The organism is Saccharopolyspora cebuensis, from assembly GCF_039542665.1.
GTDB lineage: Bacteria > Actinomycetota > Actinomycetes > Mycobacteriales > Pseudonocardiaceae > Saccharopolyspora > Saccharopolyspora cebuensis.
Window position 1 is genome coordinate 115343 of record NZ_BAABII010000012.1, and the last position, 57671, is coordinate 173013.

Genomic DNA, 57671 nt, shown 5'->3' on the forward strand with positions numbered 1-57671 from the left:
CCGCCGAACGTGACCGGCAGCCTGCACATCGGGCACGCCTACGAGCACACCCTGATGGACGTGCTGACCCGGCGCCGCCGGATGCAGGGCTACGAGGCGCTGTGGCTGCCGGGCATGGACCACGCGAGCATCGCGGTGCAGGCGCTGGTCGAGCGGCAGCTCCGCGCCGAGGGCCTGGAGCCGGCCGACCTCGGCCGCGAGGGCTTCGTCGACCGCGTGTGGCAGTGGAAGGAGCAGCACGGCGGGGCGATCCTGTCCCAGATGCGCCGCCTCGGCGACAGCGTGGACTGGAGCCGGGAGCGCTTCACCATGGACGCCGGCCTGTCCCGCGCGGTCCAGACGATCTTCAAGCAGCTCCACGACGACGGCCTGATCTACCGCGCCGAGCGGCTGGTGAACTGGTCCCCCGCGCTGCAGTCGGTGATCTCCGACATCGAGGTCGAGCACCGCGAGGTCGAGGGCGAGCTGGTCTCGATGCGCTACGGCAGCGGTGCCGACGCCATCGTCGTGGCCACCACCCGCGTCGAGACGATGCTCGGCGACACCGCCGTGGCCGTCCACCCCGACGACGAGCGCTACACGCACCTGGTCGGGACCGAGATCGAGCTGCCGCTGACCGGCCGCACCATCCCGATCATCGCCGACGAGCACGTGGACCCGGAGTTCGGCAGCGGCGCGGTGAAGGTCACCCCGGCGCACGACCCGAACGACTTCGAGATCGGCAAGCGGCACGGCCTGCCGATGCCGACGATCATGGACGAGTCCGGCCGGATCACCGGCACGGGCACCGAGTTCGACGGCATGGACCGGTTCGAGGCCCGGGTCGCGGTCCGCGAGCGGCTCCGCGAGCAGGACCGGATCGTCGCCGAGAAGCGCCCGTACCTGCACACCGTCGGGCACAGCTCGCGCTCCAAGGAGCCGATCGAGCCCCGGCTGTCGATGCAGTGGTTCGTCGACGTGGGCCCGCTGGCCCGCGCCGCGGGGGACGCGGTGCGCGGCGGTCAGGTCCAGGTCCACCCGCCGGAGATGGCCAAGCGCTACTTCGACTGGGTCGACAACATGCACGACTGGTGCATCTCCCGGCAGCTCTGGTGGGGCCACCGGATCCCGGTGTGGCACGGCCCGGGCGGCGAGATGGTCTGCGTCGGACCGGACGAGGAGCCGCCGTCGGGGCCGGGCTGGACCCAGGACGAGGACGTGCTCGACACCTGGTTCTCCTCCGGGCTGTGGCCGTTCTCCACGATGGGCTGGCCGGAGGACACCGCGGACCTGCGCAAGTTCTACCCGACCAGCGTGCTGGTCACCGGCTACGACATCCTGTTCTTCTGGGTCGCCCGGATGATGATGTTCGGGCTGTACGCGATGGACGGCGCCGAGCCGTTCAAGGTGATCGCGCTGCACGGCATGGTCCGCGACGGGCACGGCAAGAAGATGTCGAAGTCCGCGGGCAACACCGTCGACCCGCTGGTGTGGATGGACGACTACGGCGCCGACGCGCTGCGCTTCACGCTGGCCCGCGGCGCCAACCCGGGCGCGGACTCGCCGATCAGCGAGGAGTGGGTCTCCGGTTCCCGCAGCTTCTGCACGAAGCTGTTCAACGCCACCAAGTTCGCCCTGATGAACGGGGCGCGGTCGCCGGAGCGGCTGCCCGAGCGCGCGGGTCTCACCGACGCCGACCGGTGGATCGTGGACGGCCTCGACCAGGTCGTGTCCGATGTGGACGAGCTGCTGGAGGACTTCCAGTTCGGCAAGGCCACCGAGGCGCTGTACCACTTCACCTGGGACGAGTTCTGCGACTGGTACCTGGAGCTGTCCAAGGTCCAGCTCGACGAGGGCGGCGACCGGGCGGAGCGCACCCGCGAGGTGCTCGGGCACGTCCTCGACGTGCTGCTGCGGCTGCTGCACCCGACGATCCCGTTCATCACCGAGGCGCTCTGGACCACGCTGACCGGCCGCGACTCGGTCGTGGTCGCGCAGTGGCCCAGCCCGACCGGCATCGAGCCCGACGGGGTAGCCGCCGAGCGGATCGGGGCGGTGCGCAAGCTGATCACCGAGATCCGCCGGTTCCGCTCCGACCAGGGCCTCAAGCCGGGCCAGCGGGTCGCGGCCGAGCTCGACGGGCTGGCGGTGCTGGGGCTGGACGGCCACCTCGCCGCGGTGCGCTCGCTGGCCCGGGTCACCGAGCCCGGCGACGGCTTCACCGCCTCCGCCTCGATCGAGGTGGGCCTGACCGGGGGCACCGTCTCGGTCGCGCTGGACCTCTCCGGCGCGGTCGACGTCGCCGCCGAGCGCAAGCGGCTGGACAAGGACCTCGCGGCGGCGGAGAAGGAGCTGGCGGGCACCGACAAGAAGCTCACCAACCAGTCCTTCCTGGAGAAGGCCCCGGCCGAGGTGGTGGACAAGATCAAGCTCCGGCGGGACGCGGCGCAAGCCGACATCGCGCGGATCAACGCCCGCCTGGCCGCCCTCCCGGAAGCCTGACCCGATCAGCTGATCCGTTCCAGGTGAGGGGCACCCTTGTCCGAGTAACTGGGGCAAGGGTGCCCCTCACTCATTCCCCTTCCGGGTGAGGTCGGGCGCGGGTGGCTCCGGGGTGCGCGGCCCGCTGCCGTTCCCGGCGCGGGGTCGGGTGCTCGCGGGACGTAGACTGACCTCGCCGTTCGTCGTGCCAGGGGGTGACCGTGTCCGGGATCGATCCCGCCGCGCTGCAGGAGCTGCGCGTGGTGGAAGCCGAGCTCAACGAGCGCTGGCCGGAGACCAAGATCGAGCCGTCGCTGGACCGCATCCGGGCGCTCACCGAGCTGCTCGCCGAGCCGCAGCGCGGCTACCCGGTGGTGCACGTCGCCGGGACCAACGGCAAGTCCTCCACCACCCGGATGACCGACGCGCTGCTGACCCGCCTCGGGCTGCGGACCGGCCGCTACACCAGCCCGCACCTCCAGCTCGCCACCGAGCGGATCGGCGTCGACGGGGCGCCGATCAGCCCGGAGGGCTACGTCGACGCCTACCGCGACGTCGCGCCGTTCGTGTCCATGGTGGACTCCCGCGGGGACGTGCCGATGAGCAAGTTCGAGGTGCTCACCGGGATGGCCTTCGCGGCCTTCGCCGACGCCCCGGTCGAGGCGGCGATCGTCGAGGTCGGCCTCGGCGGGACCTGGGACGCCACCAACGTCGCCGACGCCACCATCGCGGTGGTCTGCCCCGTGGCGCTGGACCACGCCGAGTACCTCGGCGACGACCTCGCCTCCATCGCCGCGGAGAAGGCCGGGATCATCAAGCCCGGTTCGATCGCGATCGTGGCGGCCCAGCAGGCCGAGGCGCAGCGGCCGATCCTGGAGCGGGCGGCGGAGGTCGACGCCACGGTCGCCCGCGAGGGCCACGAGTTCGGCGTGCTCTCCCGCACCGTCGCCGTCGGCGGTCAGGTGCTGAGCCTGCAGGGGCTCGGCGGGGTCTACGACGAGATCTTCCTGCCGCTGCACGGCGAGCACCAGGCGCGCAACGCCGCGGTCGCCCTCGCCTCGGTGGAGGCGTTCTTCGGGGCCGGGGCCGAGCGCAAGCTCGACGTCGAGGCGGTCCGGGAGGGCTTCGCCGCGGTGGTGAGCCCGGGACGGCTGGAGCGGGTGCGCAGCGCCCCCGCCGTGCTCGTCGACGCCGCGCACAACCCGCACGGCGCCCGCGCCCTGGCCGAGGCGCTGAGCTCGGAGTTCTCCTTCCGGCGCCTGGTGGCCGTGGTCGGCGTCCTCGGCGACAAGGACGCCCGCGGCATCCTCGCCGAGCTGGAGCCGGTGGTCGAGGAGGTCGTGCTGACCCGGACGTCCTCGCCGCGCGCGCTGGACCCCGACGAGCTGGCCGGCATCGCCAGGGACCTCTTCGGCCCGGACCGGATCGTGGTGGAGCCGCGGCTGGACGACGCGGTGGAGACCGCGATCCAGCTCGCCGAGGAGACCGAGGACCCGGGCGGCTCGGTGTCCGGCGGCGGTGTGGTGATCACCGGTTCCGTGGTGACGGCGGGCGAAGGCCGCGCCCTGTTCGGCAAGGAGCCGGCATGAACGATCCGGAGACCGCGTCCCGCGCCGACGGGCTGCCCGAGGCGCCCGAGGGCGTCCGCGACCCGTGGAAGGGCTTGCGCGGCGTCATGGCGGGCACGCTGGTGTTCGAGTTCATCACCTTCGCGCTGGCCTGGCCGGTGATCTGGAAGTTCGGCGGCGGGCTGAGCACGACGGGCATCGTGGTCGTGGCGGCGCTCGCGGTGCTGCTGCTGGTCGCGGCGTTCGTGCAGCGGCGGTCCTGGGGCCTGCGCTTCGCCCTCGGGTTGCAGGTCGCGCTCGTGCTGTGCTGGATCATCCACCCGGTCATCGGGATCATGGGGCTGATCTTCGCCGCGATCTGGGGCTACGTCCTGCACCTGCGCAACGACGTGGCCAAGCGGATGCGGGAGGGGCGCCTGTACGACCAGCTCGGCCACCCGCCCGGCCACCCGCCGCAGGAGGCCTGAGGGCGGCCCCCGCGCCACCGCGGGGGCCGCACCGTCACCCCATGCTCCGCGCGGGGCGGACGGAGTAGACCATGCGCTTGTTCGGGTGCTCGGCGACGGTCCACATGGCACCGAGGGTGGTGCCGCCGCGGCCGTCCTCCCAGTGCGACAGGTCCTCCGGGCCGATGGCGGCGACCATCTGCCCGTCGATCCGCAGGTCCTCGGCCGCCGCGTCCGCGGGCGTCGTCCGGTACAGGTCGCCGTTGTCGAGGAACCCGCTGCCCCGGCTGCGGCTGAGGTACCACCGGTCGTCGAAGCGGACCGCGCCCTGGATGTTGCTGTCCGGCAGCTTGTGCGCCGCGTCGGCCTGCCACCGGTAGGACGTGTCGGTGATCTGCTCGCCGTCGCGCACCGCACCGGCCATCGGCCAGGCGGCCACCCGGCCGTTGCGCTCCTCCGGTCCCGCGCAGTACTCCCCGGCGGTCATGTGGTCCAGCCCGCTGCGGTCCAGGCCCGCGTAGGAGAACCGCAGCGCGCCGCTGTCCGCGCCGCACTTCTCGGCTTTCGCGGCGGTGGAGGTCCACGAGGCGACCTGCGGCATGACGTAGCGGTAGCCGTGCCCGTGGTAGACGCCGTCCCGGCGGCCGATTTGCGCCCGGTCCTGGGTGGTGCCGTTGTCGGCGGCGCCGAGGTCGTAGATGTGGCGCATGTCGAACACCCGGAAGCCGCGCCCGGTGTCGGCGACGTACAGGAAGTTGCCGTACCAGACGATGCCGCCCGCGTGCAGCGACGTGCCCGCACCGGTCTGCTCGGTGCGCACGCTCATGTAGCTGGGGTTGCCGTAGGAGTTGATGGTCGGGTAGACGAGCAGCACGTGCCGGTACTGGCCGGACGTCGGGTCCATGAACGAGATGCGGACGCCCTTCTCCAGGTCGTCCTCCGCGTCGTCGACCCCGTCCTTGGTGCTGCTGTCGTACCAGGAGATGAGGATCGGGTGGTTCCCGTCGCCCCATTCCTTGTCGTCCTGCGCGTCGGCGATGGTGGTGACGCCCTGCGGGTACCACAGGGCGGTGGAGTTGTCGCCGGAGTTGAAGCACAGGCTCTGCACGACCTCGATGGTGGCGCTGCCCACGGCGTTGTCGTTGCACGTGCCGGGGCCGGCCTGACCTGCGCGGTTGGCATCGGTCATGACCGAGGCGACGCCGACGTTGGGCAGTTCCGCGTCGAGCAGGGCCACCCGGTCCTTGAGCTCGGTGCCCATCCGGTTCGGGCGCAGTTCGAAGTGCGCCAGGTCCAGCGTCGGGTCCGCCGCAGCGGGTGCCGCAACGGGTGCCGCAGCAGCCCCGGTCGCGCCACCGGCCGCCAGCGCGGTGGCCACCAGGACGGTCGCCAACTTGCGTGCCATGTCCGATCCTTCCGCTCGTTCGCCGCAGGGCACGGTAGTGCGGCGCCGGGAGGAAGCGGACGTTTCCGGTGACAACGCCCCGATCGGACCAGTGGCGGCCGCCGCTACAGGTCGATCACGGCGCGGCCGATCGTCTCGCCCCGGCGCAGCGCGTCGTAGGCCTGCTGCACCTCGGTGAAGGCGTAGCGGCGGCTGATCGCGTCCTGCGGTCGCAGCAGCCCGCGCGCCACCAGGTCGAGCAGCACCGGCATGTCCCGGCGCGGCTTGGCGCCGTAGGAGCCCTTGATCTGGAGCTTGCGCCGGGCGATCGTCGCGAGGTCGAACGAGCCGGTGGTGCCGCGCGCGGCGATGCCCACCACGACGACCTGCCCGCCCTCCACGACCGAGTCGCGGGCGATCTCGAAGGTCGGCACCGCCCCGAGCGCCTCGAAGGCCACGTCGACGCCCCGGCCGCCGGTGAGCTCCCGCACGGCCTCCGGGGCGTCGGTGGTGGCGGAGTTGACGGTGCGCGTGGCGCCGAGCTCCCGGGCCCCGGCCAGCTTCTCGTCGCTGATGTCGACCGCGATGACCTGCGCGGCGCCGAACAGGGCGGCGAGCTGGACCAGCGCCGAGCCGACGCCGCCCGCGGCGACCACCGCCACGGTGTCGCCGACCCGCACGTCGGCCGCGTGCCGCAGCGCGCCGTAGGCGGTCATGGTGGAGCAGCCGACCGAGGCGACGTCGGCCAGCGCCACGCCGTCCGGCACCCGGTACACCGAGGTCGCCGGGGTCACGCAGCGCTCGGCGAGCCCGCCCATCGAGTACATCCAGACCGGTTCGCCGTCGGGCCGGAACAGCCGCGTCTCGTCGTCGTAGAGCCGCCCCTTGCCCCGGTTGTAGGCGAAGAAGCGCTGGCAGATCTCCTCCTCGCCGCGCGCGCACGGCGGGCACCCGCCGCACGGCATGATGAAGCTGGTGACCACCGGGTCGCCCGGCCGGAGCTCGGTGACGCCGGGACCGACCTCGGCGACCACCCCGGCCACCTCGTGCCCGAGCACGGCGGGCACCGGGAACGGCAGTTCGCCCTTGAGCACGTGCAGATCGGTGTGGCAGGCGCCGCAGGAGCGCACGTCGATGGCGACCTCGCCGGTCCTCGGGTGCGGGTCGGCGAGCTCCTCGATCCGCATCGGTTCGTTCGGGGCGGTGTGCACGGCGGCGCGCATCCACGGACCTCCTGGATCAGACCGTCCGGTCGGTATGACGCTCAAGCTAGCGGGTGGGGCAGGTCACGCACCAGGGGTCACCGCCGGTTCAGCTCACCGTCGCCCACCGGACCCGCGGTCCTTGTAGAACCTCGGCATGACTTCCGAACTGAACCGGCGCGCGCTGCTCCGCCGGGGTGCGGCCGGCGCGGTCGCCGGCGGCCTGCTGCTGCCCGGCACCGCGATGGCCCGGCGCGGACGCCCGGAGCTGACCCACGGCGTGCAGCTCGGCGATCCCCGGCCGGACGGAGCCGTGGTGTGGACCCGGGCCGACCGCCCCTCCCGGATGCTCGTCGAGGTCGACCGCGACCCCGGCTTCCGCAACCCCCGCCGCATCCGGGGCCCGCTGCTGACCCCGGACACCGACGGCACCGGTGAGGTGCGGGTGGCGGGCCTGCCCGCGGGCACCGAGTGGCACTACCGGGTGGTCGCCGAGGACCTCGACGGGCGGGCCGGGAGCGAGGCGCTGACCGGCCACTTCCGCACCGCGCCGCAGGACCGGCGGGACGTGCGGTTCGTGTGGTCCGGCGACGTCGTCGGCCAGGGCTGGGGGATCAACCCGGACGTCGGCGGGATGACGATCTACCGCGCGATGGCCGCCCGCGAGCCGGACTTCTTCCTGCACAGCGGGGACACCGTCTACTCCGACGGGCCGCTGGAGGAGTCGGTGGTGCTGCCCGACGGCCGGGTCTGGCGCAACCTCGTCACCCCGGAGAAGTCCAAGGTCGCCGAGACGCTCGACGAGTACCGGGGCCAGTACGCCTACAACCTGCTCGACGACAACGTCCGGCACTTCGCCGCGCGGGTGCCGCAGCTGGTCCAGTGGGACGACCACGAGATCACCAACAACTGGTACCCGGGCGAGATCCTCGACTCCGACGAGTACACCGAGAAGCGGGTCGACGTGCTGGCCGCCCGCGGGTTCCGGGCCTTCCACGAGTGGCAGCCGGTGCGCAGGCAGGACGCGGTGGACGGCCGGATCTACCGCAAGGTCTCGCACGGCCCGCTGCTCGACGTGTTCGTGCTGGACATGCGCAGCTACCGGGACCCGAACTCGGCGGGCACCAGCCCGGAGCGGATCCTCGGCGCCCGGCAGGCCCGCTGGCTGGTCGACGAGCTCGCCCGGTCGCGGGCGACCTGGAAGGTGATCGCCTCCGACATGCCGATCGGGACGATCATCCCGGACGGCGACCGGATCGAGGGCGTGGCCAACGCGCGGCCCGGCGTGCCCAACGGCCGGGAGGCCGAGCTGGCCCGGGTGCTCCAGCGGATCGCCGGGCGCGGGGTGCGCAACGTGGTGTGGCTGACCGCCGACGTGCACTACTCGGCGGCGGTGCACTACTCCCCGGAGCGGGCCGCGTTCGACGGCTTCGACCCGTTCTGGGAGTTCATCTCCGGCCCGCTGCACGCCGGTGCGTTCGGGCCCAACGACCTGGACCCGACGTTCGGGCCCGAGCGGGTGTTCGTCAGCGCCCCGACCCGCCAGGGCGCCTCGCCGCTGGAGGGCTTCCAGCACTTCGGCGAGGTCACCATCGACGGGCGCACCCGCGCCCTGCGCGTCGACCTGCGCGACAGCACCGGCCGCTCCCTCTGGTCCAAGGAGCTCCCGGCCGCCGGACGCTGATCCGGTGGGGGGCACCTGCATCGAAGGTGCCCCCCACGCAGCTCCCGGACGGGTGATCGGGCCCCTGGATGGCGGGCGTCACCTGCATCGATACGCTGGCGGGCAAATCGGGCGCGAGCAGGTCGCTCCGGCGCCCCGGCAGAGAAGGAGAACCCATCCCGTGAGCGAGCGCACCCTGGTCCTGGTCAAGCCCGACGGCGTCGAGCGCGGCCTGGTCGGCGAGGTCATCAGCCGGATCGAGCGCAAGGGCCTGAAGCTGGTCGCCCTGGACCTGCGCACCGTCGACCGGCAGGTCGCCGAGGAGCACTACGCCGAGCACGCCGAGAAGCCGTTCTTCGGCTCGCTGGTCGAGTTCATCACCACCGGCAAGGTCGTCGCGGCCATCGTCGAAGGTCCGCGCGCCATCTCGGCCTTCCGCCAGCTCGCCGGGGGCACCGACCCGGTGGAGAAGGCGGCGCCGGGCAGCCTGCGCGGCGACTACGGCCTGGAGGTCCAGTACAACCTGGTGCACGGTTCGGACTCCCCGGAGTCCGCCGAGCGCGAGATCAAGCTCTGGTTCCCGGAGGGCTGAGGGCAGTGGCCGACGACATCGACCCGGAGGGCTTCGTCAGCGGCCCGCACCGGGTGGACACCCCGCACCCCGACCTCGCCGAGGCGCTGGCCGACCTGTGGGGGCGGGTCACCGTCGCGGGCGGCCCGATCGGCTTCACCCCGACCAGCACCGTCGACGAGCTGCGCGCGGTCGCCACGGACCTGGTCGAGGAGGTCCGCGCCCGCCGGATCCAGCTCATCACCATCGGCCAGCAGCACGTCCTGGTCGGCATGGCGGTGCTGCGGCCGGATCCGCTGCCCGCCCGGCGGCACACCGGTGAGCTCGGCTGGCTCGCCGTGGACCCGCAGCTCCAGGGCAAGGGTTGGGGCGGCAGGCTGCACGACGCGGTGCTGGTCGCCGCGCAGGCGGTGGGGCTGGAGAAGCTGTCCGCGCAAGCCCGCAGCGGGCACGACCTGGAGGGCTTCTACACGGCCCGGGACTGGGTCGAGCGCGGGCGGTGGCCGGGCGCGGTGCGCGTCGCCGAGGGCGACGAGCGCGACGACATCTGGTTCACCCGGGACGTCTGAGCCGCCGGTCGCGGGTGCCGCCTGCGGCGCGGCACCCGCGATTCGCCCACCTCCCACCACCGCCGCCGCGGCCCTCTACCCTGGTCGCCGTGAGTGCGGAGTCCGTTTTCGGCAGGCTGGAACCGCTGCTGCCCCAGGTGTCCAAGCCGGTGCAGTACGTCGGCGGTGAGCTCAACGCGTCCGCGAAGGCGTGGGACGACACCACCGTGCGGTGGTGCCTGATGTACCCCGACGCCTACGAGGTCGGCCTGCCCAACCAGGGCGTGATGATCCTCTACGAGATCCTCAACGAGCTGCCCGACGTGCTCGCCGAACGCACCTACGCGGTCTGGCCGGACCTCGAAGCGCTCATGCGCGAGCACGGCATCCCGCAGTTCACCGTGGACGCGCACCGCCCGGTCGGCGCCTTCGACGTGCTCGGCGTCAGCTTCGCCACCGAGCTGGGCTACACGAACCTGCTCAACGCCCTCGACCTCGCGGGCATCCCGCTGCACGCCGTCGACCGCACCGAGGAGCACCCGGTGGTGCTGGCCGGTGGGCACGCGGCGTTCAACCCGGAACCGGTCGCCGACTTCCTGGACGCCGCGGTGCTCGGCGACGGCGAGCAGGCCGTCCTGGAGGTCACCGAGGCGATCCGGCGCTGGAAGGACGAGGGCCGCCCCGGCGGGCGCGACGAGCTGCTGCTGCGGCTGGCCGAGTCCGGCGGTGTCTACGTGCCGAAGTTCTACGACGTCGACTACGGCGCCGACGGGACCATCGAGGCGGTCCGGCCGAACCGGGAGCGGGTGCCGCACCGGGTGTTCAAGCGGACCACCATGGAGCTCGACGAGTGGCCGTACCCGAAGCAGCCGCTGGTCCCGCTGGCCGAGAGCGTCCACGAGCGGATGAGCGTGGAGATCTTCCGCGGCTGCACCCGGGGCTGCCGGTTCTGCCAGGCGGGCATGATCACCCGCCCGGTGCGGGAGCGCTCGCCGGAGGGCATCGGGCAGATGGTGCAGCAGGGCCTGGACGCGACCGGGTTCGAGGAGGTCGGGCTGCTCTCGCTGAGCTCCGCCGACCACTCCGAGATCCAGGACATCACCAAGGGCCTCGCCGACCGCTACGAGGGCACCAATACCGGTCTGTCGCTGCCCTCGACCCGGGTGGACGCGTTCAACATCGACCTGGCCAACGAGCTGTCCCGCAACGGCAGGCGCTCCGGGCTGACCTTCGCCCCGGAGGGCGGCAGCGAGCGGATCCGCCGGGTGATCAACAAGATGGTCTCCGAGCAGGACCTGATCCGCACCGTCTCGGCGGCCTTCGGCAACGGCTGGCGGCAGGTCAAGCTCTACTTCATGTGCGGGCTGCCCACCGAGACCGACGAGGACGTGCTGCAGATCGCGGAGATGGCCAAGGAGGTCATCCGGGCGGGCCGGGAGGTCTCGGGCCGCAAGGACATCCGCTGCACGATCTCCATCGGCGGTTTCGTGCCCAAGCCGCACACCCCGTTCCAGTGGGCCGGGCAGACCGATCCGGACACGATCGACGACCGGCTGCGCAAGCTGCGGGAGGCGGTGAACTCCGACCGCAAGCTCGGCCGCAACATCGGGATGCGCTACCACGACGGCAAGCCGTCGATGATCGAAGGACTGCTGTCCCGGGGTGACCGCAGGCTCGGCCGGGTCGTGGAGCGGGTCTGGCGCGAGGGCGGCCGGTTCGACGGCTGGAACGAGCACTTCTCCTACCAGCGCTGGGTGGACTGCGCGGCGGCCGAGCTCGCCCCGCTGGGCGTGGACCTGGCCTGGTTCACCACCCGGGAGCGCGGCGAGCACGAGGTCCTGCCCTGGGACCACCTGGACTCCGGGCTGGACAAGGAGTGGCTCTGGGCGGACTGGCAGGACGCGCTGGAGGCCCGCGAGCAGGACGACTGCCGCTGGACCCCGTGCTTCGACTGCGGCGTCTGCCCGACGATGGGCACCGACATCGAGATGGGGCCGTCGGGGCGGCCGCTGCTGCCGATCTCGCCGGTCGGCCGCGGTGCGCCGGTGACCAACCCGGCCCTGTCCGGCGGCTGAGCCCGCGGCGGGCGCGTCGCGGCCGGTGCGCGCGACGCGCCGGGCCGGTACTTTTCCCTCCGACGGCACCCACCGCGTCCGGCGCGGGCGGGTGCCGCGGAAGGCGGTTTGTGGAAGCGAGCATCGCCGGTGGCGCGGGCCGGGAGGTCCGCCCGGCGAGCAGGTCGGGAGGGCATCCTGAGTCGGCACGATCATCCCAATCCCTCGGCGCCACCGGTGCAGAAGGTGCGCCTGCGCTACGCCAAACGGGGGAGGCTCCGGTTCACCTCGCACCGCGACGTGGCCCGCTCCTTCGAGCGGGCGTTGCGCCGCGCCGGGGTACCGATGGCGTACTCCCAGGGCTTCAGCCCGCACCCCAAGGTCTCCTGGGCGGGCGCCTCGCCCACCGGGGCGGCCAGCGAGGCGGAGTACGTCGAACTGCAACTCGTCGAGCGGCTCGATCCGGAGGCACTGCGCGGTGAGCTCGACGCGGCGCTGCCGCCGGGCATCGACCTGCTCGCGGCGGTGGAGGCGGAGCCGGGCCCGCTGGCGGACCGGCTCCAGGTCAGCCGGTGGCGGATCGACCTGCCGGGCACCCCGGTCGCGGAGCTGGCGGCGGCGGTCCGGGCGCTGCTGGCGGCCGACGAGGCGCTGGTCGAACGCATGACCAAGGACGGCAGGAGGACCTTCGACGCCCGGGCGGCGGTGGTCGCGGCGGAGGCGCTGGACAGTCGCGAACTGGTTGCGCTGAGTGACGGAACGGACGTTTCTGTCCCCCGAGTGGACGATTGGCCGAACGCCGCCGAACCGTATGGGATACTCGTAACGGTCGTCCGTCAGGCAACGCCTGTCGTACGACCCGACGACGTACTGAGCGCCCTGCGTGTCGTCGCCGGTCTGGCACCGTCGGCCGCCGTCAGAGCGACCCGGCTGGAGCAAGGTCGGCTCGACGACGGAGGAGGGATCGCGGACCCGTTGGCCCGGGACTCAGGCGGCGATCGTGACCCGGTGGGAGAGCCCAAGGCCGGGTGACGGGCGGCGCAGGCGTCGTCGCTCCACCGCGTGATCGCCGGCCACCCGGTCGGTGCGGAGGGGGACCACCAGAATTGCCGCCGCCCGAGGGCGGCGGAGACCGATAACGCACATGCCTCTGTGCGGCCGCGTCCACGGGACGCGCCCGGGGGCGGAGGAGCTGGATGTTGAACATGGACACACCCGCTGGGAGCACCAGCGGGCAATCGGCCACACCCGACCAGGACGCGCAGGGCATCGAACTGCCCGCGAAGCTCCGGGTGCACGCACTGGCCAAGCTGCTCGGCACGAGCAGCCGCGAGGTCATCGCCACCCTGAACTCGTTCGGCGCGGAGGTCCGCAGCGCGCAGTCGAACATCGACCGGGACACCGCCCTGCGCGTCGCGCGGGAGATCCACCCCGAGCTGGTGGCCGACGCCGACGAGCAGGCCCCGGCGCCGGAGAGCGCTGGGCAGGAGAGCGCTGCGCAGGAAAGTGCTGGGCAGCCCGCCGAGGAGGAGCGGACCGAGGTCCCGGAGCAGCCCGCCGGGCGCCCCTCGGTGCCCGACGCCACCTTCGAGGCCCCGGCGCCGAGCGAGCCGGCCTCGACCGAGCCGTCCCCGTCCTTCGCCGCGCCGCAGGCGATGTTCCTCGCGCCCGAGCCGCCGGAGGCCCGCCCGTCGACCCCGGCGAAGAAGGCCGAGGAACCGGCGAAGAAGACCGAGGAGCAGGCGAAGCCGGCCAAGGGCCCCAAGCAGCCCAAGGAGGCCCCGGCCAAGGGCGAGCAGGCCCCGGCGAAGGAGAGCGCGCCGAAGGAGGCCGAGGAGCCCCGTCCGGAGGCGGAGGCCGAGTCGGACGAGGACTCCGAGCAGGCCGGTCGGCGTCGGCGGCGCCGCGGCCGCCGTGGTCGCGGGCGCGGTCGCGGCGGTGACGGCGACGGCGGCGAGGCGCAGTACGACGAGTCGGAGGACTCCGAGGACACCACCGCCAAGCCCGCCAAGCCCGCCAAGCCCGCCGAGGAGGAGGCCGAGCCCGAGGGCGGCGAGTCGAACCGGCGCCGGCGTCGGCGGCGCCGCCGCAAGGGCGGGGCGGACGACGAGAGCGGCGGTCGCGAGGACGACCCGCCGAACACCGTCGTGCACGTCCGCGAGGCCCCCGAGCAGCGCCAGGACGCCAGCAGCGACGACGAGGTGCGCGCGGTCAAGGGCTCCACCCGGCTGGAGGCCAAGCGCCAGCGGCGCCGCGACGGCCGGGAGGCGGGCCGCAGGCGCGCCCCGGTGCTGTCGGAGGCGGAGTTCCTGGCGCGGCGCGAGTCGGTCGACCGCCAGATGGTGGTCCGGCAGAGCGGCGAGCAGACCCAGATCGCGGTCATGGAGGACGGCGTCCTCGTCGAGAACTTCGTGACCTCCTCGGGCACCGGCTCGCTGGTCGGCAACGTCTACCTCGGCCGGGTGCAGAACGTGCTGCCCAGCATGGAGGCGGCGTTCGTGGACATCGGGCGCGGTCGCAACGCCGTGCTCTACGCCGGTGAGGTCGACTGGGACGCCGCCGGGCTGGCGGGCAAGGCGCGCCGCATCGAGCAGGCGCTGTCCACCGGCGACAGCGTGCTGGTGCAGGTCACCAAGGACCCGGTCGGGCACAAGGGCGCCCGGCTGACCACCCAGATCAGCCTGCCGGGCCGGTTCCTGGTCTACGTGCCCGGTGGCGGCGCGACCGGGATCAGCCGCAAGCTGCCGGACACCGAGCGCAAGCGCCTCAAGGAGATCCTGAAGCGGATCGTGCCGGAGAACGCGGGCGTGATCATCCGGACCGCCTCCGAGGGCACCAGCGAGGAGGCGCTGGACCGCGACGTGCGCCGCTTGCAGGCCCAGTGGGAGGTCATCAAGGAGAAGTCCGAGGTCAAGGGCGCGCAGGCGCCGCAGCTCCTGTACGAGGAGCCGGACCTGCTGATCAAGGTCGTCCGCGACCTGTTCACCGAGGACTTCACCTCGCTGACGATCCAGGGCGACGACGCCTGGGAGACCATCGAGGCCTACGTCCAGCACGTCGCGCCCGATCTGATGGCCCGGCTGCACAAGCACGTCGGCAAGAACGACGTGTTCACCGAGCAGCGCATCACCGAGCAGATCTCCAAGGCGCTGGACCGCAAGGTGTGGCTGCCCTCGGGCGGTTACCTGGTCATCGACCGCACCGAGGCGATGACGGTGATCGACGTCAACACCGGCAAGTTCACCGGCTCCGGCGGCAACCTGGAGGAGACCGTCACCAGGAACAACCTGGAGGCGGCCGAGGAGATCGTGCGCCAGCTCCGGCTGCGCGACATCGGCGGCATCATCGTCATCGACTTCATCGACATGGTGCTGGAGTCCAACCGCGATCTGGTGCTGCGCAGGTTGACCGAGTGCCTGGGCCGGGACCGCACCCGCCACCAGGTCGCCGAGGTGACCTCGTTGGGCCTGGTGCAGATGACCCGCAAGCGGGTCGGCACCGGTCTGCTGGAGGCCTACAGCAACACCTGCGAGCACTGCCGGGGCCGGGGCGTCATCGTCTCGACCGATCCGGTGGTGCACCAGCACGCGGGCGGCGGCAACGGCGGCGGCGGTGGTGGCCGGCGCAACCGCCAGCGCGGGAAGCAGGCCGAGACCGCCGAGCAGGAGAAGCCGAAGCAGGACGAGTCGGCCAAGTCCGAGCAGGTCAAGCCGGAGGCCGAGAAGCCGGCCAAGGACGAGAAGCCGGCCAAGTCCGACCGGCAGCGGTCCAAGGACGACAAGAAGGCGGACAAGCAGGCCAAGGCCGACAAGCAGCGGGCCGAGGCCAAGGCCGCCGAGCAGCGGGCCGAGCCGGAGCGGACCGAGCCGAAGCCGGAGTCGCGGCGCGAGGACCGGTCCGGTGAGCAGCCGCGGCCCGAGCCGACCCGGACCGAGGCGGCGCGGGCCGAGGCGGAGCAGCCGGAACCGCAGGCCGCGAGCAACGGCCGGGCCCGCCGGAAGGCGAGCCGTCCGGCGGGCAGCTCCACCGGTGGCGCGGTGGCCCCGGTGGTCGTCGCGAACCCGGAGCCGTCCTCGGCTCCCGCCGAGCCCGCTCCGGCCGTCGCTCCGGCGGCGGCGGTGCGCCGGACGCGCCGGGCCGCGTCCCGCCCGGCGGGCGCCCCGGGCGGAGGTTCCGCCCAGGGCTGAGGCCTGAAGTACGGCGAAACGGCCGATCCGTCTCCGGACGGGTCGGCCGTTTCGCATTTCCGGGCACCGGGTTTTGCTCGTCCAGGCGATCTATTGCTTGGCTGTGCTATGTTTTGCTCATGCGAGCAAACGACGGGGCGCGATCCTTCACCGAGCAGGGGAGGAGGGCGCAGATCGTGCGGGCGGCGATCGACGTGATCGTCGAACGCGGCTACCCGAGCACGTCGTTCGGCCGGATCGCCGAACGCGCCGGGCTCAGCAGCACCGGCATGATCTCGTACCACTTCCGCGGCAAGGACGACCTGATGGACCAGGTCGTCACCGACATCTACGCGGAGGCGGCCGAGCTCGTCGGCGGGCGGATCGACGCCGAGCAGACCGCGCGCGGGCAGCTGCTCGCGTTCGTGGAGGCCAGCGTCGCCTACTACCGCACGCACCACCGCCACGTCCGGGCGCTGACCGAAATCACCCTCGGCAGGCGGGGCGACGACCGGTCGGGGCCCCGGGACCGCGAGCTCGCCGACCTCGCCGAGCTGCTGCGGACCGGGCAGCGCACCGGCGAGTTCCGCGACTTCGACCCGGACGTGATGGCGGTGACCGTCCGGCACGCGCTGGACGGCGTCGCGCTGCACCTCGGCGCGGACACCGACCGCGACTTCGAGACGTGGTCCCGCGAACTCGTCACCACCGTCGACCGGGCGACCAGGGAGGACCCGACATGATCGTGGAGCTGGACTCGGGTCGCGTGCGCGGCCGGGTCGCCGACGAGCACGTGCTGTTCCAGGGCATCCCCTACGCCGCACCGCCGGTGGGCGAGCTGCGCTGGCGCTCGCCGCAGCCGGTCGAACCGTGGTCCCACGTGCGCGACGCCACCGAACCCGGCTGCCCGTGCCCGCAGACCGCGCAGTCCTTCGCCGGGGTGGCCAGCGAGAACGAGGACTGCCTGGTCCTGGACGTCACCGCGCCGCGCACGCCGGGGCGCAAGCCGGTGCTGGTCTGGCTGCACGGCGGCGGGGGCACCAACGGCGCGGGCGCGCTGTTCGACGCGCACCGGCTCGCGGTGGACGAGGACGTGGTGGTCGTCACGCCGAACTCGCGGCTCGGGGTCTTCGGGTTCTTCGGGCACCCGGCGCTGCCCGGCGGTGGCGCCTACGGGATCGAGGACCAGCAGGCGGCGCTGCGCTGGGTGCGGCGCAACATCGCGGCGTTCGGCGGCGATCCGGACCGCGTCATGCTGTTCGGCGAGTCCTACGGCGGGCTGAGCACCACCGCGCACCTGGTCGCACCGGGCTCGGCCGGGCTGCTGCACCGGGCCGCGGTGCAGAGCGGCTTCCCGCTGATGCGACCGCCCGCGGGCACCTTCGGACCGTTCCAGCCGGCCCTCGACTCGATGTGGATGCCCACCGCCGAGCTCGACCAGGTCGGCGCGCAGATCGCCGAGGAGCTCGGGTGGGCCCGACCGGACGACCCGGACGCCGCGGACCGGCTGCGCCGCGTCCCGGTGACCGAGCTGCTGGGGGTCAGCTCGGTCTTCACCCGGCCCGCCTGGGGCGGAGCGGTGCTGCCGGTCGCGCCCGACGAAGCGGTGCGGGCGGGCCGGGTGGCCGACGTGCCGGTGCTGGTCGGCGGCACCCGGGACGAGGCGCGGCTGTTCGTGGCGCTGTTCTACGAGGAGATCACCGAGCCGGCCTACGGGGAGCTGCTGGCCGAGGCGTTCGGCCCGGACGCGGACGAGGTCCGGGCCCGCTACCCGGCGGCGGACTCGCCGGGGCTGAGCTGGGCGCGGGTGCTCAGCGACGGCGCGTGGGCCGCGTCCTGCTGGGAGCTGATGCACGCGCTGAGCGCGGCGACCACCACCTTCGGCTACGAGTTCGCCGATCGGGACGCGCCGCCGATCGTGCCGTTCCCGCCGGGCTTCCCACCGGGGGCGCACCACTCGGCTGAGGTGGTCTACCAGTTCGACCTCGGCGAACCGGCCCCGCTGACCGACGCGCAGTGGCGGCTGGCCGCCAGCATGAACCGGTACTGGGCCCGCTTCGCCCGCACCGGCGACCCCGGCGATGCCGGGCTGCCCGACTGGCCCGCGTTCACGCCGGAACGCCCGCACGTGCAGTCGCTGCACCCGGACCGGATCGGTCCGGCCGACTTCGCCGCCGACCACCGGCTCGACTTCTGGAGCCGGCGGTGAACCCGGCGTGGCGCGGTCAGCTCCTCCCGGTCGCCACCGACCTGGTGCTGCCGATCGCGCTGTTCTACGGATTGCGCGCGGCCGGGTTCTCGCAGTTGCACGCGCTGCTGCTCGGCGCCGTCGCCCCGGCGCTGCGGCTGGTGTACGGACTCGTGGTGCGCAGGCGGATCGACCGGCTGGGCGCCTTCGTCCTGGTGATCATCGGGCTGAGCATCGCGCTGATCCCGATCACCGGCAGCCCCCGCGTGCTGCTGGCCAAGGACGCGTGGGTGTTCGCGGCGTGCGGCGTCGCGGTGCTGCTCACCCTGTTCGGCAAGCCGGTGATGTTCAGCCTGGCGCGGATGCTCTCCGGGGAGTCGACGCACCACGACTGGGACGAGCGCTGGGCGACGTCGGAGCCCTTCCGCCGGGTGTGGCGGCGGCTCACGGTGGTGTGGGGCGTGGCGCTGCTGGTCGAGGCGGTGCTCCAGGTGGTGCTGGCCTTCACGCTGCCGATCGACCTGGTTCCGGTGCTCAGCACGGCGCAGTGGGTGCTGGCGCTGCTCCTGCTCCAAGTGGCCAGCCAGTGCTACGTGCGGCGCCCCCGCGTCGCGGCGGTCCTAAGCTGAGCCACCACCCGTTCGTGAACTGAGTGAGGGGCACCCTGTACCAAGTTGCTTGGTACAGGGTGCCCCTCACCTCGTCAACTCTCCCTGAAGCGGCTGATGACGAGCGTCTCGCCGCGGGTGAGGTGCCGGTCAGCCGTCCCCGGTCTGCTCGGTGATGAGGACCGCCACGTCGTCGGTGCGGCCGGTGCGGTGCAGCACGAGCTCGGCGAGCAGGCCGACCGAGATCAGCTGCGCCGCGAGCACCTCCAGCAGGATGCCCAGCGTGAGCAGCGGTCGGGTGCCGATCGACTGGGCGGTGAACACCCACACGCCGGTGAGGTACAGCAGGATCAGCGTGCCGAGGGTGCCCGACAACAGCCCCAGGCCGCCGAACAGGTGCGCCGGGCGGCGGCCGTAGCGGGTCAGCGCGACCACCGTGAGCAGGTCCAGCGCGCCCCGGACGTAGCGCTCCAGGCCGTAGTGCGAGCGGCCGTGCACCCGGGGGCGGTGGTGCACCGCGAGCTCGCGCACCCGGTAGCCGAGCTGGTGGGCCAGCGCGGGGATGTAGCGGTGCAGCTCGCCGTAGAGCGGCACCCGGCGGTAGACCTCGGTGCGGGCCGCCTTCAGCCCGCAGTTGTGGTCGGACAGCCGCAGCCCGGTGATCAACCCGGTGAACCGGTTGAACACCTTCGACGGCAGCCGCTTGCCCAGCGGGTCCTTGCGCTGCGCCTTGTGCCCGCTGACCAGGTCGGCACCGCGGTCGAGCTCGTCGAGCAGGCGCGGGATCTCGGCCGGGTCGTCCTGCAGGTCGGCGTCCATCGTCACCAGCAGCGCGCCCCGCACCTCGGCGACCCCGGCGGCCAGCGCGGCGGCCTTGCCGAAGTTGCGGCGCAGCCGGATGCCCCGCACCCGGGGATCGTGCCGCGCCTGCTCCTCGACCAGCCGCCAGGTGCCGTCGGTGCTGCCGTCGTCGACGACGATCAGCTCCCAGGTCCGGTGCTGGCCGTCCATCGCGGCGCGCACCTGGGCGAACAGCTCGGGCAGGCTGTCGGCCTCGTCCTTGGCCGGGGCCAGCAGCGAGACCTCGATAGGCGCGCTCACGAGACCACCTCGGGGTTGTCGGTGAGCGGCCGGATCCACCAGCCGTCGGGGAAGTGGAAGGCGACCCGCAGCGGTCCCGGGCGCGCCGGGGCCACCGCCCGGAAGCCGAGCCCGATCTCGGTGCCCACCGTGTCGGCCTCGGCGTCGGGCCGGGGCAGGTCGGTCACCCCGGCGCCGACCACGGTGCCGAGGTGGTCGAGCAGCACCACGCAGCGGGCGCGTTCGATGCCGGAGATCGCCCAGCCCTCGACCACCCGCGTCCCGCCGCGCACCTGGTCGGTCTCGGCGTTGAGGACCACGTCCCAACCGCCGGGGCGGGGCTCCCGGAGGCTGCCGACGCTCGGCACCCGCCAGCCGCCGGTGTCCACCCGGTCGCCGATCCCGGTGCCGTCCGGGCAACCGAGGTCGAAGTGCTCGTTGAACGGGTAGTGGTGCAGGGCCCGCAGCCGGGGCAGCAGCCGGTCCGGTTCCGGGAAGCGGTCGGTCACCGCGTCGGTGGCCCCGGTCCGCGCCGCGATCGCCAGCAGCCGCTGGTTGGGCGCGTCGTCGCGCACCTCCTGCGCCATCGGGGCGCCCATCGCCACCGTGGTGAGCACCGTCGCGCCGACGACGACCGCGCGCAGGTCCGGTCGGCGCGGCCAGGCGACCGCGATCACCAGCACCGCGATCCACAGCGCGGCGGTCATGCTGTTGTAGCGGCTCTGCAACCCGGCGTCCTCGCCGAACGCGGCGCGCGATCCGGCGATCAGCACCGCGCACCCGAGGGCGTAGGTGGCCAGGCCCCACCACTCGGCGCTCGCCGCGCGCCGCTGCGGGTCGAGCCGGGCGTGCAGCACCAGCACGGCCAGGCCGCCCACCCCGGCCATCAGCGCGATCGCGGGTTCGGTCCCGGTCCAGACCATGCCGAGCATGGACAGCCCGGTCAGCAGCGCCTGCGCCGGGTCGTCGGTGGGGGAGCCGCCGCCCCCGCCCTGCGGGCCGCGCAGCACCAGCCAGGCCGCGACCACCAGCACGCCCACCACGAGGGGTGTGACGACCCAGCGGCGCCGGTCACCGCGCAGCCAGGCCACCAGCGCCAGCGCGGGCCACACCGCGAACGAGGTCCCGTAGCTGATCGAGGCCAGCAGCCCGGCGAGCACCGCGAGAACCCCGCGCCGCCGCTGCATCGCCAGCAGCGCGGCCAGCACCAGCAGCATCGCCAGGATCCAGGACGCGCCGCTCATCGAGCGGACGTAGTTGTGGATGCCGTGCGGGTTGAACACCAGCGTCGAGGTCGCGGTGAGCAGGGCGGCGCGCTGCCAGCGGGTCAGCGATGTCGGCAGCATCGCCAGCACCAGCAGCACGCAGCCGACGCCGAAGGCGATGATCAGCAGGCCGAGCGGCTGGTTGAGCCCGCCGCCGAACCGGGCGCTGAGCCAGAACAACAGGCTCGGCAGGACGAACGGGTGCTCGTTGCGGAAGCCCAGCAGCGCCTCCGGGCGCAGCGAGCCGTCCGGTTCGGTGATGTCGAGCAGCACCCACCAGTAGTCGAAGAAGTGCATCTGCGGGTACCGCAGCACTTCCCGGAGCATCATCAGCGGGGGCACCGCGGCCAGCAGGGCCAGCAGCGGCGGCCCGAACCGGTCGCGGCGGCGGGGCGGGTTCCCGGGGGCGGCGCCGGTATCGGATGCGATGTCAGTCACGCCCAGTTTCCCCCGATGTCCCTCGAACGAGCGGGACCACGGTAACAAGGTCGACCCTCCGCGAGGGCCGGTTGACGATCAGCGCGGTCTTCCGGGGCGGGATTTGACCCCCGGGCACGCCGCTCGTACGCTGATCCGGCCCGCTTCGGCGGGTGAACCGCCGCGGTCGGCGCTCCGCCGCCGGGCCGCGCACGCCCACCACATCGGTTCGCCGGACCGGTCCTCCGGGGTCGCGCAGGCACCTTGTATGATGGTCGGGAGATTTCTCGCCGCCGGACGGGCGGAGAGGTTAAACGCCTGTTCCGGGAACGGCCGCTCGCGCGGCCAGGCTGTCGGGGCGGGAACCCACCGAGACGCTGCACCGGCGGCGTGGTAGGAATCCTCCGGTCTCACGGAGGTGGACGTCCGCCGCAGACCTGGTGAAGTAGCGAAACCGAGCAGCAGGAGACTTCCGACTCATGTACGCGATCGTCAAGACCGGCGGCAAGCAGTACAAGGTGGCTGTCGGGGACGTCGTCGAGGTCGAGAAGCTCGATGGCGAGCCGGGCTCCGAGATCACTTTCCCGGCGCTGATGGTCGTCGATGGCTCCGAGGTCACCGCCGACGCCGACGCGCTGGCCAAGGTTTCGGTGACGGGCAAGCTGGTCGAGCAGACCAAGGGCCCCAAGATCCGCATCCACAAGTTCAAGAACAAGACCGGCTACCACAAGCGCCAGGGTCACCGCCAGAAGCTGACCCGCGTCGAGGTCACCGGCATCAACAAGTGAGGACCTGAGCAGTCATGGCACACAAGAAGGGCGCATCCAGCTCTCGCAACGGCCGCGACTCGAACCCCAAGTACCTCGGGGTGAAGCGCTACGGCGGCCAGGTCGTCAAGGCGGGCGAGATCCTCGTCCGCCAGCGGGGCACCAAGTTCCACCCGGGCCTCAACGTCGGCCGCGGTGGCGACGACACCCTGTTCGCCCTGTCCGCGGGCACCGTCGAGTTCGGGCGGCACCGCGGTCGCAAGGCAGTCAGCATCGTGCCGGCCGAGGTCTGACCCGACCCCCGGCTTCGAGCTCCTGACGAGGGGCGGGTTCCGTTTCGGGCCCGCCCCTCGTCTTTTTTCGTTCACGCACGGACCACCCTGGAGGCACTGTGTCGCGCTTCGTCGATCGCGTGACCATCCACATCGCGGCGGGCGATGGGGGCAACGGCTGCGCCTCGGTGCACCGGGAGAAGTTCAAGCCGCTCGGCGGTCCGGACGGGGGCAACGGCGGGCGGGGCGGGGACGTCCGGCTCGTCGTGGACCCGGGCGTGCACACCCTGCTGGACTTCCACTACCGCCCGCACGCCCGCGCGACCAACGGCAAGCCCGGGCAGGGCGGGATGCGCAACGGCTCCCTCGGCGGCGACCTGGTGCTGCCGGTCCCGGACGGGACCGTGGTGCTCACCCCGGACGGCGAGGTGCTGGCCGACCTGGTCGGCAACGGCACCACGTTCGTCGCCGCCGAAGGCGGGCGGGGCGGCCTGGGCAACGCGGCGCTGGCCTCGCGGGCCCGCAAGGCGCCGGGCTTCGCGCTGCTCGGCGAGGGCGGCGAGGAGCGCGAGCTCGTCCTGGAGCTGAAGTCGGTCGCCGACGTCGGCCTGCTCGGGTTCCCCTCGGCGGGCAAGTCCTCGTTGATCTCGGTGCTCTCGGCGGCCAAGCCGAAGATCGCCGACTACCCGTTCACCACGCTGGTGCCCAACCTCGGCGTGGTCACCGCGGGCGACGTGGTGTTCACCGTCGCCGACGTGCCGGGGCTGATCCCCGGCGCCAGCGAGGGGCGCGGCCTGGGCCTGGACTTCCTGCGGCACATCGAGCGCTGCGCCGTGCTGGTGCACGTGGTCGACTGCGCCACCCTCGAACCCGGGCGCGATCCGCTCTCGGACATCGACGCGCTGGAGTCCGAGCTGGCCCGCTACACCCCGGCGCTGCAGGCCGAGCACGGCGGCGGCGAGCTCGCCGAGCGGCCCCGCCTGGTGGTGCTCAACAAGATGGACGTGCCGGAGGCCCGGGAGCTCGCCGAGCTGGTGCGCTCGGACGTGGCGGCGCGGGGCTGGCCGGTGTTCGAGGTCTCCACCGCCAGCCGCGACGGGCTCCGCGAGCTGAGCTTCGCGCTGGCCGCCGAGGTGCAGCGCTACCGCGAGCAGCTCCCGGAGCCGGAAGCGGCGCGGGTGGTGGTCCGCCCGGCGGCGGTGGACGGGGACTCCTTCAGCGTCGAGCCGGACCCGGAGGCCGAGGACGCCTTCGTGGTGCGCGGTGCGAAGCCGGAGCGCTGGGTGCGCCAGACCGACTTCAACAACGACGAGGCGATCGGCTTCCTGGCCGACCGCCTGGCCAAGCTGGGCGTGGAGGAAGAGCTGGCCCGGCGCGGGGCGGAGCCCGGCAGCCAGGTGACCATCGGCCGGATGACCTTCGACTGGGAGCCGTCCACGCCCGCCGGGGTCGCCGGGGTGCTCGGTCGGCGCGGCACCGACCAGCGCCTGTACTCCGATGACCGGATCGGGGCCGCGGACCGCAAGTCCGCGAAGCGGGCCCGCCGCACCTCGCTCGACGAGCACGGGCGCTACATCGGCCCGGAGGAGGACGACGAGGAGGACCAGCGGTGAGCGCGACCCGGGCTGCGGTCGCCGCGGCCCAGCGCATCGTGGTCAAGATCGGCTCGTCGTCGCTGACCACGGCGACCGACGGGCTGGACAGCGCGCGGCTGGCCCGGCTGGTGGACACCGTGGCCGCCCGCGTCGCCGCCGGGACCGAAGTGGTGCTCGTCTCCTCGGGTGCGATCGCCGCCGGGTTGGCCCCGCTGGGGCTGGTGCGCCGCCCGAAGGACCTCGCCACCCAGCAGGCCGCCGCGAGCGTGGGGCAGCAGGCCCTCGCGCACGCCTACGCCGAATCGTTCTCCCGCTACGACCTCACGGTGGGGCAGGTGCTGCTCACCGCCGAGGACGTGGTGCGCCGCGGCCACTACCGCAACGCCCACCGCACCCTGCACCGGTTGCTGCGACTCGGGGTCGTGCCGGTGGTCAACGAGAACGACACGGTGGCCACCTCCGAGATCCGCTTCGGCGACAACGACCGGCTGGCCGCGCTGGTCTCGCACCTGGTCGGCGCCGACGCGCTGGTGCTGCTGTCGGACGTGGACGCGCTCTACGACGGCGACCCCCGCAACGGCGACGCCTCGGCGGTGCGCGAGGTGTCCGGGAAGCAGGACATGGTCGGCGTGCGGGCGGGCAGCACCGGCGCCTCCGGCGTGGGCACCGGCGGGATGGCCTCGAAGGTGCAGGCCGCCCGGGTGGCGTGCTCGTCGGGCATCCCGGTGCTGCTGACCTCCGCCGACCTCGCCGATCGGGCGCTGGGCCCGGCCGACGTGGGCACCGCGTTCGCCGCGACCGGCGCCCGGCTCTCGGCCCGGCGGTTCTGGCTGGCCTACGCGGCCGGTGCCAGCGGCCGGTTGTGGCTGGACGAGGGCGCGGTGGCCGCGGTGGTCGACCGCCGCCGGTCGCTGCTGGCCGCCGGGGTCACCGCCGTGGAGGGGGAGTTCCACGGCGGTGACGTCGTGGAGCTGGTCGGCCCGGCGGGCACCGTGGTCGCCCGCGGCGTGGTCGCCTACGACGCGGGCGAGTTCCCGGAGCTGATGGGCCGGTCCAGCTTCGAGCTGCCGCCGGAGCAGCGCCGGGAGGTCGTGCACGCCGACGACCTGGTGCCGCGGCGCTGATCAGCGCAGCTCGCTGCCCCTGGTCTCGGGCAGCGTGCGGATCACCACGAACGCCACGGCGGAACCGACGGCGACGTACCAGAAGTACGCGGTGGACAGCTCCACCCGTGCGAGGGCCTGGATGACCAGCGGCGCGGTGCCGCCGAAGATCGCCACCGTGAGGTTGTACCAGGCGCCGATGCCCAGGCCGCGCAGCTCGGTGGGGAACAGCTCGGACATGATCGCCGGGGCGATCGAGGTCATCGCGGTGTAGAGCACGATGCCCACGCCGAACACCACCAGCAGGTTCACCAGTCCCGGCCGCACCAGCGTGGACAGCGGGACGATGAGCACCGCGGTCGCCGCGGACCAGACCAGCAGCTGCGGTTTGCGGCCGATCCGGTCCGACAGCGCCCCCATCGGGTACTGCAGCACGATGAACAGCGCGGTGGCGATGGACAGCGCCAGGAACACGTCGGTGCCCGCCGCGCCCCGGTTCTCCACCGCGAACGGCGTCAGCGCGCTGAAGAACGTGTAGTAGCAGAGCGTGGAGAGCATGCTGAAGGCGACGAGCTGGCCGACGGCCTTGGGGTGCCGGGACAGGGTGAGCCACAGCGGGTTCTTCAGCGCCTTGGCCTTGGTCCGGTTGTCCTCGAACTGCTCGGTCTCGGTGAGCGTGCGCCGCAGCCACATGCCCACCAGGCCCAGCAGCCCGCCGAGGATGAACGGGATCCGCCAGCCGTAGTCCTCCAGCTGCTCCTGGGTCAGCAGCGCGGTCAGCGCGTAGCCGAGCAGCGAGGCGATGAGCAGCGCGCTGCCGGTGGAGATGTAGAAGAACGCGGAGTACCGGCCGCGGCGGTCGGGCGGGGCGATCTCGGCGAGGTAGGCGGAGGCGTTGGACACCTCGCCGCCGAGGGAGAGCCCTTGCGCGATCCGGGCCAGCACCAGCAGCGCCGGTGCCGCCCAGCCGAGCGTCTCGAAGGTGGGCAGGATGCCGATCAGCAGCGATCCGCCCGCCATCAGGCTGATCGTGACGAGCATGGCGGTCTTGCGCCCGCGCAGGTCGGCGAAGCGCCCGAGCAGCCAGCCGCCGAGCGGCCGGAAGAAGAAGGCCAGCGCGAAGGTCGCCAGGGTGTTGATCAGCGCCAGGTCGCCGGGGAAGAACGCCGCGGCGAAGTAGACGCTGAAGGCGGTGTAGATGGACCAGTCGTACCACTCGACGGCGTTGCCGATGCTGGCCGCGACCAGCGTCCGCAGCGGCAACCGGTGCTTCTCGGGTCTTTCGGGCACTGCCGGGCTCTGCGCCATCGAACACTCCTGCCTCCGCACGGGTGCCGACACGGTACGGCGCTGATCACCCGAGCGGAAGGCGCGTCCGCGGTGCGGTCACCGCCGCACGATCGGGACGCCGGCGAGCTCGTGGGCGCTCACGTCGCAGGAGGGGCAGGTCTTCCACAGCCACGCGGTCTGGGAGTTGTCGCTGCTCACCGAGGCCCCGCAGAGGGCGGTGACGCGGTCGCCGTAGGAATTCGTGGTCGCGTGGCGGAGTCCGTCGCCGGGTTGCCACCGGAAGGGATGAGGCACGGGAATCACCGACTCCTTCGGGGGACGGGTCGGTCGCCGCCCGCCGGGTGGGGCGGTGAGGTCCGGTCGTCGGCGTGTCCGTTGCCGTCCGGCCGGGCCTTCCAGGCGGTGCGGCGACCGAGCCGCTGGATGGGTGAGTACCATTCTGGTGGTACTGAAACAGATGGGCTATTCCCTGAACAGGTAGTAGTTCTGAGACGCGAATTCTGTTTCGCTGTGTTTCATGACGCGTACCACTGGTGGCACCCCGAAGGCCCGAGCGCTCGGCGCGGAGCTGCGCGAAGCACGGGAGAACGCGGGCAGGAGCCTGCGCGCACTGGCACAAGAACTGGAGACCAACCACGTCAAGCTGATGCGGTACGAAACCGGGAAGTCGGTTCCGGCCCCGGAAGTGGTGGCCGCATTTGTCACCGCATTGGGTGTATCAGCGACCGAACGTGACCGCCTCGTGGAGATGGCGCGGGACGCCGACACCCCGAACTGGCTCACCGCGGACCGCGCCGGAGTGCACCAGGAGCTCACCGCGCTGATCGAGTTCGAGCGCACCGCGACCCGGATCACCAACGTCGCCACCGGCCTGATCCCCGGCCTGCTGCAGACCTCCGACTACGCCCGGGCGGTGATGCGCGGCAAGCCGGTCGGCGAGGTCGAGAAGCTGGTGCTCATGCGCCTGGGCCGCAGAGAAGTGCTCTCCACCCGCAACGCCCCGAGATTAACGGCGATCATCAGCGAGAACGCGCTGCGCGAGCCGATCGGCGGGCCGGAGGTGATGGCCGACCAGTTGCGCAAGGTCGAGCAGATCGCCGAGTGGGAGGGCGTCGACGTCCGGGTCATCCGCAGCGGGTCGACGGTCTGGCACCCCGGTCACGTAGGCCCGTTCGTGGTATTCGAGTTCCCCAAGGCGCGGCCGATAGTTCATTTGGAACACTACCGTTCCTCGGCATTCCTCTACAACCCAGGTCTCGCTGAAGAATACGTCGACGCGATCACTACCCTGCTCTCGTTGGCGTTGGACCCCGCCCAATCAATCGCGTTCATCGCCGAACGGGCACACGAGATGGAGGCCATTGCGAAATGATGATGACGTCACCACCAGTCGGCTGGCGCAAGTCCAGTCGGTCCGCCCAGGAGACCGACTGCGTCGAGGTCGGCCGCGTTGATGACGGGGCTGCGGTGCGTGATTCGAAGAACCGCGCTGCCGGGTACTTCTCCGTATCCGGGACGCAGTGGGAGTCGTTCCTCGCCGGGATCAAGTCCGGAAGGTACGAACCCTGAGCCCTTGGGGCCCCCGACTGCACGGGTCGGGGGCCCCGATCACGCGGCTCACTGAAAGGATCACCCTTTCTTGTGAATATCGCCGCCGCGGACTCAAGTCCTCGGTATTGCTCTCACACTTTCGTATGAATTGTTGTCGCCGCCCGTTGTGGAGCCCGCCGCGCAGGCCGCTCGAAACGGCAGCCGCTCGGGGCACCACCCGGCCCGGCACCTGGACGAGACAGGTGAGGGGCACCCTTGCCCCAGTATCTCGGGCAAGGGTGCCCCTCACTCAGTTCACGACCGGGTGCCCCCGCGGCAGCCCTCAGGCGGTGCTCGCCAGCGCGAACGGCAGCACCGCGGGCGCACCGGCCTGCCGCAGCAGCCGGCTCACCACGGCCAGCGTCCACCCGGTGTCGGTCCAGTCGTCCATCAGCAGCACCGGGCCGTCCAGCGCGGCCAGCTTCCCGGCGAGCTCCTCCGGCACCGCGAACTGCCGCCACGTCGTCGCCACCCGCTGCGCGCTGTTGGTCGCCCGCCGCGGCGTCGTCGACGGGTTCGTGGCCACCTCGCCGAGCAGCGGCAGCCGGCCGATCGCGGCGATCCGCGACGCCAGGTCGCGCACCAGCACCGGCCGGGTCCGCGAGCCGAGCGCCACCACCCCGGCCGGGCGCTGCTCCCAGTCCCACGCCGCGAGCACCTGCACGCACGCCTGGAACAGGTCCTCCGGCAGCTCCTGGTCCGGGGCGCCGGCCGCCAGTAGTTCCCGCAGCCGGTTGCCCCACCCGATGTCGGTGAGCCGCCCCACCGCCCGGCCGGTCGAGGCCTGCTCCGCGGCCGGGATCCGGCCGGACACCGATACCCCGAGCGCGTCCATCCCGCTCGGCCAGGTCTTGCGCGGGCCGAGGTCGATGCCCGGGCGGCGCAGCCGCTCCGCCGCCTCGCGCACGGCGTCGTCGTCGACGTCGGCGCCGTACCCGGCCCCGGTGCAGTTGTCGCACCGGCCGCACGGCTCGGCGTGCGGATCGTCCAGCCCGCGGCGCAGGAACTCCATCCGGCAGCCGTCGGTGGCGAGGTAGTCCAGCATCGCCCGCTGCTCGGCGGCGCGTTCGGCCGCGATCCGCTCGTAGCGCTCGGCGTCGTAGCTCCACTCCTGGCCGGTCGCCGTCCAGCCGCCCTTCACCCGGCGCACCGCGCCGTCGACGTCGAGCACCTTGAGCACCATCTCCAGCCGGGTCCGGCCGAGCTCCACGTGCGGTTCCAGCGCGGCCGTGGACAGCACGTCGTGCTGGGACAAGGTGTTCAGCACCGAGCGGACCACCTGCTCCGGCGGGAAGGCCAGCGAGGCGAAGTAGCGCCAGATCTCCTGGTCCTCCGGGCCGGGCAGCAGCAGCACGTCGGCGCGCCGCACCCCGCGACCGGCCCGGCCGATCTGCTGGTAGTAGGCGATCGGCGAGGACGGCGCCCCGAGGTGCACCACGAAGCCCAGGTCCGGCTTGTCGAAGCCCATGCCCAGCGCGGAGGTCGCCACCAGCGCCTTGACCCGGTTGCCGAGCAGGTCCTCCTCGGCGCGCTGGCGCTCCGCCGGATCGGTGCGCCCGGAGTACGACGCCACCTCGTAGCCCTGCTCGCGCAGGTAGCCGGCGACCTCCTCGGTGGCGGCGACGGTGAGGGTGTAGATGATCCCCGAACCCGGCAGCTCCGCCAGGTGCCGGGCGAGCCAGCCGAGCCGGGCCTGCGCGGTGGGCAGCCGGACGACCCCGAGCCGCAGGCTCTCCCGGTCCAGCGAGCCGCGCAGCACCATCGCGCCCGGCGCCTCGGCGAACTCCCCGCCGACGCCGAGCTGCTCGGAGACGTCCTGCACGACGCGGTCGTTGGCGGTGGCCGTGGTGGCCAGCACCGGCACGCCCTCGGGCAGCTCGGTCAGCAGCGTCCGCAGCCTGCGGTAGTCCGGCCGGAAGTCGTGTCCCCAGTCGGAGATGCAGTGCGCCTCGTCGACGACCAGCAGCCCGGCGCTGTGGGTCAGCTCGGGCAGGATCGCGTCCCGGAAGTCGGGGTTGTTCAGCCGTTCCGGGCTCACCAGCAGCACGTCGACGTCGCCGACGGCGACCTGCTCCTCGATGTCGGCCCACTCCTGCGGGTTGGCCGAGTTGATCGTCGCGGCCCGCACCCCGGCGGCGGCCGCCGCCTCGACCTGGTTGCGCATCAGCGCGAGCAGCGGCGAGACGATCACCGTCGGCCCCTCGCCGAGCTCGCGCAGCAGCGCCGTGGCGATGAAGTAGACGGCGGACTTGCCCCACCCGGTGCGCTGCACCACCAGCGCCCGGCGCCGTTCCAGCACCAGGGCCCGGATGGCGCTCCACTGGTCCTCGCGCAACGCGGCCTCGGGTCCGGCCAGCGCGCGGAGGCGGTCCTCGGCGAGTTCGCGCAGCGCGTGTTCGTCCATGCCCGATTCCTACCGCACCGGACCGACGCGCGGGGGCCGGGGGACCGCGGCGGGTCGCGGGTGCGGTGGCGGAATGCGGTTGCCCGCACCGATTACGCTGGAGGGGTGACGACCAGCACCGAAGCCCCCGCCAAGACCACCGGCGACGAGCTGCGCGCGCAGGTGCGCGAGGCGGCCTCCCGCGCCCGCGAGGCCGCCGCCGCGATCGCCGGGCTCACCCGCGCCGACAAGGACGCCCTGCTGCACGACATGGCCGACGCCCTGGTGCGCCGCGCGCCGGAGATCATCGCGGCAAACGACCGCGACGTGACCGCCGCCCGGGACGCGGGCACGGCCGAGGGGCTGATCGACCGGCTGGTCCTCACCGAGCAGCGGGTGGCCGGGATGGCCGACGGGCTGCGCACGGTCGCGGGCCTGCCGGACCCGGTCGGCGAGGTGGTGCGCGGCAGCACGCTGCCCAACGGGCTCCGGTTGCAGCAGGTCAGGGTGCCGATGGGCGTCGTGGGCATCGTCTACGAGGGCCGTCCCAACGTCACGGTGGACGCGGCCGGGCTCACCCTCAAGGCGGGCGACGCGGTGCTGCTGCGCGGCTCGTCCTCGGCGGAGGCGTCCAACACCGCGCTGGTCGGCGTCCTCGGCGACGTGCTCCGCGAGCACGGGCTGCCCGCCGATGCGGTCCAGCTGCTGCCCTGCCACGACCGCGCCTCGGTGCGCCACCTCATCACCGCCCGGGGCCTGGTCGACCTGGTCATCCCGCGCGGCGGCGCGGGGCTGATCGCGGCCGTGGTGGAGGAGGCGACGGTGCCCGCGATCGAGACCGGAACCGGCAACTGCCACGTCTACGTGGACGCCTCCGCCGACCTCGACACAGCGCTGCGCATCCTGCTCAACTCCAAGGCGCGTCGCACCAGCGTGTGCAATGCGGCGGAGAACCTGCTGGTCCACGAGTCGATCGCGGCCGAGTTCCTGCCCCGCGCCCTCGCCGAGCTCGACGCCGCCGGGGTGACGGTGCACGGTGACGAGCGGGTGGTCGCCGCGGGCGGGGCGAACGTGGTGCCCGCCACGGCGCAGGACTGGGACACCGAGTACCTGTCGCTGGACATCGCGGTGGCCGTGGTGGGGTCGCTGCCGGAGGCGGTCGCGCACATCCGCGCCCACGGGTCCGGGCACACCGAGGCGATCGTGGCCACCGACGTGCGCGCCACGCAGGCGTTCACCTCGCAGGTCGACGCGGCGGCGGTGATGGTCAACGCCTCCACCGCGTTCACCGACGGCGGCGAGTTCGGGATGGGCGCCGAGATCGGCATCTCCACCCAGAAGCTGCACGCGCGGGGCCCGATGGGGCTGACCGAGCTGACGTCCACCAAGTGGCTGGTCTTCGGTGACGGACACGTCCGGCCCTCGAGCTGAGGTGGGCACCGGTCGCAGGCGCGATGCGGCCGGCACCAAGGAGGCGTTGTTGCACGCCGCCACCGAGCTGTTCGCCGAGCGGGGCTTCGACCGGACCACGGTGCGCGACGTCGCCGCGCGCGCCGAGGTCAACCAGGCGCTGCTGTTCCGGTACTTCGGCTCGAAGCAGGAACTGTTCGCGGCCGTGCTGAACCGCAGCGGCGCCCGGCTGCTCGACGAGCACCCCGCGGCCGAGCTCCCGGCCCGGCTGCTGGAGGCCGTCCTGGCCGGGGAACGCGGTGCCGATCACCCGCTGGTGGCGCTGCTGCGGTCCTACACCGACGAGCGGGCGGCGCAGGTGCTGCGCGAGGAGCTGGGCGGCCGGTACTCGGCCCGGCTCGCCGAGCTGACCGCGGAGCCGGACGCCGAGCTGCGGGCCGATCTGGTGCTGGCCTGGCTGTTCGGCATCGGGATGCTGCGCTCGGTGCTCGGCAAGGAGCCGCTGACCTCGGCCGATCCGGACTCGATCGTCGAGCACGTCTCCCGGTCGGTGGCGGTGCTGCTGGAGAGCGCGGACGGCCGCGGGGGCTCGTGATCGGCTCGTCGGGCTGATCGACCGGTGCGTCGTTCGCCGGCGGAAGCGTACGGTGCGAATGTAAGCGCGTGCTTACAGCCGTTCGTTCCCCGGGAGTTGCGCATGACCACCACGGAGCCGAGGACGTATCCCTTCAGCGAGGCTGACCGGCTCAACCTGGACCCCTTCTACGCCCGGTTGCGGGAGAGCGAGCCCCTCTCCCGCATCCAGCTGCCGTTCGGCGAGTCCGCCTGGCTCGCGACCCGCTACGAGGACGCCAAGGTCGTGCTCGGCGACCCGCGCTTCAGCCGCGCGGCCAGCGTCGGCCGCGACGAGCCCAGGCTGCGGGAGCGCAGGCAGGCGATGGGCATCCTGGCGATGGATCCGCCGGACCACACCCGGCTGCGCAAGCTGGTGGCCAAGGCGTTCACCGCGCGCCGCGTCGAGCGGTTGCGCCCCCGCGCCCAGGAGATCGCCGACGAGCTCGCCGACGGGATGCTGCGCGAGGGCGCCCCGGCCGACCTCGTCGAGGACTTCGCGCTGCCGCTGCCGATCGCGGTGATCTGCGAGCTGCTCGGCGTGCCCTTCGAGGACCGCGCGGACTTCCGGGTGTGGTCGGACGCGTTCCTGTCCACCACCAAGCTCACCCCGGAGCAGGCCGAGGACTACATCGGCCGGATGCACGACTACATGGCCGGGCTGATCGACCGGCGCCGCCAGGAGCCGGGCGACGACCTGATGAGCGCGATGATCAGCGCGCGCGACGACGAGGACCGGCTCACCGAGCAGGAACTCGTCCAGTTGGCGGCGGGCATCCTCGTCGCCGGGCACGAGACGACCGCGACGCAGATCCCGAACTTCGTCTACGTCCTGCTCACCCATCCCGAGCGGCTCGCCGAGCTGCGGGCGGACCCGGACCTGGTGCCCGCCGCTGTCGAGGAGCTGTTGCGCTACGTGCCGCTCGGCGTCGCCTCGGCGTTCCCGCGCTACGCGCTGGAGGACGTCGAGCTCGGCGGCGTCACGGTGCGCGCCGGGGACCCGGTGCTGGTCAGCCTGTCCTCGGCCAACCGCGACGAGGCCGTGTACCAGGACCCCGACCAGCTCGACCTGCTGCGCTCGGAGGCCTCGCACATCGGCTTCGGCCACGGCCCGCACCACTGCCTCGGCGCCCAGCTGGCCCGGCTGGAGCTGCAGGTGGCGCTGCGCACGCTGCTGACCCGGCTGCCCGGGCTCCGCTTCGCCGATTCGGAGGCGGACCTGCGGTGGAAGACCGGAATGCTCGTGCGGGGGCCGCTGTACATGCCGATCTCGTGGGATGATCAGGGGGCCAACCGAGAGGAGGACCGGCTGTGAGCTGGTTGGTCGAGGTCGACACCGAGAGCTGCATCGGTTCGGGCATGTGCGCCGGGACCGCCCCGGACCACTTCGAGCTCGTCGCGGGCGTGGCGCAGGCGAAGAGCTCCTCGGTCGAGCCCGACGAGGACGTCGTGGACGCCGCCGAGTCGTGCCCGGTCGAGGCGATCCTGGTCAAGGAGGCGGCCTCCGGGGAGGTCGTCGCCCCGAAGGACTGAACCGCTCGGAGCCGGTGCCCGGTCGCGCTGAGCCGCCGACCGGGCACCGCGAGCGGCGGGCCCGCCGTGCGGCACCTCCGGTCGACTTCTCTAGGCTTGGTGGCTATGTCGCGTAGGCGCCGGATCGGGGTCATGGGAGGCACCTTCGATCCCATCCACCACGGCCACCTGGTCGCTGCCAGTGAGGTCCAGGCCCAGTTCGGGCTGGAACAGGTCATCTTCGTGCCGACCGGGCAGCCGTGGCAGAAGAGCCACGAGCTCGTCAGCCCGGCGGAGGACCGCTACCTGATGACGGTGGTGGCGACCGCCTCCAACCCCCGGTTCTCGGTGAGCCGGGTGGACATCGACCGGGGCGGCCCCACCTACACCATCGACACCCTCGGCGATCTGCGCGCGGAGTTCCCGGACGCCGAGCTCTACTTCATCACCGGCGCCGACGCGCTGGAGCAGATCCTGTCCTGGCACCGGATCGAGGAGCTGTTCGACCTCGCCCACTTCATCGGCGTCACCCGACCGGGTTATTCGCTGAACGGCGCCCACCTGCCCCAGGGCACCGTCTCCCTGGTGGAGATCCCGGCGCTGGCCATCTCGTCCACCGGCTGTCGTTCCCGGGTCAACGCCGGTCTGCCGGTCTGGTACCTCGTCCCGGACGGCATCGTCCAGTACATCACCAAACGCGGCCTCTACCGCCCCGAACCCGCCGCACCAGCAGCGGAGTGGGGACCATGATCATCTGCCGCAGCGCGCCAGCCTGACCAGGGGAAACCGTGGTCGCGGGCTCGCCTCCGATTCGGGGGGCTGAGCCGGGCCCTGCGTCACCGTTCGTAGAAGGAGGATGCGCTGGTGCGTGAAAGGCGCGGCGATGTGGTGTTGCGCGTCAATGCCATGGACGGCCAGTACCACATCCGTTCCTCGCCCGGGGTCGGCGACATGTGGCCCGCTTCCCGAGACGGCCTCTTCGTCGGCGAGGACAACTGGGTGGCCGTCCTGTGCGGGACGTTCTGGGGGCCGGTCGATCTCAGCGTCCGCGAGCACGACGCACCTCTCGGGGAAGTCGACCGGGACTGGGACATGGCAGCCGAGTGGTCGCTCGACTGCCCGGAGGGAACCTTCGCGATCCACGACATCTACAGCAACGACCCGCCCCATGTCGTCGAGGTCGCGGCGGGCTGGACCAGGTTGCGGCTTTCGGTGCGCGGCCGGACGCGCGCACGAGAAGTACCCGAACCGGTGACGGTCCCTGTCGAGCAGCATCTCCTGGAACTCTGGCCCGCACCGGCCTGGCACGGTCCGGCCGTCGTGCACGGCCCCGACGGGCTCGCGCACCACTTGCGCTCGCAGTGATCGAGTCGGCCCCGAGCCCGCCGCACCAGCGGTGAAGCGCGCGGCTGACGGCTGGAAGGCCGCTGCCGCCTCTGGTTCCCTTGCCCGGGGAGGCCCTAGGCGGGAGGCGCGGATGAGCTACGAGCAGGCCGGTCGGATCGCGTGCGAGGCGGTGCGCATCGGTGCCGAGTTGGTGCGGACCAGCACGTCGGTGGAGGTCCGCGAGAAGGCCGAGCGCGACTACGTCACCGACGTCGACCTCGCGGTGGAGCGGGAGCTCTCCGCCTTCCTCGCCGAGCGGACCCCGGAGCACGGTTTCCTGGGCGAGGAGCACGGCTACCGGGAGGGGGCCGGGGAGCAGGAGTGCGTGTGGACGCTGGACCCGGTCGACGGCACCTCCAACTTCGCCCGCGGCCTGCCGCTGTGCGCGGTCTCGCTGGCCCTGGTGCGGCGCGGGGAGCCGGTCGTCGCCGCGATCGCGTGCCCGTTCCTCGACCTGGAGTTCTCGGCGATCGCCGGGCAGGGCGCCTACGGCGGGGGTGAACGGCTCCGGGCCAGCGGCATCACCGACCTCAGCCGGGCGCTGGTGTCGATGGGTGACTTCGCCGCGGGGGACGGTTCCGCCGAGCACAACCAGCGGGGGCTCCGGCTGGTCGCGGCGTTGGCCGACGAGGTGGAGCGGGTCCGCATGTTCGGCTCCGCCGTGCTCGACCTGGCGTGGGTGGCCAGCGGGCGCACCGCCGCCACCGTGATCCTGTCGAACAACCCGTGGGACACCGCGGCGGGCGTGCTGCTCGCCCGGGAGGCGGGGGCGCACGTGTTCGACGCCTCGGGCCTACCGCACACCGCCGACTCCGCCGAGACCATCGCGGTGGCGCCGGGGATCAGCGAGGACCTGCTGGCCCTGGTGCGGCGCAGCGTCCTGCCCCGAGGCGGGTGAGCCCGGAGCCCGGCGGTGTTCATCCCGGCGGGTGGTCCGGGCTGGGACCGACGGGCTGTGGGTGATTGGGTGCGCGCTGGCTATCCTCTACACGCGTGGGTGCGCACCGAGCCCACCCGAGAGGAGTGACGTGGCAGCCACCGACAACGCCCGCGAGCTGGCCCTGGTCGCGGCGCAGGCCGCGGCCGACAAGAAGGCCACCGACGTCGTCCTGCTGGACGTCTCCGAACAGCTCGTCATCACCGACTGCTTCATGATCGCCTCGGCGCCCAACGAGCGGCAGGTCGAGGCGATCGTCGACTCGGTCGAGGAGAAGATGCGCGCGGTCGGCAGCAAGCCGGTCCGCCGGGAGGGCGCCCGCGAAGGCCGGTGGGTCCTGCTGGACTTCGTCGACGTCGTGGTGCACGTGCAGCACGACGAGGAGCGCTCCTTCTACGAGCTGGAACGGCTCTGGAAGGACTGCCCCCGGATCGACTTCACCGATGCGCAGCCCGCGGACGAGGACCGGGACGGCGAGGGGTGAGCCTCGAGCGGTTAGTGCTCTGGCGGCACGGCGAGACCGGGCACAACCTCGCCGGCCGCATCCAGGGACACCTGGACACCTCGCTGACGGAGGTCGGCGAGCAGCAGGCGGCGGCCGCCGCCCCGGCCATCGCGGGGTTCAGCCCCGAGGTCGCGATGTGCTCGGACCTGCGCCGGGCGCGCTCGACGGCGGCGGCGTTCAGCGCGCTCAGCGACATCCCGGTGCGGCTGGACAAGCGGCTGCGCGAAACCCACCTGGGCGAGTGGCAGGGGCTCAGCGGCGCCGAGGTGGAGCACGGCTGGCCCGGTGCGATGCTCACCTGGCGCTCCGACCCGACCTGGGCGCCGCCCGGCGGCGAATCCCGGGTGGAGGTCGCCGAACGCGCCCACGAGGTCGTGCTCGAACTCGAGCAGCAGCCGCGCGGCACCGCTCTGCTGTGCGCCCACGGCGGCCTGATCACCGCGCTCACCGCGAAGCTGCTCCGGCTGCCGGTGGAGCTGTGGCCCTCGTTCGGCGGGGTCGGCAACTGCCACTGGGTCGTCCTGCGCAAGCGCGGCGCCAGCGACGACCGGTGGCGCCTGCTCGCCTACAACGCCGGTGTCCACGGCTGAACGTAGGGTTGCCGCGTGGCCATCGCAGTCGTGACGGACTCGACGGCGTACCTGCCTCCCGGATGCGCGCGGCGGTACGCCGTCCGGAGCGTTCCGCTGCACGTCAGCGTGGATGGCGCCGGTGCGCTCGACGAACCTGACTTCGGGCCGGGCGAGCTGGCGCGCGCGTTCGCCCGCACGCACCGGGTGACCACCTCCGGTGCCGCCCCGGAGGAGTTCGCCGCCGCCTACCGGGCGGCGCTGGACGCGGGTGCCGACGGGGTGGTCTCGGTGCACCTGTCCCGCAACCTGTCGGGCACCTGGCAGGCGGCTCGGTTGGCCGCCTCGGAGGTGGATCCGGAGCGCATCGCCGTGGTCGACTCCCGGTCGGCCGCGATGGGCCTGGGCTTCTCGGTGCTGGCGGCCGCGGAGGTCGCGCGGACCGGCGGATCGCTGGCCGAGGTGGAGCGGGCTGCCGCGGCGACCGCGGCGCGGACCACCACGCTGTTCTCCGTGCAGACCTTGGAGCACCTGCGCCGCGGCGGCCGGATCGGGACCGCCGCCGCGCTGCTGGGCACCGCGCTGGCGATCAAGCCGCTGCTGCACGTGCGGGAGGGGCGGATCGAAGCGCTGGAGAAGGTGCGCACCAGCGCCCGCGCGACGAATCGGATGGTCGACGTCTCGCTCAAGGCGGCCGGCGCCGGTGCGGTGGCGCTGGCGGTGCACCACCTCGCCGCACCGCACCGGGCGCAGGAGCTCGCCGACCGGTTCCGGACCGAGCTGGGGGAGCGCCTGGAGTGCGTGGTCTCCGAGGTCGGCGCGGTGATCGGAGCGCACATCGGTCCCGGGGCGGTCGGGGTCGTGGTCCTGCCCGGCGGGTGGCGGAGCGGGGCCTGAGCCACGGCGACTCACCCGTCCGGGAATCGGATTCGACCCGAACGGGCTGCATCCGCCAGGGAGTTGTCCACAGCGGACGCAGTTGTCCACAGATTTGAAAATCGTTGGTGCGCAGCTTGTTCGCGCCGCCCTACCGTCGTGGCATGTTCGATCTCGACCGCGCCAGGCATCGGCGCTCCGATGTGGACGACGACAGCGATCCGCGCACCCGCTTGGCGGAACTGCGCCAGCGGGCGCGTTCCGACGACGCGGAAACCCGCGCCGGACCCGACTACGCCGCCGCAGCGGGCGGCCCGCGTCACGACTCGCCGCTCTCGCGGTGGGCGGGGCGCTGGCTGCCGGAATCACTCGCGCGGTCCAGAGTGGACCCAGGTCGACTGGGCCTGCTCGCGATCGGCGCGGTGGCCGCCGTGCTGGTGGTCGTGTTCGGGCTCACCCTGCTGGGCCGCGGACCCGCCGCGGAACCGGCGCCGCCACCACCGCTCATCACCCCCGCCGCGGCGGCCACCACCACGTCGGCTCCTCCTGAGGAGCTGGTCGTCAGCGTCGTCGGACGGGTGGCCGAGCCGGGACTCGTCACGGTGCCGCCGGGCGCTCGGGTCGCGGACGCGCTCGACGCGGCGGGCGGTGCGGTGCCCGGTACCGACATCACCGCCCTGAACCTCGCCCGCCGACTCGTCGACGGCGAACAGCTCTACGTCGCCGTGCCGGTGCCGCCCCAGGCGCTCGCCCGAGCGCCGGCGGCCTCGCCCGGCGAACCCGGCAAGCTCGACCTGAACACCGCGACGGAGGAACAACTCGATGAACTGCCCGGCGTCGGAGAGGTCACCGCCCAGCGGATCGTGCGCTGGCGCGCGGAACACGGCCGCTTCACCTCGGTGGAACAGCTCCGGGACGTGGACGGCATCGGCGAGGTCCGGTTCTCCCGGCTCCGCGACCTGGTGCGGACATGAGCGCGCTCCGCCCGCAGCCGCTGGACCTGCGGCTGGCCCCCGCCGCGCTCGCCGTCTGGGCGGTGACCCTCGCCGGGCTCCTGCTCGGGTGGGTGGTGGCGGCGGTGGTCGCGGTGCTGGCCCTGGTGTCGGTTCCGGTGCTCTGGGCGGTGGCGGGTACCCGGCGCTGGGGACGTTCGCTGCTGGTGGTGCTGGTGCTGGCCGGGATCGCCGCGGCGGGAACGGCGCAGCGCGGACGGGCCGCCGAGGACCACCCGCTCCGCGGGCTCGCCGAGCGGGGCGGTCGGGCGGTGGTCGGCGTGGAGCTGACCGACGCGCCGGTGCCGCTGCGCGGTGCCTCCTACGGTGCGCGGCGGGCGCAGGACCGGTCGCTGGTGCGGGCGGAACTCCGTTCGCTCGGCCCGGCCGGGCGGCGGGCACCGAGCCACGGTGCCGTGGTGCTGCTGGTGCCCAGCGCGTCGTGGCGGGACCTCATCGCGGGACAGCGGGTCCTGGTGGAGGGACGGATCGTGCCACCGCGCAGCGGGGAGCTCACGATCGCGGCGGTGCAGGTCCGCGGGCCACCGATCGGGGTCACCGCACCTCCGGGCTGGCAGCGCACCGCTGAGGAGCTCCGCGAGGGGCTGCGGGTCGCCGCCGCGGCGGTGCTGGGACCCGCCGCCGCCGGACTGCTGCCCGGGCTGGTGGTCGGTGACACCGGACGGTTGCCCGCGGAGGTCGAAGCGGACTTCCGCACCGCGGGGCTCGCGCACCTCACGGCGGTCTCCGGGGCCAACCTGGCGATCGTCTGCGGCGCGGCGCTCCTGCTGCTGCGGCTGGTCGGCGCCGGTCCGGTCGTCTCCGCGCTGGCGGCGGGTGCGGCGTTGGCGGGCTTCGTCGTGCTGGCGGGGCCGGAACCGAGCGTGCTGCGCGCGGCGGTGATGGGCGCGATCACGTTGCTCGCGCTCGTGCTCGGCCGGGAGCGCTCCGCGCTGCCCGCGCTGTCGGCGAGCGTGGTCGGCCTGGTCCTGGTGGTGCCGGAGCTGGCGACCAGCCTGGGGTTCGCGCTGTCGGTGGCGGCCACGGCGGGCCTGGTGGTGCTGGCCCCGGCCTGGGCGGCGGCCCTGCACCGCAGGGGCGTTCCTCCCGGGCCGGCGGAGGTGCTGGTCGTCCCGCTGGCCGCGCAGGTCGTCACGGCACCGCTGATCGCGGCCTTCTCGGGCGAGATCAGCCTGGTGTCGGTGGTGGCGAACCTGCTCGCCGGTCCGGTGGTGGCACCGGCGACGGTGCTCGGCGTGCTGGCCACGGTCCTGCACCCGGTGGCCGGGTGGCTCGGGGAGTTCTGCGTCCTGCTGGCCGCGCCGGAGCTGGCCTGGGTGCTGGCCGTCGCCGAGCACGCCGCCGCGGTGCCCGGCGCGGTGCTGGACTGGCCGAGCGGGCTCTCCGGCGGTCTGCTGCTCGCCGGGCTGACGGTCGCGCTGCTGGTGGCGCTGCGGTTCCGCCGGGTGCGCGGGTTGCTCGTCGTCGGGGTGCTGGGCGCCTGGATCGTGCTGGTCCCGGTGCGCGGAGCCGTCGCGCCCTGGCCGCCGGCCGGGTGGGCGGTCGTGGCCTGCGACGTCGGGCAGGGCGATGGCCTCGTCCTGGCGACCGGGCGTCCCGCCGAAGCGGTGGTGGTCGACACCGGGCCGGACCCCGCCCTGATGGGCGAGTGCCTGCGGCGGCTCGGCGTCCGGCGGGTCCCGCTCGTGGTGCTCACCCACCTGCACGCCGATCACGTCAGCGGTCTCGCCGGGGTGGTCCGGGAACACCCGGTGGGTGCGATCGGCATCGGGCCGCTGCGCGAACCGGCCTGGGCGATGCGCGAGATCGCCGCGCTGGCGCGGGGACACCGCGTGCCGGTGCTCGAACTCGTCGCCGGACAACGCACCCGCTGGCCGCACCTGGTCCTCGACGTGCTCGGCCCGCGCGGCGAGCTCGCGCTGGCCGGGTCGGCGGAGGCGGCCAACGACGCCTCGGTGGTGCTCATGGCCACCACCCGGGCGGGGCGGGTGCTGCTCACCGGTGACGTCGAGCTGCCGGGGCAGTCCGGGTTGCTGGCCTCCGGGGCGGACCTGCGCGCCGACGTGCTCAAGGTTCCGCACCACGGCTCCCGCTACACGGCACCGCGGTTCCTCCGGGCGGTCGGCGCACGGGTGGCCCTGGTCAGCGTCGGCGACGACAACGGCTACGGACATCCGAGCCCGCTCATCCTCGGCGAGCTGCGCCGGGCGGCCACGGCCGTGCGGCGCACCGATCTGGAAGGTGCTATCGCGGTCCTACCCGGACCGCGCACGGTCAGCCGCGGTGATCCGCTCCGCGCGGACGACCGCTGACGAGGAGGTGATCTCGACACCGCGACCCAGCGAACGCTGCCGCGGTCCCGAACAGCATCCCGGCCCGTCCTCGGGTCGGCGCGGCTGCGGCACCCGCACCGGCGGGCTCTGCGGCGGTGCCGAAGACCCACCGGGTGCGCGGCACCGCGCCGCCGGGCTCGTCCGCTTCCGGCGCGGGCGGCTGGGGCCGCTGGGGGCGACCGGGTGGGAAGGCCCGGCCGCCCGCGGCTCAGCGGAGGCCGAGGGCTTCGTCGACGGCCTCGGTGCTGGGGGCGACGGTGGCCTTCGGGCCGATGCCGTCCTGCACGGCGTCCAGGGTCTTCAGCCCGTCACCGGTGATGAGCAGGACGGTCTCGGCGTCCGGGTCGAGCTTGCCCGCCTCCAGCAGCTTCTTGGCGGTCGCCACGGTGACCCCGCCCGCGGTCTCGGCGAAGATCCCCTCGGTGCGGGCGAGCAGCCGGATGCCCTCGACGACCTCCTCGTCGGTGACGTCCTCGATGGCCCCGCCCGTCTTGCGCACGATGTCGAGCACGTACGGGCCGTCCGCGGGCGCCCCGATGGCCAGCGAGCGGGCGATGGTGTCCGGGCGCACCGGCTGCACCACGTCGTGCCCGCCCTTGAACGCCGACGAGACGGGCGAGCACCCGGAGGCCTGCGCACCGAAGATCCGCACCGGCGAATCTTCGATCAGGTCGAGCTGGGCGAACTCGTTGAACCCCTTGTAGACCTTGGTCAACTGCGAGCCGGAGGCGATCGGGACCACGATCTGCTCGGGCTTGCGCCACCCGAGCTGCTCGGCGACCTCGAAGGCCAGCGTCTTGGAGCCCTCGGAGTAGTACGGCCGCACGTTGACGTTGACGAACGCCCAGTCCTCGTGCTCCCCGGCCAGCTCGGTGGCCAGCCGGTTGACGTCGTCGTAGTTGCCGTCCACCGCGAGCAGCGAGCCGTCGTAGACCGCGCTCATCAGGATCTTGGCGCGCTCCAGGGTCTTCGGGACCAGCACCACGGAGTCCCAGCCGGCCCGGGCGGCCGCGGCGGCCACCGCGTTGGCGAGGTTGCCGGTGGACGGGCACGCCAGCACCTTGAAGCCGAACTCGCGCGCCGCGGCCAGCGCCACCGCCACCACCCGGTCCTTGAAGGAGTGGGTCGGGTTGCCGGTGTCGTCCTTGATCCAGATCTGCTTGACGCCCAGCGCCTTGGCCAGGTTGTCGGCCCGGACCAGCCTGGTACAGCCGGGCTCGGTGTTGGGGTGCTGCTCCACGGTGCTCGGCACGGGCAGGAGGTGCTTGTAGCGCCAGATCGAGCGGGGACCGGCTTCGATGTCCTCGCGCCGCACCCGGCCGAAGTCGTAGGCGACTTCGAGGGGGGAGAAGTCTTCGAGGGAGACGAACTCGGGGGCCAGCGGCTGGCGGTGCCCTTCTTCCTTGGACACCAGCTCGGCGGCCGGACCCAGGTCGAACGTCTTCCCGGTGGTGGCCGGGGAGTGGGCAGCAGCGGTCATCGCGAGGTCCTTTCCTCATCTGTCCCGCGGACGGGTCGGAATTGGCACCTTGATCGTCGGCGGACACGCGGAGCGCACGCTGCATCGACGATGGTTGCCGGGGCTTCGACGGGCCGTTCCCTCTGCCCCTCTGGATGAGCTGTTCGGTTGTGGCGGCAACGCTAGTGCAGCCGTCGCGGATCTGGCCAGGCCGATCCAGATGGCGGGACGGTCGGACCCCCGTGCGACGATGCCCGCATGAGCTCACCGCCGGTGCTCCCGGACCCGCTGCACCTGGTCCTCGGCGACGAGGAACTGCTGGTGGAGCGCGCCGTGCACGCGGCGGCCGGGGCGGCGCGCGCGGCCGATCCGACGGCCGAGCTGCGCCGGGTGAAGGTGAGCGACCTCACCCCTCCGGAGCTCGACGAGATGCTCAGCCCGTCGCTGTTCGCCGAGGGGCGGGTGATCGCCGTCGAGTCCGCGCAGGACGCGGGCAAGGAGATCGCCCAGGCGGTGCTCGCGCACGCCGCCGAACCCGCCGACGGCGTGGTGCTCGTCGTGGTGCACAGCGGGGGCGGTCGCGCCAAGCACGCCAAGGAACTCCCGGCGGCGCTGCGCAAGCTCGGCGCGCGGGTCACCGAGTGCAACCGGATCACCAAACCCGCCGAGCGGGAGGCGTTCGTCCGCGACGAGGTGCGGCGGGCGGGGGGCAAGACCGACGCCGCCGCGGTCTCGGCGCTGATCGACGCGGTGGGCACCGACTTGCGCGAGCTGTCCTCCTCGGCCACCCAGCTCGTCGCCGACACCGGCGGCCGGGTCGACGAGGAGTCGGTGCGCCGGTACCACCGGGGTCGCGCCGAGGTCACCGGGTTCGCGGTCGCGGAGAAGGCCGTCACGGGAGATCGGGAGGGGGCCTTGGAGGCGCTGCGCTGGGCGCTGCAGCTCGGGGTCCCGCACGTGCTCATCGCCGACGCGCTCGCCGAGTCGGTCCGCACCATCGGCCGGGTCGCCTCGGTCGGCCGCAGCGATCCGTACCGGCTGGCGGGGGAGCTCGGGATGCCCGCCTGGAAGGTCAAGAAGGCGCTGGCCCAGGCCCGCGGCTGGAACAGCACGAGCCTGTCCGCCGCGTTGCAGCTCACCGCCCAGGTCAACGGCGAGGTCAAGGGCATGGCCGCGGACGCGGGCTATGCGCTGGAGCGCACCGTGCTGCGGCTGGTCGACCTGCGCGGGGCCCGGAACTGACGACGAAGCGCCCTCCCCCGCGCGGGGAGAGGGCGCCTCGGGTGGTGCCTCAGAGCGAGTTGGCGCGCTGAGCCATGGCGGACTTGCGGTTCGCCGCCTGGTTCTTGTGGAGCACGCCCTTGCTCGCGGCCTTGTCGAGCGCGCGGGCGGCGGCCCGCTGCAGCTCGATGGCCTTGTCCTTGTCACCGGCGGCAGCGGCCTCGCGGAACTTGCGGATGGCGGTCTTCACGCTGGACTTGACCGCCTTGTTGCGCTGGCGGTTGGCCTCGTTGGTCCGGATGCGCTTGACCTGGGACTTGATGTTGGCCACTGGTGCGCCTCTTCCTCGTCGATGGTCGGCCGCGCTGAATTGGCACCGCGCTGCGGGAGCGCGGCTTTCCTCCTGGTCGGAACGCCGCACGGCACGGTCGTCCATGCTAACAGCGGGCGCGCGCCGCCCCGGCGCCGACCTCGGCCCCGCCCGAGGGCACCGCCTCGGGAGCCGACCCCGAGCGCCCGCTGCGCGAGGCGGTCTCCGGGCGAACCTAAGGGGTCCCTTCAGAATGCGGCGGAGCCGCATGCGGTGAGGCTGTCCCCTTGCACCGCCGCCCGTGCTCGGACGTGACCGCTCAGCGGTCTTCTCGCGAGGACAGCCGTGACGCCGTGTACGTGGTTGGTACATCAGGAACGGCTCCCGGAGCGAGAAGGCCGCTGAGGTTCCGCCACCCGCACCGCCACGCAAACCCTTCTGAAAACGGTCCTAAGCTGAGCCCTCGTGCTCGACGCGTTGACCTGGCCCGGATTCGCCGATCTCTCCCTCGCCGGACTGCTGTTCCTCTGCGCGGCCGCGTTCCTGGCGGGCGCGGTCGACGCGATCGTGGGCGGCGGTGGGCTGATCCAGCTCCCCGCGATGCTGCTGCTGGTCCCGGGCGGTGAGGTGATCCACTCGCTGGCCACCAACAAGGTCGCCTCGGTGGCCGGGACCGCCGCGGCGGCCCGCACCTACGCCAAGCGGACGCCGATCGACTGGCGCAGCGCGCTGCCGATGGCCCTGCTCGCACTGCTCGGTTCCCTCGGTGGTGCGATCTTCGCCGACGCGCTGCCGTCCGGGGTGCTGAACGCGGTCGTGCTCGCCGCGATCGTGGTGGTCGCCGTCCACACCTGGCGCAAGCCCGACCTCGGTTCGGTCGACGCCCCGCGCTTCGGCAGGCGCGGCCAGCTCGTGGTGATGCTGCTCGGCGGGGTCCTGCTCGGGTTCTGGGACGGCATCGCCGGTCCGGGCACCGGATCGTTCCTGGTGTTCCTGCTGGTCGGGCTGGTCGGGTTCGCCTTCCTCACCGCTTCGGCGACGGCGAAGGTGGTCAACGTCGCGACGAACGTCGGGGCGCTGCTGTTCTTCATCCCGGCGGGGAAGGTGCTGTGGGGGCTCGGGCTGTGCATGGCGGTGAGCAACGCGGCGGGCAGCGTGCTGGGCGCGTCGCTGGCCTCCCGGCGCGGATCGGGCTTCGTGCGGCGGGTGTTCCTGACCGTGGCGGTCGGCCTGGTGGTGAGCCTCGGCTGGAAGGTCGCGGCGGGGATCTAGTCCGCGGCCGGTGCGGCGGCGTAGAGTCCGCTCCCGGTTGTGCCTAGGGTTCCGCCGCCGCTGCGCTCCAGCACCGACAACCAGCAGCGGGCGGGTCAGGTCCGAGCGGCACCGGCGTCCGCCGCCGAGCGCGGTCGCACATCTCACGGGACAAAAGCCTGGAGGAACCGCGAGGTCGCGCGCCCGCGCGACCCGGAGGGAGCCTCGTGGGCCTGACCGCCGTCCTGCTCGTCGTCGCCGCCGCGTTCGCGCACGCGGGCTGGAACTTCTTCGCCAAGCGCGCCGGTTCCGGGGGAGCGGTGTTCGTCTGGTTGACCGCCTGCTGCTCGACGGTGCTGTACCTGCCGGTGGCCGCGGGTGCGCTGCTGGTCGACGGGGTGCCGCCGTGGCGTTCCTGGGTGCTGGGCGGGGTGGTCGGCGCGGTGGTGCAGGCCGCGTACTCCGTGGTGCTGCAACGCGGTTACGCGGTCGGCGACATGTCCGTGGTGTACCCGCTGGCGCGGGGGACCGGGCCGATGCTGGCGATGGTGATCGCCGTGGTGGTGCTCGGCGAGCGGCCCGGTGCGCTGGGCGTGCTCGGCGGTGCGCTGGTGGTGCTCGGGGTGCTCCTGATCGGCTTCTCCGACGGCCTGCCGCGGGCCGGAGCGGGGCTCACCGGCGTCGGTTTCGGTCTGCTCTGCGGCGCGCTGATCGGCGTCTACACCACGTGGGACGCCTACGCGGTGACCGCGCTCGGGCTCTCCCCGCTGCTGTACGAGTGGACCAGCACGCTGCTGCGGACGCTGCTGCTGAGCCCGCGGGCGCTCGCTGACCCGGGGCGGGCCGGGCGGGTCTGGCGCGCGCACCGCCGCGAGGTGCTCGCCGTGGCGGTGCTGTCCCCGTTGGCCTACTCGTTGGTGCTGTTCGCGATGCGGCTCGCGCCGGTGAGCCTGGTCGCCCCGGCGCGGGAGCTGAGCATCGTGATCGCCGGGCTGCTGGCCTGGCGCCTGCTGGGCGAGGACCGGCCGCTCCGCCGGTTGAGCGGTGCCGCCGTCGTGCTGGCCGGCGTGGTGCTGCTGGGTATCGCCTGATGGTGGCGGGGGTGCTCGGTGGGTATGAACGGGGCATGGAGATCTTGAGCAGCAGGCTGATCCTGCGGCCCCGCGACCGCGAGCGGTCGGTGCGCTTCTACCGGGACGTGCTCGGGCTGGCCGTCTCCCGCGAGTTCGCGGTCGGCACCGTGTTCTTCACCGGCGGCGGCTACCTGGAGGTGTCGGGGTCCGGTGAGCACGGCACGAGCCCGGACCAGGTGTTGTTCCTCCAGGTCCGGGACGTGCGGGCGGAGTTCGAGCGGGTGCGCGACCACGTCGAGGTGCTGGCCGGACCCGCCCGGCAGCCGTGGGGGCTGGACGAGGCCTGGATCGCCGACCCGGACGGGATGCGGATCGTCCTCGTCGAGGTCCCCGCCGACCACCCCCTGCGGGTCGACACCCGAGGCGAGTAGCCCGCCGCACACCTTCCACCCGTTCGTGTGCCAGGTGAGGGGCACCTTCATCCGACATAGCCGGATGAAGGTGCCCCTCACCTGGCAGAAGTTCACCGGGTCGGGTGCTCTTGCGGGGCCTGTGGTCGGCTCTCGGCGTCCTGCGGGCGGCGGGCCCTGGCCTGGACCTGGAGCCCGGCACCCGGTGGCTGCCACAGCCAGCTCTGCACCTCGACGAATCCGCAGGCCCGCAGGTCGGCGTCCAGGCCGGGCCGGGATCCCGGCAGCGATTCCTCCGGAGCGGAGAGGAGGAGTTCGCCGTCCGGGCGCAGCAGGGCGAGCAGGTCGGCGAGCGCGGCCGGCCGGTCCGGCCACCGGTGGGCGTCGTGCGTGCTGAGCACGACGTCGAAGGGCGCCTCGGCCGGGTCGGCGGTGGCCCGGCGGGCGCGGTCGGCCGCCGGGCGCAGCGCCGCCCCGGGGCCGAGGACCAGCACCTCGTCCGCCCCGGTCAGCCCGGCCAGCCGCACGACCTGCTCCTCGACGACGGCGTCCGCCCGGCCTCGCGACCGTTGCGCCGTCCGACCCAGCGGACCGCGCGAGCGGTGCAGCGGCGCTCGACGGTCCCGGCTGTCCGTTTCACCCATATGTCCAGCTCAGCACCGGCGACGCGGCGGTGCATCGGGGATGACCCGGAGTTGGGCATCGAGGTCAGGTCGCCTCGTGGGACCATGTGCGGGTCCCTCCACCCTGCCGACGTCCGCGAGGAACACTGAGTGAGCAGTTTCGCCGATACCACCTTCACCGACCCGGAGCGCATCCGGAACTTCTGCATCATCGCGCACATCGACCACGGCAAGTCCACGTTGGCCGACCGGATGCTGCAGCTCACCGGGGTGCTGGAGGAGCGCGCGTACCGGGCTCAGTACCTCGACCGGATGGACATCGAGCGGGAGCGGGGGATCACGATCAAGGCGCAGAACGTGCGCCTTCCTTGGTCCGTCGGCGGGGAAGATCACGTGCTGCACATGATCGACACCCCAGGGCACGTCGACTTCACCTACGAGGTCAGCCGGTCGCTGGCCGCCTGCGAGGGGGCGGTGTTGCTCGTCGACGCCGCGCAGGGCATCGAGGCGCAGACGCTGGCCAACCTGTACCTGGCGATGGAGCACGACCTCCAGATCATCCCGGTGCTGAACAAGATCGACCTCCCCGCCGCCGAACCGGACAAGTACGCCGCCGAACTCGCGCACATCATCGGCTGTGAGCCGGAGGACGTGCTGCGGGTCTCGGCCAAGACCGGTGAAGGGGTTGGTGCAGTGCTCGACGAGGTGGTCCGGCAGATCCCGCGCCCGGAGGGCGTCGCGGACGTGCCGCCACGGGCGATGATCTTCGATTCCGTCTACGACACCTACCGGGGTGTGGTCACCTACATCCGGGTGGTCGACGGCAAGATCGAGCCCAGACAGCGCATCAAGATGATGTCCACGGGCGCCACGCACGAGCTGCTCGAAGTCGGCATCATCTCGCCGGAGCCCAAGGCCTCCCGCGGACTCGGCGTCGGCGAGGTCGGTTATCTGATCACCGGGGTGAAGGACGTCCGCCAGTCCAAGGTCGGCGATACCGTCACCTCGGAGCGCAAGGGCGCCCCGGAGCCGCTCCCCGGCTACCGCGAACCCAAGCCGATGGTCTACTCGGGTCTCTACCCGGTGGACGGCAGCGATTACCCGCTGCTGCGCGAGGCGCTGGACAAGCTCCAGCTCAACGACGCCGCGCTGACCTACGAGCCGGAGACCTCCGGGGCGCTGGGCTTCGGTTTCCGCTGCGGCTTCCTCGGCCTGCTGCACCTGGAGATCACCCGCGACCGCCTGGAGCGCGAGTTCAACCTGAACCTGATCTCCACGGCGCCGAACGTCGTCTACGACGTGATCGAGGACGACGGCACCGAGCTGGAGGTGACCAACCCCTCCGACTGGCCCGAGGGCAAGATCAAGGAGGTCCACGAGCCGATCGCCAAGTGCACCGTGATCGCGCCGTCGGAGTTCGTGGGCACGATCATGGAGCTGTGCCAGTCCCGCCGCGGTCAGCTCGCCGGCATGGACTACCTGTCGGAGAGCCGCGTCGAGCTGCGCTACACGCTGCCGCTGGCCGAGATCGTGTTCGACTTCTTCGACCACCTCAAGTCGCGCACCCGCGGGTACGCCTCGATGGACTACGAGGAGGCCGGTACCCAGTCGTCGAACCTGGTGAAGGTCGACATCCTGCTCCAGGGCGAGCCGGTGGACGCCTTCAGCGCGATCGTGCACCGCGACGCCGCCTACGCCTACGGCACCAAGATGGCGACCAAGCTGCGCGAGCTGATCCCGCGCCAGCAGTTCGAGGTGCCGATCCAGGCCGCGGTCGGGTCGCGGATCATCGCCCGGGAGACCATCCGCGCCATCCGCAAGGACGTGCTCGCCAAGTGCTACGGCGGTGACATCAGCCGCAAGCGCAAGCTGCTGGAGAAGCAGAAGGAGGGCAAGAAGCGGATGAAGACCATCGGGCGGGTGGAGGTCCCGCAGGAGGCCTTCGTCGCCGCGCTGTCCACCGACGAGTCCGCGGGCAAGGACGACGGCAAGAAGGGCAAGAAGTAGCCCGGGCGAGGTGACGCCGCGGATCGTGTCGGTGCCCGCTGGTTGACTGCCGGCCGTGGTGGAGACGACCGGTCCGCGGCCCCGCCCGTGCACGGTGGCCGACCTGGTGGAGATGCCCGCCGACGGGCGCCGGTACGAGCTGCTCGACGGCATGCTGCTCGCCAGCCCGCCGCCGGGCTTCCGGCACCAGAAGGTGGTGCTCCGGCTGGGGGCGCTGCTCGACGCCGCCTGCCCGGACGAGTTCGAGGTGGTGCCCGCGCCCTTCGCCGTCCGGCCGTCGGTGACCGAGGAGCTCCAGCCGGACCTCCTGGTGGCCCGTCGCGCGGACCTGGCCGAGCAGCACCTCCCCGTCGCGCCGGTGCTGGTGGTCGAGGTGCTCTCGCCCGGAAGCCGGCATTACGACCTGGGCCCGAAGAAGGCCGCGTACCAGCGGATCGGGGTGACCCACTACTGGGTGGTCGATCCGCTGGTCCCGGGCCTGGTGGTGCACGAGCCGGGCGATGGCGGTGAGTTCCGGGTGACCGCAGCGGCCCGCGGTGCCGAGGTGTTCGAGGCGCGGCGGCCGTTCCCGGTGCGGGTGGTGCCCGCCGAGCTGCCGCCCCGGCCCTAGGGGGTGCGGGGACCTCGGCGGTCTTCGCGGCGCCGAGCCGGAGGTGCCCGCGGTCCTAGGCGCGCGGGTCGTCGAGGCGGTCGAGAACGGCGTCGGCGATCGTGCCCAGGGCGTCGACCTGGTCGGTGTCGAGCTGGTCGAAGAGCAGTTCCCGGACCGTCTCGACGTGCCGGGGCGCGGCCTGCTCGATGGCGTCCCGGCCCTGCTCGGTGACCACGGCGAAGGCCCCGCGCGCGTCCTCGGGGCATTCCTCGCGCGCGATGAGGCCGCGCCGCAGCATCCGCCCGAGGTGGTGCGACAGGCGGCTCTTCTCCCACTGCATCGCACCGGCCAGTTCGGAGATGCGGGCCCGCCCGTCCGGCCGGTCGGTGAGCTGCACCAGCACGTCGAAGTCGGCGAGGGACAACCCGGAGTCGGCTTGGAGCTGGCGGTGCAGCCGCGCGTTGAGCCGGGCGTTCATCGCCAGGTAGGCGCGCCACGTGCGTTGCTCGTGCTCGTCGAGCCACCGGGTCCCCGTCATGCCTCCATCGTATGGGCTCGTCGCTGGTGCTCCGCCGCACAGGAGCGATTGGTTGACGCGTCTACTAACTCGTGGCACCTTTGTTGGTGACACGTCAACTACTTGGAGGTGCGCCATGACCGAGCAGCTCACCGGGCAGTACGCGCTCGACCCGACCCACACCCGCATCGGCTTCGTCACGCGGCACGCGATGGTCACCAAGGTGCGCGGTGCGTTCAACGACTTCGAGGGCACCGCGACCGTCGACGGCGCCAACCCGTCCGCGTCCTCGGTCGCCCTGCGCATCAAGGTCGACAGCATCGACACGCGCAACGCCGACCGCGACGGCCACCTGCGCACCAACGACTTCCTGGATGCCGCCGAGTACCCGGAGATCACCTTCACCTCGACGGCGATCGAGCAGACCGGCGACAATTCCTACGACGTCACCGGCGACCTGACCATCAAGGGCGTCACCCGCTCGGTCACAGTGCCGTTCAGCTACGAGGGCCAGGCCCAGGACCCGTTCGGCAACGTCCGGATCGGGCTGGAGGGCTCGGTGGTGATCAACCGCAAGGACTTCGGGCTCACCTGGAACGCGGCCCTGGAGACCGGCGGCGTGCTGGTCGGCGAGAAGGTCACGCTGGAGCTGGAAGTCTCGGCCGTCAAGCAGTCCTGAGGGGCGGTGCGGCGGAACCTCAGCGGCCGTCCCGGTGCGGGCGCCACCCGGCACGGCGCCGGGCCCTCCGCGCGGGAAGGCCGCTGAGCACCCGCGGCGGCGCGCCGCTCAACCGGTGTCGTCGCGCTTCGCCCGGTACATCGCGGCGTCGGCGTGGGCGAGGGCCTGCTCCGGATCGGTGTCCGGGGGCAGCGGGTGGTAGCCGATGCTGACGGTGATGCGCACCGCGCCGGTGCGCAAGGGCACCGGTTGGGCCAGGCGATGGGCGATGCGGTCGATCAGCGGCCGGTGCTCGGTCGGCGCCGGGTCGAGCAGGACGACGAACTCGTCGCCGCCGATGCGGGCCACGGTGTCGGTGGCGCGGACGACGTCGAGCAACCGCTGGGCCGTGATCCGCAGCAGTTCGTCCCCGGCGGGGTGGCCGTGCTCGTCGTTGATCGCTTTGAACTCGTTGATGTCGCAGTACAGCAGCGCCCGGGCCCGGGGCATCGCCTGGGCGGCGGTGAGGCGGTCGGTGAGCAGCGCGCGATTGCCCACCCCGGTCAGCGGGTCGTGGGTGGCCTGGTGGCTGAGGCGGTCGTGGGCGTCGTAGAGCTCGCGCAGGGTGAGCAGCTGCCGGACCACGACGAGGATGACGATGCCGACCAGGAAGTAGATCTCGGCTGGTCGGCAGGCGCCCGCGTGCAGCAGCACGATCCCGCAGACCGCGGCCAGCGGGAGGTAGGGCAGGGACAGCAGCGCCGGAGTCCGCCGCTGGCGGCCCGACCGCTCCGGGACGGTCGCGCCGATGAACAGCAGCGCGGGCCCCAGCATGTACCCGGCGTCGGTGGCCGGGGGCGCCGGGATCCCGGCGCTGATCATGTAGGCGTAGCCGGCGTCGGAGCAGGCGATGGCCAGCAGTCCGCCGATGATCCAGGCCAGCCGCTCCTGCCACAGGCTGTGCAGGGTGATCGCCACCAGCATGGCGAGCAGGATCAGCACCAGGTCGGTGATCGTGTAGAACATGGTCAACGCCTCGTGGCCCGGCGAGGTCGTCGCGGTGTGGGTGGTCGCGCCGTAGGTGGTCTCCCACAGCAGCGCGGCCAGCCCGCCGATGATGATGAGGCAGTCCAGCACGAGCACCGGCAGGGGAGCGGCGCGGTCGTACCCGCGCCGCCCGGAGCGCTCGGTGCGCGCGATGTGGACGAAGGCGGCCAGCACCCCGACCGGCAGCATGAAGAAGAAGATGTTCTCGATGTCCGGGAAGGTCATCGGCCGCAGGTCGATGACCCGGTGCCAGGTCCAGATCGCCTGCCCGGTGGCCCAGCCGAGCACGGCCACCGCCATCGTCAGCCGCCAGAGCTGCCGTCCCGGCCGGCGGAACGCGGTGATCGCGAACGCCGTCCCGGCGGCCACCGCGGCCACCAGCCCGATCGCATCGGCCACCAGCCACACCGCCGGTGGCTGGAGGCGCCCCGAGGCCACCACCGCGATCGCCACCCCGACCACGCCGATGACCACCACCGGCCACCATCGCGCCCCGTCGGTACGCGCACTGGTCATAGCCGAGAACCGTGCCACAGGGCGGGTGCCGGGGCCCGGCAATCAGCCGGTGGGTCGCGTGCCGCTCACCAGGATGAACGGTGCCCGCCGGTGGTGGCGCACCCGCCACGCCCGGGCGGCGACCGGTGGCGGTAGCAGCGCCTGCGGCGGCAGGTCCTCGGCGGGCACCGGTGCCCGCACCGCCACTCCCGTGAACCCCGCCCCGTCGAGCAGCTCGCGGTAGGTCCGGGTCGGCCAGAAGACGTCCCAGATGCGCGCCGCGGTGCCGTCCCGCCGCGGCATGTCCACCGGCATCGGCCGGCCCGCGGTGTAGTCGACCCCCGGTTCGCCCTGCCGCAACCCGTCGAAGTCCACCCCGGTGGTCTCCGGGTTGGAGTCCAGGACGACCCACCGGCCGCCGGGGCGCAGCACCCGGAACACCTCGGCCGCGGTCCGCCGCAGCACCGCGAGGTCGGGTTCGCAGACGAACACGAACGCGGCGAGCGCGGCGTCGACCGATCCGTCGGGCACCGGGTCGAGCCGCCCCGGCTCGATCAGGTCGAACCGGACGCCCGGGGGCTCGGCGCGGCGGGCCCGTTCGATCATGGCCGCGGAGGTGTCGACCCCGCGGCAGCGCGCTCCCACGACGTCGGCGAGCCACCGGGTGATGTCGCCGGTCCCGCAGCCGACGTCGAGCACCGAGGTCGCCGGTCCCAGGGCCGCGGGCAGGTGCCCGTACCCGGCCACCCACCACAGGGTCGGGTCGAACTCGCCGAACGCCTCCGCGACCTCCGGGTCGTCCCACGACGTCACCACGCACGCCATCGTCACCCGTCGGCCGCCGACCCGTCCATAGCCGCCGTTTATGGCGTGGATCGAGAACCGGTCTCCGGGTCGATCGCGATCCGCTGACCTGCGGCGGCACCGGCCGGATGTGACGTGCGGCGCTGCCGGGCGCCGTCGGGACGTTTGGTGACCGCCGCGGCGCTCTGGGAAAGTCCTCGGCGCACCAGCCCTTTCCGCGTTCGCGCGGGTGCAGGAGGTCGACAGTGAACGTGTCCCGCGAGCGGTTGCCCATCCCGGATCCACAGCGCCCCACCGCGACGGCCGGCGACGTCCGGGACCAGGACCCGCCGTTCGCCCCGAGGCAGCCGCTGCGCGCGCCGGCCGGGGCGCCCAACGTCGTCGTGGTGCTGCTGGACGACATGGGCTTCGGCGCGCCGAGCGCGTTCGGCGGTCCGTGCCGGATGCCCACCGCGGACCGGTTGGCCGACGGCGGGTTGCGCTACAACCGCTTCCACGTCACCGCGATCTGCTCGCCGACCCGGCAGGCGCTGCTGACCGGGCGCAACCACCACTCCGTCGGGATGGGCGTGACCACCGAGATGGCCAGCGCCGCCCCCGGCTACTGCGGCATCCGGCCGCGCAGCGCCGCCACCATCGGCCAGCTCCTGCAGGGCAACGGCTACAGCACCGCGGCGTTCGGCAAGTGGCACCAGACCCCAGCCCGCGACGTCAGCGCGGCCGGGCCGTTCGACCGGTGGCCCACCGGCGAGGGCTTCGACAAGTTCTACGGCTTCCTCTGCGCGGAGATGAACCACTGGTACCCGGTGCTGTTCGACGGCACCACGCCGGTGGAACCGGACCGGCGGCCGGAGGACGGCTACCACCTGTCCGAGGACCTGGTGGACCAGGCGATCGACTGGGTGCGCGACCAGCGCTCGCTCAAGCCGGACAACCCGTTCTTCACCTACCTGCCCTTCGGGGCGACCCACGCGCCGTACCACGTGCCGGCCGAATACCGGGAGAAGTACCGGGGCGCCTTCGACCACGGCTGGGACCGCCAGCGCGAGATCACCTTGCAGCGGCAGAAGGAGCTCGGCGTCGTGCCGCCGGACGCGGAGCTGGCGCCGTGGGCGGAGGGCGTGCCGCACTGGGACGAGCTCTCCGCCGAGGAGCAGCGCGCGGCGGCGTCGCTCATGGAGCTCTACGCCGGGTTCGCCGAGCACACCGACGACCAGGTCGGCCGGTTCGTGGACGCGCTGGAGGAGCTCGGCGAGCTGGACAACACGCTGTTCGTCTACATCCTCGGCGACAACGGCGCCTCCGCCGAGGGTGGGCTCGGCGGCACCCTCAACGAGCACCGCTTCGCCAGCGGCATCCCGGACAGCGCGGAGTTCATCAACTCCCACGACGCGGCGCTGGGCGACGCGACCACGCACGCGCACTACCCGGTGGGCTGGGCGCTGGCGATGAACACGCCGTACCAGTGGACCAAGCAGGTCGCCTCGCACTTCGGCGGCATCCGCGACGGGATGATCGTGCACTGGCCGGCCGGCATCACCGAGCGCGGCGGGCGGCGCGACCAGTTCCACCACGTCATCGACGTCGTGCCGACGATCCTGGAGGCGGCGGGCCTGCCGCACCCGGTCGAGGTGGACGGCATCCCGCAGCAGCCCATCGAGGGCACCAGCATGCTCTACAGCTTCAACGACGCCGAGGCGCCGGACCGGCACCGGGTGCAGTACTTCGAGATGGTCGGCAACCGGGGGATCTACCGGGACGGCTGGATGGCCGTCACCCGGCACGGCACGCCGTGGGTGATGGTGCAGGACGGCGGGCGCCGCTCCTTCGACGACGACGTCTGGGAGCTCTACGACACCCGCACCGACTGGACGCAGTCGCACGACCTGGCCGCCGAGCACCCGCGGAAGCTGCGCGAGCTCCAGGACCTGTTCCTGGCCGAGGCCGCCCGGTACGGGGTGCTGCCGCTGGACGACCGGATGACCGAGCGGGAGAACCCGCGCGAAGCCGGGCGGCTGGACCTGATGGGCGACCGCCGGTCGGTCAGCTTCCACGCCGGTGCCAAGCGGCTCACCGAGGAGACCGCCCCGAACGTCAAGAACCGCTCGCACGCGGTGACCGCGCGGGTGCGGATCCCCGAGGGCGGCGCCGAAGGGGTGCTGGTCGCCCAGGGCGGCCGGTTCGGCGGCTGGTCGTTCTACCTGCACGAGGGGCGGCCGAGCTACGCCTACAACCACTTCGGCAGCGAGGTGACCACGATCCGGGCGCCGGAGCCGCTGGCGCCCGGCGAGCACACCGTCCGGATGGCGTTCGACTACGACGGCGGCGGGGTCGGCCGGGGCGGTTCGGTGGCGCTGGTGGTCGACGACGAGCAGGTCGCCGATGGCCGGGTCGAGGCCACCATCCCGTACTACTTCGCCTTCGACGAGACCTTCGACATCGGAGTGGACCGCGCCAGCCCGGTGACCGACGATTACCCGGTCGTCGACAACCGCTTCTCCGGCGGGCTGGTGGAGCTGCGGGTGGACCTCGGCGACGACGGGCACAGCGACGTGGCGGCGCAGCGGCGCTTCGCCGCGGCGCACGAGTGATCCGGAGGCCGGATGGAGCGCCGGGAGCTGGAGTACTTCCTGGCCATCGCCGAGCACGGCAGCTTCACCGCCGCCGCGCAGGCGCTGCACGTGGCGCAGCCGTCGCTGTCGCACGCCATCCGGAGCCTGGAAACGGAGCTGGGCGGGCGGGTGTTCCAGCGGTTGCCGCACGGCGTGGTGCTCACCGCGGCCGGGGAGGCGCTGCTGGCCCCGGCCCGGCAGGTGCTGCGCGACCTGTCCACCGCCACGGATTCGGTGCGCCGGGTGCTCGGGCTCTCGTCCGGTCGGCTCGACGTGGTGGCGCAGACGACGTTGGCGGTGGACCCGCTCGCGGAGCTGGTCGGGCTGTTCCTCGGTGAGCACCCGGGGGTGGCGGTGCGGATCTCGGACCCGGAGCTCGGTTCGGACGTGACCTCGGCGGTGCGGGCGGGGGAGTGCGAGCTCGGCATGGTCGACGCCGCGGAGGACGCGGTGGGCGAGCTGTCCGGTCTGGTGCTGCGCGGCCGGGAGGTGTTCGCGGTGCTCCCGCCGGACGGCGCGTCCGACCGGGCTCGCCTCGGCGTGTCCGATCTGAGCACCCTGGACTGGGTGACGACGCCGCGCGGCACCGCGACCCGCGCGGTCATCGAGGACGTCGTGGGCGATCCGTCGGTGGCGGTGGAGACCGCGCACCAGGCGATGGTGGTGCCGCTGGTGCTCGCCGGGGCGGGGGCGACGTTGCTGCCCCGCGCGATGGCCGAGGACGCCGCCGCGCGCGGAGCGGCGGTCCGCCCGCTGCGCCCCCGCGTGGTGCGCCGCGGCGTGCTGTTCTGGCGCCCCGGCCCGCTCTCCCCGGCGGCG

At 72.9% G+C, this 57671-nt stretch carries 52 protein-coding genes and 1 riboswitch (2 of these 53 running past the window's edge); of the genes, 39 read left to right on the plus strand and 13 right to left on the minus strand.

Features of this window, described 5'->3' with window-relative positions; genetic code table 11:
• The 3 genes from ABD976_RS17880 to ABD976_RS17890 form a co-directional block, all read left to right on the plus strand.
• Positions 1–2481, plus strand: partial view of a valine--tRNA ligase gene (locus tag ABD976_RS17880; RefSeq protein WP_345364580.1) — the 3' portion only. It extends 153 nt beyond the left edge of the window; only the last 2481 of its 2634 coding nucleotides appear in the window; its start codon lies beyond the left edge, outside the window; its stop codon occupies positions 2479–2481.
• A gap of 200 nt (positions 2482–2681) precedes the next feature.
• Entirely contained in the window at positions 2682–4049 is a 1368-nt protein-coding gene (folC, locus tag ABD976_RS17885) for a bifunctional tetrahydrofolate synthase/dihydrofolate synthase (protein ID WP_345364582.1), read from the plus strand.
• Positions 4046–4495: a DUF4233 domain-containing protein gene (locus ABD976_RS17890; RefSeq protein WP_345364584.1), complete on the plus strand. Its 450-nt coding sequence runs from the start codon at positions 4046–4048 to the stop codon at positions 4493–4495. Before folC ends, ABD976_RS17890 begins: the two co-directional genes overlap by 4 nt.
• A gap of 34 nt (positions 4496–4529) precedes the next feature.
• Here the strand turns inward: ABD976_RS17890 and ABD976_RS17895 are convergent, their stop codons facing one another.
• Both ABD976_RS17895 and ABD976_RS17900 read right to left on the minus strand, forming a co-directional pair.
• Entirely contained in the window at positions 4530–5879 is a 1350-nt protein-coding gene (locus tag ABD976_RS17895; RefSeq protein ID WP_345364586.1) for a hypothetical protein, read from the minus strand.
• Between the two features lie 104 nt (positions 5880–5983).
• Entirely contained in the window at positions 5984–7081 is a 1098-nt protein-coding gene (locus ABD976_RS17900) for a zinc-binding dehydrogenase (RefSeq protein WP_345364588.1), read from the minus strand.
• A gap of 136 nt (positions 7082–7217) precedes the next feature.
• On the opposite strand from ABD976_RS17900, the gene ABD976_RS17905 reads away from it, so the two are divergent.
• From ABD976_RS17905 to ABD976_RS17945, 9 genes are all read left to right on the plus strand, one after another.
• A complete protein-coding gene (locus ABD976_RS17905; protein ID WP_345364590.1) occupies positions 7218–8744 on the plus strand; it encodes an alkaline phosphatase D family protein in 1527 nt (508 codons plus the stop codon).
• 160 nt (positions 8745–8904) lie between these two features.
• Positions 8905–9315: a nucleoside-diphosphate kinase gene (ndk, locus tag ABD976_RS17910; protein ID WP_345364592.1), complete on the plus strand. Its 411-nt coding sequence runs from the start codon at positions 8905–8907 to the stop codon at positions 9313–9315.
• A gap of 5 nt (positions 9316–9320) precedes the next feature.
• Entirely contained in the window at positions 9321–9863 is a 543-nt protein-coding gene (locus ABD976_RS17915; protein WP_345364594.1) for a GNAT family N-acetyltransferase, read from the plus strand.
• An 89-nt stretch (positions 9864–9952) separates the two neighbouring features.
• Positions 9953–11917: a TIGR03960 family B12-binding radical SAM protein gene (locus ABD976_RS17920; RefSeq protein ID WP_345364596.1), complete on the plus strand. Its 1965-nt coding sequence runs from the start codon at positions 9953–9955 to the stop codon at positions 11915–11917.
• Positions 11918–12133: 216 nt separating this feature from the next.
• Positions 12134–12928 carry a TIGR03936 family radical SAM-associated protein gene (locus ABD976_RS17925; protein ID WP_345364598.1) on the plus strand — a complete coding sequence of 265 codons (795 nt, stop codon included), beginning with the start codon at positions 12134–12136 and terminating at the stop codon, positions 12926–12928.
• A 164-nt stretch (positions 12929–13092) separates the two neighbouring features.
• On the plus strand, positions 13093–16083 hold the full coding sequence (locus ABD976_RS17930) for a translation initiation factor IF-2 N-terminal domain-containing protein (protein WP_345364600.1): 2991 nt from the start codon (positions 13093–13095) through the stop codon (positions 16081–16083).
• A gap of 119 nt (positions 16084–16202) precedes the next feature.
• Positions 16203–16805: a TetR/AcrR family transcriptional regulator gene (locus ABD976_RS17935; protein ID WP_345364602.1), complete on the plus strand. Its 603-nt coding sequence runs from the start codon at positions 16203–16205 to the stop codon at positions 16803–16805.
• A complete protein-coding gene (locus tag ABD976_RS17940; RefSeq protein WP_345364604.1) occupies positions 16802–18271 on the plus strand; it encodes a carboxylesterase/lipase family protein in 1470 nt (489 codons plus the stop codon). Before ABD976_RS17935 ends, ABD976_RS17940 begins: the two co-directional genes overlap by 4 nt.
• Positions 18268–18879 carry a VC0807 family protein gene (locus ABD976_RS17945; protein ID WP_345364606.1) on the plus strand — a complete coding sequence of 204 codons (612 nt, stop codon included), beginning with the start codon at positions 18268–18270 and terminating at the stop codon, positions 18877–18879. Before ABD976_RS17940 ends, ABD976_RS17945 begins: the two co-directional genes overlap by 4 nt.
• 129 nt (positions 18880–19008) lie before the next feature.
• Here ABD976_RS17945 and ABD976_RS17950 read toward each other — a convergent pair whose 3' ends face one another.
• Together ABD976_RS17950 and ABD976_RS17955 are read right to left on the minus strand one after the other, a co-directional pair.
• On the minus strand, positions 19009–19959 hold the full coding sequence (locus ABD976_RS17950; protein ID WP_345364608.1) for a glycosyltransferase family 2 protein: 951 nt from the start codon (positions 19957–19959) through the stop codon (positions 19009–19011).
• Positions 19956–21641: a hypothetical protein gene (locus ABD976_RS17955; RefSeq protein ID WP_345364610.1), complete on the minus strand. Its 1686-nt coding sequence runs from the start codon at positions 21639–21641 to the stop codon at positions 19956–19958. Before ABD976_RS17955 ends, ABD976_RS17950 begins: the two co-directional genes overlap by 4 nt.
• 458 nt (positions 21642–22099) lie before the next feature.
• Here ABD976_RS17955 and rplU point away from each other — a divergent pair, with 458 nt between their 5' ends.
• From rplU to proB, 4 genes are all read left to right on the plus strand, one after another.
• Positions 22100–22408: a 50S ribosomal protein L21 gene (rplU, locus tag ABD976_RS17960; protein WP_345364612.1), complete on the plus strand. Its 309-nt coding sequence runs from the start codon at positions 22100–22102 to the stop codon at positions 22406–22408.
• Between the two features lie 14 nt (positions 22409–22422).
• A complete protein-coding gene (gene rpmA / locus ABD976_RS17965; RefSeq protein ID WP_345364614.1) occupies positions 22423–22680 on the plus strand; it encodes a 50S ribosomal protein L27 in 258 nt (85 codons plus the stop codon).
• Positions 22681–22778: 98 nt separating this feature from the next.
• The gene (gene obgE / locus ABD976_RS17970) at positions 22779–24272 is read left to right on the plus strand and encodes a GTPase ObgE (RefSeq protein ID WP_345364616.1); all 1494 of its coding nucleotides are present in this window, start codon (positions 22779–22781) and stop codon (positions 24270–24272) included.
• On the plus strand, positions 24269–25378 hold the full coding sequence (proB, locus tag ABD976_RS17975) for a glutamate 5-kinase (protein WP_345364618.1): 1110 nt from the start codon (positions 24269–24271) through the stop codon (positions 25376–25378). The genes obgE and proB overlap by 4 nt, the downstream gene beginning before the upstream one ends.
• Here proB and ABD976_RS17980 read toward each other — a convergent pair whose 3' ends face one another.
• Both ABD976_RS17980 and ABD976_RS17985 read right to left on the minus strand, forming a co-directional pair.
• Positions 25379–26665, minus strand: a complete 1287-nt coding sequence (locus ABD976_RS17980; protein ID WP_345364620.1) for an MFS transporter — start codon at positions 26663–26665, stop codon at positions 25379–25381.
• A 78-nt stretch (positions 26666–26743) separates the two neighbouring features.
• A complete protein-coding gene (locus ABD976_RS17985; protein ID WP_345364622.1) occupies positions 26744–26941 on the minus strand; it encodes an HC3 family zinc finger protein in 198 nt (65 codons plus the stop codon).
• Between the two features lie 223 nt (positions 26942–27164).
• Here ABD976_RS17985 and ABD976_RS17990 point away from each other — a divergent pair, with 223 nt between their 5' ends.
• Positions 27165–28019 carry a helix-turn-helix domain-containing protein gene (locus ABD976_RS17990; protein WP_345364624.1) on the plus strand — a complete coding sequence of 285 codons (855 nt, stop codon included), beginning with the start codon at positions 27165–27167 and terminating at the stop codon, positions 28017–28019.
• A gap of 2 nt (positions 28020–28021) precedes the next feature.
• Entirely contained in the window at positions 28022–28216 is a 195-nt protein-coding gene (locus ABD976_RS17995) for a DUF397 domain-containing protein (RefSeq protein WP_345364626.1), read from the plus strand.
• A 304-nt stretch (positions 28217–28520) separates the two neighbouring features.
• Here the strand turns inward: ABD976_RS17995 and ABD976_RS18000 are convergent, their stop codons facing one another.
• Positions 28521–30641, minus strand: a complete 2121-nt coding sequence (locus ABD976_RS18000) for a RecQ family ATP-dependent DNA helicase (RefSeq protein WP_345364628.1) — start codon at positions 30639–30641, stop codon at positions 28521–28523.
• Positions 30642–30746: 105 nt separating this feature from the next.
• Between ABD976_RS18000 and ABD976_RS18005 the strand changes: the two genes are divergently transcribed.
• The 12 genes from ABD976_RS18005 (at position 30747) to ABD976_RS18060 (ending at position 41752) form a co-directional block, all read left to right on the plus strand.
• Entirely contained in the window at positions 30747–32051 is a 1305-nt protein-coding gene (locus tag ABD976_RS18005; RefSeq protein WP_345364630.1) for a glutamate-5-semialdehyde dehydrogenase, read from the plus strand.
• 49 nt (positions 32052–32100) lie between these two features.
• Positions 32101–32625, plus strand: a complete 525-nt coding sequence (locus ABD976_RS18010) for a TetR/AcrR family transcriptional regulator (RefSeq protein ID WP_345364632.1) — start codon at positions 32101–32103, stop codon at positions 32623–32625.
• A gap of 102 nt (positions 32626–32727) precedes the next feature.
• Entirely contained in the window at positions 32728–33957 is a 1230-nt protein-coding gene (locus tag ABD976_RS18015) for a cytochrome P450 (protein ID WP_345364634.1), read from the plus strand.
• On the plus strand, positions 33954–34175 hold the full coding sequence (locus tag ABD976_RS18020) for a ferredoxin (RefSeq protein ID WP_345364636.1): 222 nt from the start codon (positions 33954–33956) through the stop codon (positions 34173–34175). Before ABD976_RS18015 ends, ABD976_RS18020 begins: the two co-directional genes overlap by 4 nt.
• A 105-nt stretch (positions 34176–34280) precedes the next feature.
• A complete protein-coding gene (nadD, locus tag ABD976_RS18025; RefSeq protein ID WP_345364638.1) occupies positions 34281–34904 on the plus strand; it encodes a nicotinate-nucleotide adenylyltransferase in 624 nt (207 codons plus the stop codon).
• Between the two features lie 114 nt (positions 34905–35018).
• Positions 35019–35519 carry a hypothetical protein gene (locus tag ABD976_RS18030; RefSeq protein ID WP_345364640.1) on the plus strand — a complete coding sequence of 167 codons (501 nt, stop codon included), beginning with the start codon at positions 35019–35021 and terminating at the stop codon, positions 35517–35519.
• Positions 35520–35631: 112 nt separating this feature from the next.
• Complete coding sequence (locus ABD976_RS18035) at positions 35632–36438, plus strand: inositol monophosphatase family protein (protein ID WP_345364642.1); 807 nt, start codon at positions 35632–35634, stop codon at positions 36436–36438.
• Positions 36439–36568: 130 nt separating this feature from the next.
• Positions 36569–36961 carry a ribosome silencing factor gene (gene rsfS / locus ABD976_RS18040; RefSeq protein WP_345364644.1) on the plus strand — a complete coding sequence of 131 codons (393 nt, stop codon included), beginning with the start codon at positions 36569–36571 and terminating at the stop codon, positions 36959–36961.
• The gene (locus ABD976_RS18045; protein WP_345364646.1) at positions 36958–37572 is read left to right on the plus strand and encodes a histidine phosphatase family protein; all 615 of its coding nucleotides are present in this window, start codon (positions 36958–36960) and stop codon (positions 37570–37572) included. Before rsfS ends, ABD976_RS18045 begins: the two co-directional genes overlap by 4 nt.
• A gap of 15 nt (positions 37573–37587) precedes the next feature.
• Positions 37588–38448: a DegV family protein gene (locus ABD976_RS18050; RefSeq protein WP_345364648.1), complete on the plus strand. Its 861-nt coding sequence runs from the start codon at positions 37588–37590 to the stop codon at positions 38446–38448.
• 143 nt (positions 38449–38591) lie between these two features.
• Positions 38592–39401: a ComEA family DNA-binding protein gene (locus ABD976_RS18055; protein WP_345364650.1), complete on the plus strand. Its 810-nt coding sequence runs from the start codon at positions 38592–38594 to the stop codon at positions 39399–39401.
• Positions 39398–41752, plus strand: coding sequence for a ComEC/Rec2 family competence protein (locus ABD976_RS18060; RefSeq protein ID WP_345364652.1), 2355 nt, complete (start codon positions 39398–39400; stop codon positions 41750–41752). The genes ABD976_RS18055 and ABD976_RS18060 overlap by 4 nt, the downstream gene beginning before the upstream one ends.
• A gap of 229 nt (positions 41753–41981) precedes the next feature.
• Here ABD976_RS18060 and thrC read toward each other — a convergent pair whose 3' ends face one another.
• Positions 41982–43253 carry a threonine synthase gene (gene thrC / locus ABD976_RS18065; RefSeq protein ID WP_345364654.1) on the minus strand — a complete coding sequence of 424 codons (1272 nt, stop codon included), beginning with the start codon at positions 43251–43253 and terminating at the stop codon, positions 41982–41984.
• A gap of 12 nt (positions 43254–43265) precedes the next feature.
• Positions 43266–43394: riboswitch (SAM riboswitch) on the minus strand.
• A gap of 96 nt (positions 43395–43490) precedes the next feature.
• On the opposite strand from thrC, the gene holA reads away from it, so the two are divergent.
• Positions 43491–44474, plus strand: coding sequence for a DNA polymerase III subunit delta (gene holA, locus ABD976_RS18070; RefSeq protein ID WP_345364656.1), 984 nt, complete (start codon positions 43491–43493; stop codon positions 44472–44474).
• A gap of 49 nt (positions 44475–44523) precedes the next feature.
• Here the strand turns inward: holA and rpsT are convergent, their stop codons facing one another.
• Positions 44524–44784: a 30S ribosomal protein S20 gene (gene rpsT / locus ABD976_RS18075; protein ID WP_345364658.1), complete on the minus strand. Its 261-nt coding sequence runs from the start codon at positions 44782–44784 to the stop codon at positions 44524–44526.
• A gap of 444 nt (positions 44785–45228) precedes the next feature.
• On the opposite strand from rpsT, the gene ABD976_RS18080 reads away from it, so the two are divergent.
• The 3 genes from ABD976_RS18080 (at position 45229) to ABD976_RS18090 (ending at position 47518) form a co-directional block, all read left to right on the plus strand.
• Positions 45229–46035, plus strand: coding sequence for a TSUP family transporter (locus ABD976_RS18080; RefSeq protein WP_345364660.1), 807 nt, complete (start codon positions 45229–45231; stop codon positions 46033–46035).
• A 206-nt stretch (positions 46036–46241) separates the two neighbouring features.
• Positions 46242–47105: an EamA family transporter gene (locus ABD976_RS18085; RefSeq protein ID WP_345364662.1), complete on the plus strand. Its 864-nt coding sequence runs from the start codon at positions 46242–46244 to the stop codon at positions 47103–47105.
• Positions 47106–47140: 35 nt separating this feature from the next.
• The gene (locus tag ABD976_RS18090; protein ID WP_345364664.1) at positions 47141–47518 is read left to right on the plus strand and encodes a VOC family protein; all 378 of its coding nucleotides are present in this window, start codon (positions 47141–47143) and stop codon (positions 47516–47518) included.
• A 92-nt stretch (positions 47519–47610) separates the two neighbouring features.
• Here ABD976_RS18090 and ABD976_RS18095 read toward each other — a convergent pair whose 3' ends face one another.
• The gene (locus ABD976_RS18095) at positions 47611–48141 is read right to left on the minus strand and encodes an SAM-dependent methyltransferase (protein ID WP_345364666.1); all 531 of its coding nucleotides are present in this window, start codon (positions 48139–48141) and stop codon (positions 47611–47613) included.
• A 129-nt stretch (positions 48142–48270) separates the two neighbouring features.
• Between ABD976_RS18095 and lepA the strand changes: the two genes are divergently transcribed.
• Together lepA and ABD976_RS18105 are read left to right on the plus strand one after the other, a co-directional pair.
• On the plus strand, positions 48271–50127 hold the full coding sequence (lepA, locus tag ABD976_RS18100) for a translation elongation factor 4 (protein ID WP_345364668.1): 1857 nt from the start codon (positions 48271–48273) through the stop codon (positions 50125–50127).
• 55 nt (positions 50128–50182) lie between these two features.
• Positions 50183–50737 carry a Uma2 family endonuclease gene (locus ABD976_RS18105; RefSeq protein ID WP_345364670.1) on the plus strand — a complete coding sequence of 185 codons (555 nt, stop codon included), beginning with the start codon at positions 50183–50185 and terminating at the stop codon, positions 50735–50737.
• 55 nt (positions 50738–50792) lie between these two features.
• Here ABD976_RS18105 and ABD976_RS18110 read toward each other — a convergent pair whose 3' ends face one another.
• Entirely contained in the window at positions 50793–51257 is a 465-nt protein-coding gene (locus ABD976_RS18110; RefSeq protein WP_345364672.1) for a MarR family winged helix-turn-helix transcriptional regulator, read from the minus strand.
• 115 nt (positions 51258–51372) lie between these two features.
• Here ABD976_RS18110 and ABD976_RS18115 point away from each other — a divergent pair, with 115 nt between their 5' ends.
• Entirely contained in the window at positions 51373–51915 is a 543-nt protein-coding gene (locus ABD976_RS18115) for a YceI family protein (protein ID WP_345364674.1), read from the plus strand.
• 108 nt (positions 51916–52023) lie between these two features.
• Here the strand turns inward: ABD976_RS18115 and ABD976_RS18120 are convergent, their stop codons facing one another.
• Positions 52024–53457: a diguanylate cyclase domain-containing protein gene (locus tag ABD976_RS18120; protein ID WP_345364676.1), complete on the minus strand. Its 1434-nt coding sequence runs from the start codon at positions 53455–53457 to the stop codon at positions 52024–52026.
• 42 nt (positions 53458–53499) lie between these two features.
• A complete protein-coding gene (locus tag ABD976_RS18125; protein WP_345364678.1) occupies positions 53500–54252 on the minus strand; it encodes a class I SAM-dependent methyltransferase in 753 nt (250 codons plus the stop codon).
• A gap of 233 nt (positions 54253–54485) precedes the next feature.
• Between ABD976_RS18125 and ABD976_RS18130 the strand changes: the two genes are divergently transcribed.
• Together ABD976_RS18130 and ABD976_RS18135 are read left to right on the plus strand one after the other, a co-directional pair.
• A complete protein-coding gene (locus ABD976_RS18130) occupies positions 54486–56831 on the plus strand; it encodes an arylsulfatase (protein WP_345364681.1) in 2346 nt (781 codons plus the stop codon).
• 12 nt (positions 56832–56843) lie between these two features.
• On the plus strand, positions 56844–57671 hold the 5' portion of the coding sequence (locus ABD976_RS18135; protein ID WP_345364683.1) for a LysR family transcriptional regulator. Its footprint extends 45 nt past the window's final position; only the first 828 of its 873 coding nucleotides appear in the window; its start codon is at positions 56844–56846; its stop codon lies beyond the right edge, outside the window.

Excerpts from the sequence above, each read along its gene's own strand:
- ABD976_RS18110 (WP_345364672.1), bottom strand. The coding sequence starts at position 51,257 with ATGACGGGGACCCGGTGGCTCGACGAGCACGAGCAACGCACGTGGCGC.
- ABD976_RS18115 (WP_345364674.1), top strand. The coding sequence starts at position 51,373 with ATGACCGAGCAGCTCACCGGGCAGTACGCGCTCGACCCGACCCACACC.
- ABD976_RS17930 (WP_345364600.1), top strand. The coding sequence starts at position 13,093 with ATGTTGAACATGGACACACCCGCTGGGAGCACCAGCGGGCAATCGGCC.
- ABD976_RS18055 (WP_345364650.1), top strand. The coding sequence starts at position 38,592 with ATGTTCGATCTCGACCGCGCCAGGCATCGGCGCTCCGATGTGGACGAC.
- ABD976_RS17990 (WP_345364624.1), top strand. The coding sequence starts at position 27,165 with ATGACGCGTACCACTGGTGGCACCCCGAAGGCCCGAGCGCTCGGCGCG.
- ABD976_RS18090 (WP_345364664.1), top strand. The coding sequence starts at position 47,141 with ATGGAGATCTTGAGCAGCAGGCTGATCCTGCGGCCCCGCGACCGCGAG.
- ABD976_RS17890 (WP_345364584.1), top strand. The coding sequence starts at position 4,046 with ATGAACGATCCGGAGACCGCGTCCCGCGCCGACGGGCTGCCCGAGGCG.
- ABD976_RS17995 (WP_345364626.1), top strand. The coding sequence starts at position 28,022 with ATGACGTCACCACCAGTCGGCTGGCGCAAGTCCAGTCGGTCCGCCCAG.
- ABD976_RS18015 (WP_345364634.1), top strand. The coding sequence starts at position 32,728 with ATGACCACCACGGAGCCGAGGACGTATCCCTTCAGCGAGGCTGACCGG.
- ABD976_RS17980 (WP_345364620.1), bottom strand. The coding sequence starts at position 26,665 with ATGGCGCAGAGCCCGGCAGTGCCCGAAAGACCCGAGAAGCACCGGTTG.
- thrC (WP_345364654.1), bottom strand. The coding sequence starts at position 43,253 with ATGACCGCTGCTGCCCACTCCCCGGCCACCACCGGGAAGACGTTCGAC.
- ABD976_RS17895 (WP_345364586.1), bottom strand. The coding sequence starts at position 5,879 with ATGGCACGCAAGTTGGCGACCGTCCTGGTGGCCACCGCGCTGGCGGCC.
- holA (WP_345364656.1), top strand. The coding sequence starts at position 43,491 with ATGAGCTCACCGCCGGTGCTCCCGGACCCGCTGCACCTGGTCCTCGGC.
- ABD976_RS17935 (WP_345364602.1), top strand. The coding sequence starts at position 16,203 with ATGCGAGCAAACGACGGGGCGCGATCCTTCACCGAGCAGGGGAGGAGG.
- ABD976_RS18000 (WP_345364628.1), bottom strand. The coding sequence starts at position 30,641 with ATGGACGAACACGCGCTGCGCGAACTCGCCGAGGACCGCCTCCGCGCG.
- nadD (WP_345364638.1), top strand. The coding sequence starts at position 34,281 with ATGTCGCGTAGGCGCCGGATCGGGGTCATGGGAGGCACCTTCGATCCC.
- ABD976_RS18120 (WP_345364676.1), bottom strand. The coding sequence starts at position 53,457 with ATGACCAGTGCGCGTACCGACGGGGCGCGATGGTGGCCGGTGGTGGTC.
- rplU (WP_345364612.1), top strand. The coding sequence starts at position 22,100 with ATGTACGCGATCGTCAAGACCGGCGGCAAGCAGTACAAGGTGGCTGTC.
- ABD976_RS18035 (WP_345364642.1), top strand. The coding sequence starts at position 35,632 with ATGAGCTACGAGCAGGCCGGTCGGATCGCGTGCGAGGCGGTGCGCATC.
- ABD976_RS17905 (WP_345364590.1), top strand. The coding sequence starts at position 7,218 with ATGACTTCCGAACTGAACCGGCGCGCGCTGCTCCGCCGGGGTGCGGCC.
- rpmA (WP_345364614.1), top strand. The coding sequence starts at position 22,423 with ATGGCACACAAGAAGGGCGCATCCAGCTCTCGCAACGGCCGCGACTCG.
- ABD976_RS17940 (WP_345364604.1), top strand. The coding sequence starts at position 16,802 with ATGATCGTGGAGCTGGACTCGGGTCGCGTGCGCGGCCGGGTCGCCGAC.
- ABD976_RS18095 (WP_345364666.1), bottom strand. The coding sequence starts at position 48,141 with ATGGGTGAAACGGACAGCCGGGACCGTCGAGCGCCGCTGCACCGCTCG.
- ABD976_RS18060 (WP_345364652.1), top strand. The coding sequence starts at position 39,398 with ATGAGCGCGCTCCGCCCGCAGCCGCTGGACCTGCGGCTGGCCCCCGCC.
- ABD976_RS17900 (WP_345364588.1), bottom strand. The coding sequence starts at position 7,081 with ATGCGCGCCGCCGTGCACACCGCCCCGAACGAACCGATGCGGATCGAG.